The sequence below is a fragment of the Spirochaetota bacterium genome (assembly GCA_017999915.1).
In the GTDB taxonomy this organism is placed as follows: domain Bacteria; phylum Spirochaetota; class UBA4802; order UBA4802; family UBA5550; genus RBG-16-49-21.
This window is the reverse complement of the sequence record JAGNKX010000013.1, coordinates 115344-166142: the sequence shown is the minus strand read 5'-3', so window position 1 is coordinate 166142 and position 50799 is coordinate 115344. Positions and strand designations below refer to the sequence as shown.

Annotated in this window: 51 protein-coding genes and 2 tRNA genes; 16 read left to right on the top strand and 37 right to left on the bottom strand. The window is 53.1% G+C overall.

Translation table 11 applies throughout. From position 1 onward, the window contains the following. Positions 1-152: 152 nt before the first annotated feature. Both KA369_18300 and KA369_18295 read right to left on the bottom strand, forming a co-directional pair. Positions 153-1430 carry an ATP-binding protein gene (locus tag KA369_18300; protein MBP7737935.1) on the bottom strand — a complete coding sequence of 426 codons (1278 nt, stop codon included), beginning with the start codon at positions 1428-1430 and terminating at the stop codon, positions 153-155. A 2-nt stretch (positions 1431-1432) separates the two neighbouring features. Next, complete coding sequence (locus tag KA369_18295; GenBank protein MBP7737934.1) at positions 1433-3643, bottom strand: TerB N-terminal domain-containing protein; 2211 nt, start codon at positions 3641-3643, stop codon at positions 1433-1435. Between the two features lie 468 nt (positions 3644-4111). Between KA369_18295 and KA369_18290 the strand changes: the two genes are divergently transcribed. After that, a tRNA-Lys gene (locus tag KA369_18290) sits at positions 4112-4182 on the top strand. 306 nt (positions 4183-4488) lie between these two features. Here KA369_18290 and KA369_18285 read toward each other — a convergent pair. Both KA369_18285 and KA369_18280 read right to left on the bottom strand, forming a co-directional pair. After that, the gene (locus tag KA369_18285) at positions 4489-6177 is read right to left on the bottom strand and encodes a cation:proton antiporter (protein MBP7737933.1); all 1689 of its coding nucleotides are present in this window, start codon (positions 6175-6177) and stop codon (positions 4489-4491) included. A gap of 94 nt (positions 6178-6271) precedes the next feature. Continuing rightward, complete coding sequence (locus KA369_18280) at positions 6272-7126, bottom strand: universal stress protein (GenBank protein ID MBP7737932.1); 855 nt, start codon at positions 7124-7126, stop codon at positions 6272-6274. Positions 7127-7316: 190 nt separating this feature from the next. Between KA369_18280 and KA369_18275 the strand changes: the two genes are divergently transcribed. The 3 genes from KA369_18275 (at position 7317) to KA369_18265 (ending at position 10066) form a co-directional block, all read left to right on the top strand. Then, positions 7317-7613: a hypothetical protein gene (locus tag KA369_18275; GenBank protein ID MBP7737931.1), complete on the top strand. Its 297-nt coding sequence runs from the start codon at positions 7317-7319 to the stop codon at positions 7611-7613. 188 nt (positions 7614-7801) lie between these two features. Continuing rightward, positions 7802-8209: a two pore domain potassium channel family protein gene (locus KA369_18270; protein ID MBP7737930.1), complete on the top strand. Its 408-nt coding sequence runs from the start codon at positions 7802-7804 to the stop codon at positions 8207-8209. Positions 8210-8251: 42 nt separating this feature from the next. Next, positions 8252-10066, top strand: a complete 1815-nt coding sequence (locus tag KA369_18265) for a cation:proton antiporter (protein ID MBP7737929.1) — start codon at positions 8252-8254, stop codon at positions 10064-10066. A 75-nt stretch (positions 10067-10141) separates the two neighbouring features. On the opposite strand, the gene KA369_18260 is transcribed toward KA369_18265, so the two are convergent. From KA369_18260 to ispG, 6 genes are all read right to left on the bottom strand, one after another. Continuing rightward, positions 10142-10636: a hypothetical protein gene (locus KA369_18260; protein MBP7737928.1), complete on the bottom strand. Its 495-nt coding sequence runs from the start codon at positions 10634-10636 to the stop codon at positions 10142-10144. Positions 10637-10671: 35 nt separating this feature from the next. Next, the gene (locus KA369_18255) at positions 10672-10890 is read right to left on the bottom strand and encodes a DUF3820 family protein (protein MBP7737927.1); all 219 of its coding nucleotides are present in this window, start codon (positions 10888-10890) and stop codon (positions 10672-10674) included. Positions 10891-10938: 48 nt separating this feature from the next. Continuing rightward, on the bottom strand, positions 10939-11622 hold the full coding sequence (locus KA369_18250) for a hypothetical protein (protein MBP7737926.1): 684 nt from the start codon (positions 11620-11622) through the stop codon (positions 10939-10941). A gap of 158 nt (positions 11623-11780) precedes the next feature. Next, positions 11781-12590: an undecaprenyl-diphosphate phosphatase gene (locus KA369_18245; GenBank protein MBP7737925.1), complete on the bottom strand. Its 810-nt coding sequence runs from the start codon at positions 12588-12590 to the stop codon at positions 11781-11783. A gap of 129 nt (positions 12591-12719) precedes the next feature. After that, complete coding sequence (locus tag KA369_18240) at positions 12720-13412, bottom strand: class I SAM-dependent methyltransferase (protein ID MBP7737924.1); 693 nt, start codon at positions 13410-13412, stop codon at positions 12720-12722. Between the two features lie 11 nt (positions 13413-13423). Next, positions 13424-14506 carry a flavodoxin-dependent (E)-4-hydroxy-3-methylbut-2-enyl-diphosphate synthase gene (gene ispG, locus KA369_18235; GenBank protein MBP7737923.1) on the bottom strand — a complete coding sequence of 361 codons (1083 nt, stop codon included), beginning with the start codon at positions 14504-14506 and terminating at the stop codon, positions 13424-13426. A gap of 189 nt (positions 14507-14695) precedes the next feature. On the opposite strand from ispG, the gene KA369_18230 reads away from it, so the two are divergent. The 3 genes from KA369_18230 to KA369_18220 all read left to right on the top strand — a co-directional run bounded on the left by KA369_18230 (position 14696) and on the right by KA369_18220 (position 15914). Then, on the top strand, positions 14696-15331 hold the full coding sequence (locus KA369_18230) for a MotA/TolQ/ExbB proton channel family protein (protein ID MBP7737922.1): 636 nt from the start codon (positions 14696-14698) through the stop codon (positions 15329-15331). Next, positions 15328-15756: a biopolymer transporter ExbD gene (locus KA369_18225; GenBank protein MBP7737921.1), complete on the top strand. Its 429-nt coding sequence runs from the start codon at positions 15328-15330 to the stop codon at positions 15754-15756. Before KA369_18230 ends, KA369_18225 begins: the two co-directional genes overlap by 4 nt. Positions 15757-15840: 84 nt before the next feature. Continuing rightward, a tRNA-Ala gene (locus KA369_18220) sits at positions 15841-15914 on the top strand. A 72-nt stretch (positions 15915-15986) separates the two neighbouring features. Here KA369_18220 and KA369_18215 read toward each other — a convergent pair. After that, positions 15987-16517, bottom strand: coding sequence for a TetR/AcrR family transcriptional regulator (locus KA369_18215; GenBank protein MBP7737920.1), 531 nt, complete (start codon positions 16515-16517; stop codon positions 15987-15989). Between the two features lie 82 nt (positions 16518-16599). Between KA369_18215 and KA369_18210 the strand changes: the two genes are divergently transcribed. Then, complete coding sequence (locus KA369_18210; GenBank protein MBP7737919.1) at positions 16600-18816, top strand: acetate--CoA ligase family protein; 2217 nt, start codon at positions 16600-16602, stop codon at positions 18814-18816. 204 nt (positions 18817-19020) lie between these two features. Here the strand turns inward: KA369_18210 and KA369_18205 are convergent, their stop codons facing one another. Continuing rightward, entirely contained in the window at positions 19021-19869 is an 849-nt protein-coding gene (locus KA369_18205; protein MBP7737918.1) for a hypothetical protein, read from the bottom strand. 208 nt (positions 19870-20077) lie between these two features. On the opposite strand from KA369_18205, the gene KA369_18200 reads away from it, so the two are divergent. Then, positions 20078-20962 (top strand): glycosyltransferase, encoded by an 885-nt coding sequence (locus KA369_18200; GenBank protein ID MBP7737917.1) that lies wholly within the window; start codon positions 20078-20080, stop codon positions 20960-20962. Between the two features lie 135 nt (positions 20963-21097). Then, positions 21098-21442, top strand: coding sequence for a hypothetical protein (locus tag KA369_18195; protein MBP7737916.1), 345 nt, complete (start codon positions 21098-21100; stop codon positions 21440-21442). Between the two features lie 23 nt (positions 21443-21465). Here the strand turns inward: KA369_18195 and KA369_18190 are convergent, their stop codons facing one another. The 5 genes from KA369_18190 to tgt all read right to left on the bottom strand — a co-directional run bounded on the left by KA369_18190 (position 21466) and on the right by tgt (position 26648). Beyond that, positions 21466-22536, bottom strand: a complete 1071-nt coding sequence (locus KA369_18190; GenBank protein MBP7737915.1) for a hypothetical protein — start codon at positions 22534-22536, stop codon at positions 21466-21468. Between the two features lie 3 nt (positions 22537-22539). Beyond that, entirely contained in the window at positions 22540-23559 is a 1020-nt protein-coding gene (locus KA369_18185; GenBank protein ID MBP7737914.1) for an RNA polymerase sigma factor RpoD/SigA, read from the bottom strand. Positions 23560-23764: 205 nt separating this feature from the next. Beyond that, positions 23765-24958, bottom strand: a complete 1194-nt coding sequence (locus tag KA369_18180; GenBank protein ID MBP7737913.1) for a LysM peptidoglycan-binding domain-containing protein — start codon at positions 24956-24958, stop codon at positions 23765-23767. Between the two features lie 73 nt (positions 24959-25031). After that, on the bottom strand, positions 25032-25370 hold the full coding sequence (locus KA369_18175) for an STAS domain-containing protein (GenBank protein MBP7737912.1): 339 nt from the start codon (positions 25368-25370) through the stop codon (positions 25032-25034). A 150-nt stretch (positions 25371-25520) separates the two neighbouring features. Beyond that, on the bottom strand, positions 25521-26648 hold the full coding sequence (gene tgt / locus KA369_18170; GenBank protein MBP7737911.1) for a tRNA guanosine(34) transglycosylase Tgt: 1128 nt from the start codon (positions 26646-26648) through the stop codon (positions 25521-25523). Positions 26649-27009: 361 nt separating this feature from the next. Here tgt and KA369_18165 point away from each other — a divergent pair, with 361 nt between their 5' ends. The 3 genes from KA369_18165 (at position 27010) to KA369_18155 (ending at position 30320) form a co-directional block, all read left to right on the top strand. Next, entirely contained in the window at positions 27010-27681 is a 672-nt protein-coding gene (locus KA369_18165) for an FKBP-type peptidyl-prolyl cis-trans isomerase (protein MBP7737910.1), read from the top strand. A 79-nt stretch (positions 27682-27760) separates the two neighbouring features. Further along, complete coding sequence (locus KA369_18160) at positions 27761-28753, top strand: DUF362 domain-containing protein (GenBank protein ID MBP7737909.1); 993 nt, start codon at positions 27761-27763, stop codon at positions 28751-28753. A gap of 4 nt (positions 28754-28757) precedes the next feature. Next, positions 28758-30320, top strand: a complete 1563-nt coding sequence (locus KA369_18155; GenBank protein ID MBP7737908.1) for a 4Fe-4S binding protein — start codon at positions 28758-28760, stop codon at positions 30318-30320. 23 nt (positions 30321-30343) lie between these two features. Here KA369_18155 and KA369_18150 read toward each other — a convergent pair whose 3' ends face one another. Next, on the bottom strand, positions 30344-32512 hold the full coding sequence (locus tag KA369_18150) for a hypothetical protein (protein MBP7737907.1): 2169 nt from the start codon (positions 32510-32512) through the stop codon (positions 30344-30346). Between the two features lie 103 nt (positions 32513-32615). Then, complete coding sequence (locus KA369_18145) at positions 32616-33545, bottom strand: hypothetical protein (protein ID MBP7737906.1); 930 nt, start codon at positions 33543-33545, stop codon at positions 32616-32618. Between the two features lie 229 nt (positions 33546-33774). On the opposite strand from KA369_18145, the gene rsmI reads away from it, so the two are divergent. The 3 genes from rsmI to KA369_18130 all read left to right on the top strand — a co-directional run bounded on the left by rsmI (position 33775) and on the right by KA369_18130 (position 36387). After that, complete coding sequence (gene rsmI / locus KA369_18140; protein MBP7737905.1) at positions 33775-34497, top strand: 16S rRNA (cytidine(1402)-2'-O)-methyltransferase; 723 nt, start codon at positions 33775-33777, stop codon at positions 34495-34497. Positions 34498-34795: 298 nt separating this feature from the next. Further along, positions 34796-35089 carry a flagellar biosynthesis anti-sigma factor FlgM gene (gene flgM / locus KA369_18135; protein MBP7737904.1) on the top strand — a complete coding sequence of 98 codons (294 nt, stop codon included), beginning with the start codon at positions 34796-34798 and terminating at the stop codon, positions 35087-35089. 197 nt (positions 35090-35286) lie between these two features. Beyond that, the gene (locus KA369_18130) at positions 35287-36387 is read left to right on the top strand and encodes an iron-containing alcohol dehydrogenase (GenBank protein ID MBP7737903.1); all 1101 of its coding nucleotides are present in this window, start codon (positions 35287-35289) and stop codon (positions 36385-36387) included. Between the two features lie 6 nt (positions 36388-36393). Here the strand turns inward: KA369_18130 and KA369_18125 are convergent, their stop codons facing one another. The 18 genes from KA369_18125 to flhF all read right to left on the bottom strand — a co-directional run bounded on the left by KA369_18125 (position 36394) and on the right by flhF (position 50780). Continuing rightward, on the bottom strand, positions 36394-36855 hold the full coding sequence (locus tag KA369_18125) for a purine-binding chemotaxis protein CheW (GenBank protein ID MBP7737902.1): 462 nt from the start codon (positions 36853-36855) through the stop codon (positions 36394-36396). A 391-nt stretch (positions 36856-37246) separates the two neighbouring features. Beyond that, a complete protein-coding gene (locus KA369_18120) occupies positions 37247-37978 on the bottom strand; it encodes a hypothetical protein (GenBank protein ID MBP7737901.1) in 732 nt (243 codons plus the stop codon). A gap of 228 nt (positions 37979-38206) precedes the next feature. Next, a complete protein-coding gene (locus KA369_18115) occupies positions 38207-39109 on the bottom strand; it encodes a hypothetical protein (GenBank protein MBP7737900.1) in 903 nt (300 codons plus the stop codon). An 18-nt stretch (positions 39110-39127) separates the two neighbouring features. Further along, the gene (gene hfq, locus KA369_18110) at positions 39128-39364 is read right to left on the bottom strand and encodes an RNA chaperone Hfq (GenBank protein ID MBP7737899.1); all 237 of its coding nucleotides are present in this window, start codon (positions 39362-39364) and stop codon (positions 39128-39130) included. Positions 39365-39391: 27 nt separating this feature from the next. Next, entirely contained in the window at positions 39392-40288 is an 897-nt protein-coding gene (miaA, locus tag KA369_18105) for a tRNA (adenosine(37)-N6)-dimethylallyltransferase MiaA (GenBank protein ID MBP7737898.1), read from the bottom strand. A 41-nt stretch (positions 40289-40329) separates the two neighbouring features. Beyond that, on the bottom strand, positions 40330-40539 hold the full coding sequence (locus tag KA369_18100; GenBank protein ID MBP7737897.1) for a hypothetical protein: 210 nt from the start codon (positions 40537-40539) through the stop codon (positions 40330-40332). Then, positions 40520-41149 (bottom strand): guanylate kinase, encoded by a 630-nt coding sequence (gene gmk / locus KA369_18095; GenBank protein MBP7737896.1) that lies wholly within the window; start codon positions 41147-41149, stop codon positions 40520-40522. The genes KA369_18100 and gmk overlap by 20 nt, the downstream gene beginning before the upstream one ends. Further along, entirely contained in the window at positions 41136-41387 is a 252-nt protein-coding gene (locus tag KA369_18090) for a DUF370 domain-containing protein (GenBank protein ID MBP7737895.1), read from the bottom strand. Before KA369_18090 ends, gmk begins: the two co-directional genes overlap by 14 nt. Next, positions 41384-42250 (bottom strand): YicC family protein, encoded by an 867-nt coding sequence (locus KA369_18085; protein ID MBP7737894.1) that lies wholly within the window; start codon positions 42248-42250, stop codon positions 41384-41386. The genes KA369_18090 and KA369_18085 overlap by 4 nt, the downstream gene beginning before the upstream one ends. Positions 42251-42320: 70 nt before the next feature. Continuing rightward, on the bottom strand, positions 42321-42800 hold the full coding sequence (locus KA369_18080) for a chemotaxis protein CheD (GenBank protein MBP7737893.1): 480 nt from the start codon (positions 42798-42800) through the stop codon (positions 42321-42323). Between the two features lie 3 nt (positions 42801-42803). After that, complete coding sequence (locus tag KA369_18075; GenBank protein ID MBP7737892.1) at positions 42804-43697, bottom strand: protein-glutamate O-methyltransferase; 894 nt, start codon at positions 43695-43697, stop codon at positions 42804-42806. 70 nt (positions 43698-43767) lie between these two features. Further along, entirely contained in the window at positions 43768-44574 is an 807-nt protein-coding gene (locus KA369_18070) for a hypothetical protein (GenBank protein ID MBP7737891.1), read from the bottom strand. Positions 44575-44678: 104 nt separating this feature from the next. Next, the gene (locus KA369_18065) at positions 44679-44999 is read right to left on the bottom strand and encodes a hypothetical protein (GenBank protein ID MBP7737890.1); all 321 of its coding nucleotides are present in this window, start codon (positions 44997-44999) and stop codon (positions 44679-44681) included. A 10-nt stretch (positions 45000-45009) separates the two neighbouring features. Next, the gene (locus tag KA369_18060) at positions 45010-46977 is read right to left on the bottom strand and encodes a FapA family protein (GenBank protein MBP7737889.1); all 1968 of its coding nucleotides are present in this window, start codon (positions 46975-46977) and stop codon (positions 45010-45012) included. Between the two features lie 71 nt (positions 46978-47048). Next, entirely contained in the window at positions 47049-47849 is an 801-nt protein-coding gene (gene whiG, locus KA369_18055; GenBank protein MBP7737888.1) for an RNA polymerase sigma factor WhiG, read from the bottom strand. Between the two features lie 17 nt (positions 47850-47866). Then, positions 47867-48418 carry a hypothetical protein gene (locus KA369_18050; GenBank protein ID MBP7737887.1) on the bottom strand — a complete coding sequence of 184 codons (552 nt, stop codon included), beginning with the start codon at positions 48416-48418 and terminating at the stop codon, positions 47867-47869. Between the two features lie 70 nt (positions 48419-48488). Continuing rightward, positions 48489-49367, bottom strand: coding sequence for a MinD/ParA family protein (locus KA369_18045; protein MBP7737886.1), 879 nt, complete (start codon positions 49365-49367; stop codon positions 48489-48491). Positions 49368-49397: 30 nt separating this feature from the next. Continuing rightward, the gene (flhF, locus tag KA369_18040) at positions 49398-50780 is read right to left on the bottom strand and encodes a flagellar biosynthesis protein FlhF (GenBank protein ID MBP7737885.1); all 1383 of its coding nucleotides are present in this window, start codon (positions 50778-50780) and stop codon (positions 49398-49400) included. Positions 50781-50799 lie beyond the last annotated feature (19 nt).

Sequence of the window (50799 nt, the reverse complement as noted above, 5' to 3'; positions counted from 1 at the left end):
TTTCCTGAAGCTGTTGGAGCGGAGATGATTAAATCTTTATCAGTATTAATTATTATATCTATTGATTGATCTTGAATTGGTCGGAATGATTTCCAACCCATATCCCATATTGCTTCTTGGATTGTAGTATTTAATAATGGAAAAGAACTCATTTATAATTTTAGATTATTTAATTTTGTTATGCCATCAGAATCACTACTTTGATTGGAGTTGTTTGATGGTTCAGATAGAAATAGAAAATCCTTCCATGTTTTTTGTGGATAATTTTCAATTTGACTTAGTAAATTGACATAATTTTTTATCGCTTCTCTTGGCGAGAGAAAACTTTCAGCACCTAATCTATTAAAAATCCATTTCATAAATTCAGTTATTCCAGAATCATCAATTAGGAATTTTGAGTTATCATAATATGCAAATACATTACGTATATTACAAAAAACAGCAAATAACTCTTCTTGTGTTAAATTATTTAACTCAATAATTGGGCCAGAAAGATCTCTACATTCTGAATCAGCAAATGGATTATCTGACAATCTTGTTTTTAATGCCCCATAGCTATATAAACCTTTTGTTGGATGCCTCAAGAATTCTGGAGTTCCACCAAATAAATAGTATATACCTGATAACTGACCTTGCAAACAATCATTATAAAACTTAAGTATAGTCTCATAATTTCTTGTTCTTGTTTGACTATTTAATCTAGCAAGGACAGCCAATTCATCAATACATATTTGTAGTCCATTATATCCTGCATCTTTTATAAATTGACTTAATAATTTAATATAATCATAATAATTTTCATCTGTTATTATAGATCTGACTCCCAAATCATGCAATGCATCTGTCTTGGTTTGATATTCTCCAGATAACCATCTAATACAATTATCCATTAAACGATCATCACCAGTTATAAATCCTTCATAGTATTTGGTAACAATAGTAGAAAAATCATACCCAGAAACAAAATTCCTAATATATGATAGTTCAGATTCAATTTTATCAATTGGTACTTCTTTATTTATACCAATTTTCTTTTCAATCCATGATTCAATAATAATTTTTAATGCTCCACCATCCGGTCTAATTTTAGTAGAAAGATTCTTAATAATTTCCGAATATAAATTCTGTGCCTTGTTATCTCTTGAATATAAAACTTTTTCAGTTGTAACATCAATTTTGGTAGATATAAAATTATATTCATGAGAAATACCCATAGCTAATGTAAGAAAAAATGATTTGCCAGACCCAAATTCACCAATTATAAAACGTATTTTAGAAGCACCTTCTTTTATATCATTGAAATCTCGAATGAGTTCAGTAATTTCTTTACTTCTTCCTACCTGAATGTGTTGTAGTCCGATACGTGGAACCACCCCAGCTTTTAATGAGTCAAGTATTGCAGTTCTTTCTTTTGGTTTTATTGTATTCATAATTACCCTTCAACCACTGGTTGTTGCACTAGATAGTTTCCTTGTTCTTCATAAATTAGATAATCACCCTTTTGCCCTTCCCACCAATAATTGATCTTTTCAATTGCACTATTAAGCATTATGTTATTCTTTATCGCTAATTGCCTAAGATCTTCTCTATCCCAACTTTTCTTTTGAAGAACCAATTTAACAAACGAAGTTAATTCTTTTGGTAGCTCATAGTATTCTTCTACTGGTATGGTCTTATCCGGTTCTGTCTTCATTTCGGGTTCACTGGTAAAAACACTCGATAATATTTTTTTTACATTTTCAGTATCTTTAAGAACAGCATTAAGAACATTTTGATCAATCTTTACAGTATCCTGATCAACAATTGCTCTTTCAGGTATAATTGAACCTTCTTTATTAATTTTATCTCCTTTTCGTATTTTTGTTGCATCTTGTATAAATGAGTTTGCCTTATAATCATTGAGCATTGCATTAAATATTTCATCACTCAGCCCAAAATCTTGAAAAATTCTTTTAATTGCACGTATTTCTGACTTATCAATAACACCGTCTACTGCTGAAATCATAAATAAATACTTTCCGATTTTTTCTAAATCACTAACTTTTAATCGCTCTGATAACTTTTTTGCAATTCCTTTACCCTTAATCGCACCTACCTCTGCCAGTTGTCTTCTTTTATTAATTCTAATCTTATCATGTTCAATTGTGCAAAAATTATTTTTAATAAAATCTTCTGCCACATCAAGTTCTTCTTTATCAACTTTCAGATCTGCACTTGCGATATTAACACCTAAATCAAATAGCATCGATGCTATAGCGTAGTCTGCTTTTTGAGGAATTCCGGGATTTTCTTCCTGATAAAAAATAATAAAATCATCCCATTTATAACTATCTGAAAAATATCTAGCATCAGGCTCAATATTAAGTCCCATTTGTTCGAATGTAGAACATAAATCTTTTGATTGTTTTAAACTAAGCTTATCAGAATAACTAATATTTAAAAATTCAGCCACTTCATTAACTTTACATACTTGATTTTGCTTTTTTTCTGCAAATTCATTAAATGAATCTGCAAAGGGATGTGTATAAAGTTCCCGTAATTCTTTTGGAAGTAATAAATACAATTCATTCTCTGTTGCCTTGCCAATTTTTCGGCTGTAAAGTTTTAATTCTACAATACACTGCTCCCAAATATTGGCTAGTTTATTCTTAATTGATGTAGGAAAATAGTAGTTAAATCCTTCAACAATCGCTTTTTCACGTAGTTGATAGATAGATGATGCACAATGATGGTGGTAAGCTATCTGTTTATATTTTACTTCTGATTGAATACTATCCCACATTGGTTCAATTTTTATTAAAAAATAATCATTGAATATTTTCCCTAATTTTTCTGGAATTCTACTTCTGGGAGTATTTTCATATATAGATATAATCTGAATCAACAAATCTTTTGAAAATTCTTTATTATTTATTTTATAATATGCACCACTACTATAGATAGGTGAATAGAAATTAATTCTATTCATAAAATTATTGAGAATATTTTTTTCATCAACGCTGTAATCATTAATTGAAAGAATTAACCAAGCTATTAAACTTTCTGAATAACCTTTAAAAGAGCCATTAAAATTATACAACTGATTCAATCTAATTATTTCGAATAAAATCTCTTTATGATTTAGTTTTTCATAAATAGCTCTAAATTCTAATCCGTAAAAATAAATAAATACAAGACCAATGTCTATCTCGATATCCTTTTTACCACCTTCTAGCCAATTAATAAACTTACCTCTTGAATAAGGTGATATTAATGAATAACTTGGCCAATATCCTAAATCCTCATCTAACCCAGAAAATTCAACTTTGGCATCTCCATAGATGATATGAGGTAATTGTTCTTTTTTTGATCTTGCATCAAGATAAATCATTGGTGATACAATTGTTTTCCCAGCAATACTAACAGATTTATCATTCCCCATAAACTCTGTAGTGCTTATAACCTCTGAAACATCAGCGGAAACCCCATTGATTGATATTTTAAAATGTATATTATCTATTAGATTATTTAAAATTTCTTCTGTATCATTATTGGTTACTTTTAGAGTTTTATTATTGTTTGAATTTGAAATTTTATTCTTTTTATTATTAAGCACTATATATATGACAACGCCAATAATTATAAATGTAAGTATATACTCCATAAGCCCCCCTGCAAATAATCCGAAATACTCTTGTGAATAGATACTGAATGAATGTTATGTGAAGTTTAATCGTATGCTTAATAAAATCAAGAAGATTAAGATTTGATTTATGTGAAATATTTAGAAAGAACATATAATCTCATACAAATTAGACAATTTGCTAATAATGCAAAGTTTAAAATACACTTTTTATTACATTGATCATTCAATTCGGCATATAATATGCCTCCAGACTGCATAAGATCAACGGAGAAAGGACTTATATTGAGGAGGGTAGATGTGGTTTATTAATGGAATAAATTGGCTCTCTTATAACAAATTATAAGACAATTATTGTATGATAGAACAACAATCCGTTGACCATATATTGACCATAACGAAAACAAACTTACAACAAATGATAAAAATTTACCGTAGCGAATACCATTTTTAGTTAAATTTTAATTAAATTTTAAGCAAATGACTCATGTACCTAGCTCAATTGGCAGAGCAACTGACTCTTAATCAGTAGGTTCCGGGTTCGATTCCCGGGGTACCCACAGAAAACCCCTGATACATTCAGGGGTTTTATTTTTCATGGAATCAGTATAAAACTGATTTTTATAACGTAGCCTTATCTCATCAGGCGTACATCAGCTTGCCCCGCGGCTCGATAACAGGGCGACCCAAATCGCGGGCGTTTTCAATCCATTCATCTATCACGACACCGGCGTTGCGAAGGGCATCCTCATAACTTTCGCCGTCCGCAAGGCACATCGGCGATATAAGCGCCGTCTTCGTCGCTCCAGTAAATGATCACTTCGTATTTATAATTCTTCACAGAAAACTGGTATAATTCTATCGCATCAATCGGCCGGTTTATCGTAGAGATGGCGCCGTATGGAATTGCGTCGGATCTCCATCGACTCATGGTCCGCCCCTTCGTCGCCGGCAACCGCTTCGGCCAGGGCAACGGCCACTTCAACTTCACCGGCGGCGACCACCGTGGCCCCCGCCAGCCGGATTGCGGCGGCATCGCGGAGATGGGCGCACCGCACGAGAATCCGCAGGTCCCTGTTAAGCGACCGGGCCTGGCGCACGATCTCCGCCGCGTCCTCGACGTCCGCGGTGAGAATAAGGCTGCCGGAGGAGGCTATGCCGGCTTCATCAAGGGTCCCCGGCCGCAGCACGTCGCCGTACAGGGCATGGCAGCCGCCGGCCTTCAGGCGCCGGACCGTTTCAAGGTTCAGCTCGATCACGGTGATTTCGGCCCCGCGTTCCCTCAGCAGCCGGTGCACGGTTTTGCCGACGGGCCCGTACCCGACGATGATGCATTTATTGGGATCGATAGCCGGCGGCTCATCGGACGGCCGAATCAATCTCCCGGTCTTTGACGAAAGGCTCCGGGCGACACGGTAAATCGACGGATTGAGGGCGATCGAAATGATCGAAGCGGCGATCATGGCGTTCCAACCCGCGTCATTGATCAGTTTCATTTCCCGGGCGACCGCTCCAAGGATGAAGCTGAATTCGCCTACCTGGGAAAGGGCCGCGCCGACGGGAATGGCGGTAGAAAGGGGACGGCCAAGGATGCGCACGGTCAGCAGCGTGGAAAGGGGTTTCCCGATAAGCACAATCGACAGGACAACGCCGATCAGCAGCGGCTCTTCCATTATAGTGCGGGGCTCGAACAGCATGCCTATGGAGACGAAGAACAGCACCGCGAAGGCGTCGCGCATCGGAAGCGCATCGGCCCCGGCCCTGGCGGCGAATTCCGTCCGGCCGACCGCCAGGCCGGCAAGGAAGGCTCCCAGCGCCATGGAGACGCCGAAAATCTTCGACGAACCGACCGCTATGCCCATCGCGATCACGAGTACCGCGAGCAGGAAAAGCTCCCGGGACCGGGTGACCGCGATTCGTTCCAGCGCCCAGGGTATAACCCATCGGCCGAGCATTATAACGGAAACGACCAGTCCGATGATCTTGGCGAGGGTGACAGCGACCGCCAACCCGGTGTTGCCTTCGCCGATACCGCCGGGCGAGAAGAGGATGGGAAGCATCAGCAGGTACATGACGGTGAGAAGATCTTCCACGACCGTCCAGCCGATGGCGATATGCCCTATATGCGCGTGGAGGTCCTTTCGTTCAGCCAGGACAAAGGCCATCACGACCGTGCTCGCCACCGAGATCGCGAGTCCCAGAACGATGCCGGAGCTCCACTCCCAGCCCAGGGCCCTCAGCAGGGAAGCCAGAGCCGCGGTGGAGAAGGCGCTCTGAATGAATGCCCCGGGCACGGCGATGCGCCACACGGCCGCCAGCTCGCGGAGGTGAAAGCGAAGGCCTATGCCGAACATGAGGAGGATGACTCCGATTTCGGCGAACTGCTCGGCCACGGGCTGGTGCGCAGTGAAGCCAGGGGTAAAAGGGCCGACCGCTATGCCGGCCAGAAGGTAGCCGACTATCGGCGACAGCTTCAGCCTCAGGGCGATGTAACCAAGAATAAGCGCGGCGGCCAGGCCGCCGGTAAAAGTCAGCAATACCTGTAATTCCTGCATATTCGTTCCTGTGTAGAGAATGCCGTGATAGTCCGGCACCGTCATGGAGATCAGACGAGGCGGCCTTTCCCGGACGAGATTGCCGCAGTCCGGATCACGAATGACGGCTGCGAACCACGAGAGCGTCGCACGAAACGGATGAAACAAGCCGCTTCGCATGGCCCCCGAAAAACAATCGAGAGAGCAGACCCTGCAGCGGAGAGCCCATGACGACAAGTTCCGCATCGGATAATCGGACGAAATCCTTCAAAACCTTCGACTCGTTGCCGTATTTGATTATCATGTTGATGCGCGCCCGCTGATCCGCATTCAGGTCAACCGCGGCGATGAAGTTCGTCAGATCCCGGCGGGCCACCTGCCTCATCCGCTCCCGGTAGTCATCGACATTATCAACAGCCGAGGATCTCGGCGCGGAAAAGGCATACACGAGGGCCAGCGTCCGGCCGGGAAAAAATGACGCGGCGGCTTCCAGGGCGTCCCTCGACGCAGGCGACAGGTCCGCGGCTACGGCGATCCTGCCGTAGGGGCCCCTGAATCGCTCGGTAACGATGAGCAAAGAGGTTTTCGATTTTCGGATTAGCCGATCGACGGTTTTACCCGGCGTGAAACGCCCGAGGACCTCATTGCGCGCGACGCCGGTGACGACGAGTCCGCAGTTCATATCGTCCGCGACGCCCATGATTACCTCGCCAGGCTCGCCCTCCTGGATCAAAACGGTGACCCTGGCATTCACGTCTTTCATGTCGTCAAGGATTCTTTTCCTCGCCTTCTCGATGGCAATCCTGTTGTAATCGAGGAAGGGCAGGAAAGGAATCCGCCTGACGCTGTTGTTCTCGCTGGGCGACTCAAGGACGTGCAGCACGATGAGCTCGCAATCATGCTGTTTCGCCAGCGACACGGCGCGGTCCTGGGCACGGTCGCTGCGGGAACTGAGGTCCGTTGCAAGCAATATTTTTTCCGGCGGTCTCATCATTGGGCAACAATGTCCGGGTTTGGGGTCTATCCAGGCGCCCCATGTTCCTCATAGTGACACTCGTCATGAATCAATTGTCAATAATTTTATTAATAAGTCAATGGGACGCGCGATTATGTCGATTATTATAATGACGTATCAGAGGAATGGCAATTCCGGATAATAAATGAAAAAAGCATCAATCATAGTGGCAATCATTCTGGCGGCAGCGGCCCTTCTCCTGTCGGGATTCACGATTGATGACGACCCTTCGAAAATCACTCACAAAAAAAACATAAAAACCGCGGCAATAAAAATATCACCCGCGGCCAATAAAACAAATCAAAAAAACCTGATCGGCTGGTCCTCCCTGTCCCATCACGTCATGGGAACAAGCGGCATATGCAAAACCACTCCGTCATCGCACAATATTCAATATACAAACCTCAAATTTGACGCATGGTCCAAAGGGACCTTCTTCTAATTCATCCTTCTTTGTACATCGTCTTTCGCCGTCACTGATCAAGGCTCTTCACCCGGACCGGATAGAAGCGGGTTGCTTCTCCCGCCATGAGGGCTGAATACCGAATGAAGGTGGCGGTGCCGCACCATGATGTTTGCACGGACAAATTTCTGTCAGCGGAATAGTGAAATTTTAAATAAGGACTTAGCATGATGAAAATTAACATATGGAATATTATTAACAATCCGAGGAATATTTATTATATAATTGGCATCTATATTCTGGCCGCTATAATTTTTTCTTTCATCTATTGGTTTCTGCTCCCGCAATTCGAAGGAGCGCCCTCTCTGAAGCATAATGCCTGCGTTCAATCGGCGCTGCCGGTGACCGATTATTTTGGTTCTTTCTATTTCAGCATAACATCACAAACCACGGTCGGATACGGCGACATCATCCCGGCGACCTACGGGGCGCGGATCGTCAGCGGGGCCCAGGCTTTTTTCGGCTATTTTTATCTTGCCTTCAGCATTTCAATCTTTACATGCAAAGCCCTTGTCAAATCCACGACGTTTAAATCGTTTTTTCTTGAGCATGGAAAGGATATCGTGATGCATTAAAAATCAAAACGGGAACAACTACATCATATGAAAACACATACGATGATACACTATTTCACACTTGCCATCCTGCTGCTGCCGGCTGTTCTACAGGCCGCGGAACAGGGAGATAGCAACAGCAGCGTGATAAACGGCGTCGGCATCGCCATCCTTGCCGCAACGGTCATGGCCTATATCGGCCATCGCCTCAAGCAGCCGCTCCTCCTCGCATACCTGGCGGCGGGAATCATCATTGGGCCCGGCATAGGGTTCGGGCTGATACAGAATGCCCATGACATAGAGACAATATCGCATTTCGGCCTCATACTGCTCCTCTTCCTGATAGGCCTTGAAATCGACATCAAGAAACTGAAGGAATCAGGCGCGTCGCTGATCATAAGCGGACTCTCTCAGTTCCCCATCTCGCTGCTTATAGGTCTCGGATTTTTCCTGCTCATGGGGTACGCCCTGAACGGAAAATATGACCTGCTGTACCTTGCCGCGTGCTGCAGCTTGAGCAGCACGGCCATCGTCGTCAAGCTCCTGTACGGGAAATTCGAGCTCGATACTCTGGCCGGCAGGCTCACCCTGGGAATCCTGGTGTTCCAGGACATCTGGGCGATCCTGCTGCTGGGCATACAGCCCAACCTGGCCAATCCCGATGTGCTGCAGATCCTGCTTTCCTTCGGCAAAGGTTTTCTCCTCGTGGCCGTGAGCTTGCTCATAAGCAAGTACATCCTGCCGAAAATCTTTAAATCCGTGGCCAAGGTGCCGGAGCTCGTCCTCATATCGTCCCTGGGATGGTGCTTCCTGGTATGCGGCGCCGCTTCATTCCTGAATCTTTCCCTCGAAATGGGAGCGCTCATAGCCGGGATAGCCATATCGACGTTCCCCTACAACCTCGATGTCATCGCCAAGGTCGTCAACATCAGGGATTTCTTCGTCACTCTCTTTTTTGTCTCCCTCGGGATGCAAATACCGAATCCCCTGGCCGACATGTCCATCATGGCCGCTGCCGCCGCAATCTCGGCCTTTCTCATCCTCTCCCGTTTCGTGGCGATATTCCCGGTGCTGTACGCCCTCGGGAATGGCCTGCGGGTAAGCCTCCTGACGCCGATCAACCTTTCGCAGATCAGCGAATTTTCCCTCGTCATCGCTGCACTCGGCGTTTCGGCAGGCCATATTTCGCGGGACACCATGTCGATCATAATCTTTGTGTTCGTTATCACGTCGATCGTATCGACATACATGATCAAGTACAATGACGCGATCCAGAAAGGCGTGGCCCTGGTCCTGAAAAAAATCGGGTTCAGGGAAATCAAGACGCAGGTCCAGGAGGGGGAATCGGAACAGAGCAAGGAAATAGCCATCCTGGGGTTCTACCGCACCGCCAGCTCGCTCCTTCATGAAATAATCGACCGGGGCGGCGACGATAGGGGCGAAGCCCTCAAGGATAAGATAATAGTCGTGGATTTCAATCCGGAGATCCACGAATCCCTCCAGAGCATGGGGATCAAGGTCGTTTACGGCGACATCAGCCATCCCGACACGCTCCACCATGCCGGCATCCACGACGCGAAAATCGTGATTTCAACGATACCGGACACGATTCTGGTCGGCACCGACAACCTTCGGATCATACGGCACATCAAGGAGATCTCACCCCACGCAAAAATAATCGTTACCGCTGAAAGCATAGAGCGGGCGCTGAAAATGTACGCGGAAGGCGCGGATTACGTTTTTGTGCCGAGAGTATTGTCAGCCGGGAACATCATCCAGATGGTATCGCTAATGCTCAGCGGGAAAGAGAAAGAAATGCGGGATATCATCAGCAGCGAGGTTGAATCCCTCCGGGGCAGAAACGAGGTTATACGTTAAGGCAGCGGCAATGGGGCGCCGTTCAAAAATGCGGCGCCATGACTCCCGGATCCCAGGACCGGGAGTTTTTTCCTCTCACTGCAAAACGATCGTCTTGAATCCAGCCGGCTCGTCGGGAAATATGGCAAAGGTCCCCTTTGCCTTTCCTTTTTTAACATCGGGGTTTTTAGTGTATTGGAGCACGGGCACCTTGTAGTTCCCCGAATCGATGGTGACCGTGAAGGGGCCCGGTATTTTAGGCCGGCCTTTTTCGCTGAAGGTTATCTCGATGGTATTTTCGCCTTTCTTGAGGCAGAAAAGCTCCTTCATTTTCTTCTGCATTTCGGGGGAGAGTGTTTTAATTTGCGGGTCGTCCGCAAGAAACAGCCTGACCGATTGGGATTTCCCCCCTGTTATACGGCCTATATGAACGCCGTTGATAGTGACGGAAACATTCCGATCATAGCCCATGACATTGAGTGACGCGTCGAATTCCTTTGCCATGCACACCTTCGGGCAGGACAATAGCATTGCCGCTCCCATTAAGGCAATGATTACGCCGTAGAGTACCGCGTTAAAATATCTTTTCATCGATATATTCCTCCATTCAATTGCTCATTATTTTTTTAAAAGAATTTTTTCCTCAGCGGCTTCAACAGATGCTCCAGCCCGTTGAGCTTGATCTCGTAGAGCGTGGCCAGGAGCATCCCCAGCTCGCCCCGGGGAAACCCTTTCTGCTGAAACCAGGTCACGTAAGGCTCCGGCAGGTCGCAGAGTATACAATCCTTGTACTTGCCGAAGGGCATCCGCATCGTCACCAGCTTTAACAGGACCTCTGGATTCATAAATACGTTATCCGTGTTTTCCAATGTATCGCGTCCCCCCGCCAATAATTATCGCAACCCCGCAAGAACAGTCAATGCAAAGGTGTTGCCGGTTTTCTCTCTTTTTATAATCTTATATTTCTCCATCTTCTGGCACAGCTTGTTTATCACGGTATTGTCTATTTTGAACTCGTCCCTCAGCTCATCCTGGGGAAAGCCGGGATTCTTTTCCAGGAACTTCCGTATCTGCATTCCGGCTTCGAGCACCTCGATCATGTTATCGACGGCATTTTTATAATACGACAGATCGTTGTAGTAGCTCACTATATCGTTAAGGCTGTTCAGCTGGGCCGCGAGACCGGTAAAGGCGCAGTAATCGCCGTAATCCTCGATGCATGGTATCGCAATATCCAGCTCACGCTGCCCCTCAATATCAGAATTAGGATTCAGATCGGGATATCGCTTTTTCAGGAGCCGCAGCGCCGCGTCCTGCCACTTTTCATTCTCCTTCATCGCCTTGACCGCTTCGGACATCATTGTTTCAAACACTTCGGAAAGCGTATGGTCCAGGATGACGGCCTCCAGGCAGCAGAGGCAGGTATTGGCGCATTTGATAATATCATCACGAATGCCCGCTTCTATGGCTTTCTTTAAAAGGGGCACGGTATTGTTATAGAGCTCCACCTTCCCGGTATGGCTAAGGGTGGGTAAGGATTTTTTTATGGCTTCAATGATCTTCGGCATTTCATCCATGGAGTGTATCCCTTTGCAGTAGTAATTGCGTTATCATACAACCCAAAAGATAAAATGTCAAATGCTATCTTGTTATGCACCGATATAGAAAAGCCCTGTTTGCGCCAGGGCTTTACTTCTTATGGTCCGGCTCATTTGCCGGGTTATGCTCGTTGATGTTATCCGGCGATCAGGAGAAAATATACCAGCACCAGCACGCCCAGGACGATCCGGTAATAGCCGAAGGGCTTGAAGTCCCTGGTCGAAATGTACTTCATCAGTCCCGCTATGACGGCCAGGGCCACGATGAAGGAAACGACAAAGCCCACGGCCAGGACCAGCCATTCCTGGCCGGTCAGCATCCGGTCCGCCTTCAGCAGGGAATAAGCCGATGCCGCGGTCATCGTCGGTATGGCGAGGAAGAATGAGAATTCGGCCGCCACGACCCTGGACGTGCCCAGGAACATAGCGCCGATGATGGTGGCCGCCGAACGCGAGGTCCCCGGCACCATGGCCAGGCACTGTATGAGGCCCACCAGGAATGCCGTTTTGTAGCCGAGTTTATTCACCGAGGTTATGGTCGCTTCCCGCTTCCGTCCCTCCAGGTAGATGAGCAGAATGCCGCCGACGATCAGCGCCACGGCCACCGTGATGGGATTGAAAAGGTATTTCTTTATGGCGCCGGCGAAAACCGCGCCCAGGACCAGGGCCGGGATGACGCCGACGATGGTCTTCATCCAGAGGTCGATGATCTCGCTCCGCTTCTCCGGGGTCAGGTGGCTTCCGAAGGGAACCAGCCTCTTCCAGAAATAGACCACCACCGAGAGGATCGCCCCCAGCTGGATGACCACGTCGAATACCTTGGCAAAGGGCCCGGTAAAGTCGATGAACCTATTAATAATGATCAGGTGCCCCGTTGAGGATATGGGCAAGAATTCAGTGATCCCCTCCACGATGCCGAGTATGATTGATTTTACTATTTCGTTCATTGTTATCAATCCTGATATGTACTGTATTACCGTTCTGCATGCACAAGGAATCACCATTAGGATGAGACGCGGGAAAATAATCAAATATAATCCATGGCGCAGGGAATATTTTGCAGAATGATGATCCCCTCATTCAAGACGGAGCAATGCAACCTCCCAGAGACCCAGGCTCTTGTCCCCGTAGGTGCCCTCCCCCTCGGTGCATTTTTCGTTGATAAGCCAAATGGGTTCCGGGAAATTGAATGGCGGTTTCTCCAGGTTGATGATGCGCCAGTCCCCGGTGAGGATATCCTCGTTGGCATCGCACTCGGGGAAGGTCGTGGTGAGGAGATACTTTATAGAAGATTTTCTGATATTGGCCAGGGATTTCATGATGTCGTCGAAGGAAAGGTGCACGAAGCAATCCCTGCAGAAGAGGAGATCGGCCGCTGGCAGGGGGTCCCGTATGAGATCCAGGACCAGGAATGTTCTCCTGGCATCCCCGAACTTCCCTCTGTTCTTTTCTATAAGCTCCCCGACGATGTCACCGCCGATATAGGAGTCCACCGGCAGATCCAGGGCGCTCATCCAGCCGAAATCGCCGCAGGGAAGGTCAAGGAGAACGCGGACATCGAATTCCTTCACGATAGCAATCAGCTCTTTTCCGATTTCCGCCGTTTGACGCGGATCCGATCCCTCGCCGGATACGGAATCCTTTCCAGCCCAGTGGTTGGCGCGGTAGATATATTCAAAGGCTTCCGCCGCCGAATACCGTTCTCCCCGTTCGGCCTTTTTTCTGAAATGATTTACATCGAAGGGGACCGGATATCTCTTTTTGGCCATGGCGCGTCTTTTTACCCGATGATCTTCTCGATCTCCGCAACCAGCGCCGCCACCGCGTCGCGGTAATCAACCACCCTCACCTTGACGCCCTTCGCGAAGAGGAGGAGCCTCCCGTCGCGGATGCCGGCGAGGCCCGCGTCGGCGTCCTTCGCCTCGCCGGGGCCGTTCACCTCGCACCCCATGACAGCCACGTGGAGGGCACGCCCCTTCTCCATCATGGTCTTCTCGAATCGCGCGGTCACCGCCGCGTCGACTTCCTTTGCGAGCGCCAGGATGTCGAGGGAGGGATCGGTGCGGCCGCAGGTGGGGCACGCCACGATGCGCACCCAGGCCCGCCGCTCTCCCGCCGACTCGAGGATCTTCCGGGCCACGATGATTTCCTCCGCAGGATCGCCGGTCATCGACACCCTGATGGTGTCGCCGATCCCCTCCATGAGGAGATGGCCAATGGCCACGGAGCTCTGCACCACGCAGGAGAGGCCGTATCCGGCCTCGGTAAGCCCCACGTGGACCGGGTAGTCCCGCGTCGACGCGAAGAGCTCGTTGGCCGCCACGGTCTGCCCTATGTCCGACGACTTGATGGACACCACGATGTCGGAGAAGTTGTTCTCCTCCAGGATCGCCACGTGCTCCATGGCGGAGGCCGTCAGGCTCTCCGGCGTAACCTCCGGGAATTTTCGCCGGTCCACGGAGCCGCTGTTCACGCCGATGCGGATAGGAACGCCGCGGTCCCGCGCCGCCGCCACCACCTCGCGCACACCCGACTGATTGCCGATGTTGCCCGGGTTGATGCGCACCTTGTGGACCCCGGCGTCGATCGCGGCCAGGGCGATGCGGTGGTCGAAATGGATGTCGGCGCTGATGGGGACCGTCACGGCCGGGAGGAGCTTCTTCAATAACTCCGCGGCCTCCGCGCTCCGCAGGGCCACGCGGACGAGCTCCGCCCCTGCCGCTTCCAGGGCCCGCACCTGGGCGATCGCCTCGTCGATCCGCTCTATGGGGACGTTGGCCATGGTCTGTATTGACACCGGCGCCCCGCCGCCTATGGCGAGGGAGCCGGCCCTGACCTGCCTTGTTTTGTTTCTCCGGCGCATCATCGGCCGCATGATAGAACCCCCGGAAAAAAATTGACAAGAACTTTTTAACCGGACACGCCCAATTAATCATTTGACGAAAAGCAACAGTCCAGGACCATGAACAGGAAATACTATCATCGCTATATTCTTTGAAACAAAAAACGTCTGCCGATGTCAACTAGACATATATAACCGCGAGGTATCTTCATGGATGTTCTTACGAACAATATAATTGTTAAGGGCGGATGGGTCATGATCCCCATCATCCTGGGCTCCATCGTTGCACTGGGCCTGACCGTTGAGCGGGGCATGCTCCTCTGGAAAATCCGTCTTGACGTGAAGAGATTCACCGACAATATCTTTTCCCTCCTCGAGCGGGGCCACACCGACCTTGCCATTGAGGAGTGCGCGAAGACCGAGCATCCCATCGGGAGGGTCCTCGGCGTGGGACTGGCCCACCGCGGGGAGGACCCGGTCGAGATCGAGCGTTTCATGGAGCATACCGGCAACGAGGAGGTGGCGCACCTTGAAAAGAACATGCACCTGTTCCTGGTCATCGTCGGCGTGGAGCCGATGATGGGGTTCCTCGGCACCATTATCGGACTGATCGGCGCCTTCATGGCATGGGAAGTGGCCGGCGCCTCCGTTACCGTGGAAAAGCTCGCCGGCGGCATCTACCAGGCGATGATCACCACTGCCGGCGGCCTTAGCGTGGCCATACCCTATTATATCATCTACAGCATATACATCAACAGGATAAATACCATCGCCCGGGAGATGAACCATTACGGCGAAAAACTGGTGCACATATTAAAGAACATCTCTTCACGGAAGAAAAAATGAAGATAAAGACCAACAGCAAGCAGTTCCTGACCCTGGAATCGGTTGCCATGACCGACATCGTCATGAACATGTTCATTTTCTTTTTCATCACCTTCAGCCTCCTTTACACTTTCAATCCCCAGCAGGAATCGAAGATCAAGGTTAACCTGCCCAAAGGGATGACCATCACGAAGGTTAAAGGCGAAAATCCGCTGGTGGTGTCCGTGACCGCGAAAAACGAGATCTATGTCGCCAACAACAAGGTGACGGAGCAGATGCTTCACAAGGAGCTTGCCAAGTATTCCACGGACGCCAAGAAGAACGGCGTTATCGTCAAGGCAGACAAGCGCGCGTCGGTGGATTTTTTCGTCAAGGTCCTGGACGCGGCCAAGCAGGCCGGCCTGAACAAGGTGAGCATATCCATAGAGCTCCAGAAAAAAGACTGATCCCGGGTCGTATATTCACTTTTTTTACGCACAATAGTATTGACAGATTTATAGCCTTTCAATAAATTTACATTAGTTACACACGGGGCTGTAGCTCAGTTTGGGAGAGCGCTAGAATCGCACTCTAGAGGCCGAGGGTTCGATCCCCTTCAGCTCCACAGGAAAGGGCCTTTCCGCCGGGAAACGGCCCTTTTTTAATGACAGGCAGAAAAAACATCCAGGATATAACCTCAGCTGGAAAAGATGCTTTTCAGCAGCATGCGAAAACCCTCATCAGAGTGATGGTGCTTGAGCTGCAGCAATCCTATGTATAGCGAATAGTCGCGGTAGGACCTGGTCCGCGCAGCATCCTCATCCATGCCGGACGCGGCATGGAGCCCCCGTATATGCTCAAGCCTCTGGCGGTCCAGGCGGTCCTGGAAACGCTTCACCATCGGATCATAGAGCGCCCATGCGCGGATGGCCAGCTCCAGGCCTCCCGATAGCTGGAAGGTCAGTTTCGTAAGCATTTTCAGGCCGGTGCGCGGGCTGGCGCCGCCGCCGGTGACATCCAGGACCTCCAGCGTCGATATTCTCTCATAATACTCGAGGAGACTTTTAATGTACGCTTCGCGGCTGCTGAAATGATGATAGAACGACCCCTTGGTTTTCCCCGTGCGCAGGGTCAGGCTATCTATTGAAAGCATCGAGGGCCCCTTCGTTTCCAGTATCTTCAATCCTTCATCGAGCCATATCATTTTCGCGTCTTTTTTACTTGACAAGATAACGCCTCCATACCATACGGTATGGTATGTTATAAGTAAAGCGCCGCCGCTCGTCAAGCGCTTTTTAACCGGAGGGATTATGGATAAACGGAACGAACCGAACACCCACGAACAGCTCGACAGGATGTTCAGCCCGAAGAGCATCGCCGTTGTCGGCGTCGCGTCGGGGGGATTCAGCTTCGGCAGGATGATCCTCCGCTCCCATCTTGTCATCGGATACGAGGGAACGCTCTATCCCGTGAACAAGCGCGGTATCGTTACGGAAGGCCTGAACAGCTACCCCACGATAGAGGATATCCCCGGGACCATCGATTTCGCCATTATCGCCGTCCCGGCCCGGGACGTTCCCGCGGCGGTGGAATCGTGCCGCAGGAAAGGGGCCGCCGGCGTGGAGATCCTCTCCTCCGGTTTCAAGGAGATCGGCACCCCCGAAGGAGCCGCCCTCGAGGAAGAGCTGCGGGCCATCGCGGCCCGGGGCATCAGGGTCCTCGGGCCCAACTGCTTCGGCATCTACTGCCCGAAATCTGGGCAGACCCTCATGCCCGGTCCGAACCTCTCGCGGGAGCCCGGCGGCGTCGCCTTCCTTTCACAGAGCGGGGGCCATGCGGTGGACTTAAGTCTCATGGGCACGTGGCGGGGCGTACGGTTTTCAAAGGTCGTCAGCTTCGGAAATGGCTGCGACCTCAGGGAGACCGAGATGCTGCGCTACCTCACGGGGGACGCTGATACAAAAGTGATCGGCCTCTACCTCGAGGGAGTGGACGACGGCCCCGGGTTTCTCTCGGCCCTGGAGGCGGCGGGCAGGGAGAAGCCGGTCCTGGTCATCAAGGGCGGACTCTCCGATTCCGGGAGCCGCGCCGCCGCGAGCCATACCGCATCCATGGGCGGCAAAAAAAATATATGGGAAGCGGCCCTCAGGCAATGCAACGCCCTCCAGGTAGAAAGTATAGAAGAGATGGCCGACGCCTCCCTCGCCTTTTCCATGGTCCCCGCCCGTTCCTATCACGGCTGCACCATCGTGGGCGGCGGCGGCGCCCTCGGCATAGCGGCTGCCGACGCGGCCGAGTTCTACGGCCTGATCATTCCCCCGCTCCGCGAAGACCTGAAGGCGTCGATCCTGGAACTGCTCCCGAAGCCGGGATCGAGCGCCGCCAACCCGATCGATGTTGCCAATCCCTTCGTGCCGCCGAAGGATATCAGGGAGATCCTGCTCCACGCGTCGAAGGATGAGAATATCGACATCCATATCCTGGTGCTCCTCATCTATCACTTCAAGGCCCAGAAGGACGTCATGGGCGTGAAAAATATCAAGGATTTCGTCCCGGCCGCGGAGCTGGCCGGGGTGTGCCGCGAAGTGAGGGAAATCACTGGCAAGCCCGTGGTGCTGGTGATGCCGAACTACCGGCAGGAAGTGGACGCGTTGGACCTCGAAGAAATAGCCCGCGAGACCAGAAGCGTGTTTCTCGATGCGGGCATTCCCGTGTATGACGACGTGAAGAACGCCCTGCGCGCCATAGCGTCTGTTTCAAAGTATCACCGGCGCAAAACCGTCATAGCGGAACCATCGCCGGGGAACCATGCGGAAAACATTGGAACCGAGTCAGAAACACCCATGGCTGCTGGATGTCATGAAATAATTAAGGAAGCAATGCGAAGGGGCGACAGGGCCCTCAATGAATACGAATCAAAGCGTATCCTCGGGTCCTATTCGATCCCGATAACCGGGGAAAAAGTGGCGCGCAGTCTCGATGAAGCGCTCTCCATCGCACGGGGGATCGGGTACCCGGTGGCGCTGAAGGGGTCCTCGCGCACCATCACGCACAAGACCGAGCGCGGGCTGATCGAGCTGGGAATCGACGGCGACGATGCCCTCAGAAAAGCCCATCAGGCCATTGAAGAGCGCGGCCAGGGGCACCTTGATGGTGTGCTTGTGCAGCGGATGATCAATGGCGACCGCGAGTTCGCGGCAGGCCTTATCCGCGACCCGCAGTTCGGCCCCTGCGTGATGTTCGGCCTCGGCGGCATCTACACCGAGGTCCTGAGGGACGTTTCCTTTCGCATCGCCCCGCTGAAGACGCGGGACGCCCTTGACATGATGGACGAGATCAGGGGCGGAAAGCTCCTGGACGCTTTCAGGGGCAAAGCGGCGGTAAACAGGGAAGTCATGGCGCGGATCCTCGTAAGCCTCGGAAGGATCGGCCTCGAGAATGATGAGATCGCCGAGATCGACATCAATCCGCTCCTCATCAGCGAGGGCATGCCCGTTGCGGTGGACGCGCTGGTGATACTGAAGTAGCATGCACCGGATTGGATTCCAGCCGGTCCAGAGCAAAATCGGCTGTCCCCTATCATCACTCCCGCCACCCGGAATTATACAGCCACACTGACGTTTGTCACATCCATAATCAAGGGGATTGATAGAAATAAATCATGGCTTTGTAGAATGATGAAAGCCGATCAACAGCGGAATAACCCTCGATAAGGAGGCGGCCCATCCCACCTACTCCGCAGCCGGGGCCTTCTCCGTCATGGTATAATTATCGCCCACCCTGAACAGTATGGCGACATTGAGCTGCCCCCCGAACCTGAAGCCCTTGTCCTTCAGGCCTTTCTTACTGACGGGCCTCGACTTTTCATCCCCGTACGGCATTATTGCGGGAAAAGGCATCGTTCCCGGAGGTGTCATCGTCGTTGTCGTATAGCTGATCGAGTACTTTTTATAGGAGGAACACCTATAGGCGTATTCCGCGCGGCCGCTTGCCGTAAACGAGAGAGTGACCAGGTCGCCCGGGTTGATGTTCAACCCCAGGATGAGGCCAAGGCCGCCCCGAATGCCCCAAAGCCTTTTCACGTTAAAAGTCTTGTCTATCATTCCCGAAACAGACAGTTCCGGCCCCAGCCAGAGCCGCACGATCTGCGTCCTGAGGACGCCGAAACCGAAGGCGTGGGACATTTTGATCGAAAGGGGCTTTATCTGCTGCTTTGACTTGTAAAACAGTGACCGGGTCTGATCCATGGTCAACGTTGTAGGCCCGGAATTCATGGTCATCAGCCGGAACGTATATGGCACGGGCTTATCAATATACTGGAACCCGTTCTCCTGGTCGCAGCCGAGGGTAAAACGGTAGTTGAAGAGCTTGTCCCTGGCAACGGCGGTGTCCACGACGAGGCCGCCGCCGGCGCTCCATTCATGACCGGACTTTTTCTCCCAGAACTGACGTCCCAGTGAGGCGCCTCCGTAGAATCCGACCCCGGTGGCCAGGAGGGGCGTTGCAGCGGCGGCAACAAGAGCGGCGGCAACTAAGGCCGGAAGAATAATCGCGCGAAAACGGATGAAGTATTGTACCATAATATCCCCCAGAAGATACGCATGGCGCTTAATATCAAGAAGGCAGCGCAACAAAGACTTTTGGTTGTTTATCCAACATAAATGATACCTGTTCAGCCGCGTCAAGATTTTTCTTTCTTCGACCCTCGTCGAGAGGAGGCGAGACAGGCAAAGTCGAGGCAATAATATACTTGACGGGCCGCCGCCGGAACGGTACACTCTTTCCGCCATGCCTTTCTTTTCGGTTATTATCCCGGTATACAACCGATTCAGGCCCGTCCGCGAGGCCATTGAATCGGTCCTTGGCCAGGCCTTCGCCGATTTCGAGCTCATCGTCGTCGACGACGGGTCCACGGACGGGACGCCCGCCATTGCCGACGAATACAGCGACCGCATCGCCTACGCGCGCCGGGAGCACCGCGGCGTGAGCGCGGCGCGCAACGCCGGCGTGGCGATGTCCTCGGGCCCCTGGCTGGCCTTTCTCGATTCGGACGACCGGTGGCTCCCGGATAAGCTTGCGCGCCAGGCGGCCTACATCGGCAGCAAACCCGCGGTGACGATCCACCAGACCGACGAGCAATGGATCCGCTGGGGGCGCCCGGTGAACCCGCGCCTCCGGCACCTGAAGCGCGAGGGGGACATCTTCGCCGATTCCCTCGGCCTCTGCCTCATCAGCCCCTCCGCCACGGTCCTGTCGCGGCGCTGCTTCGAGCGGTACGGGCCCTTCGACGAGGACCTGCCCGCCTGCGAAGACTACGACCTCTGGCTCAGGGTGACCGCCCGCGAATGGGTCGGGTTCATCCCCGAGAAGCTTGTTGTCCGCCACGGCGGCCACGAGGACCAGCTCTCCGGCCGCTACCCGGCCATGGACCGATTCAGGGTCTACTCGATCGCGAAGCTCCTAGCCTGCGGCGGCCCCCTCACGGAGGAGCAGCGGCGCCATGCGACTGCCGCGGCCCTGGAGAAGACGCGGATCCTCATGGAGGGCGCCATTAAAAGGGAGAGAAGTGCCTTCGCCGAAAATCTCCGGTTCCTCGCGGCAAAGATAGACAAGGGGACCGTCTCGGCCGCCGACGCCCTGTTCCTCCTGGAAGAGAACGACAGGCCCAGTTAAAATTAAACTTGATAATTCTTCCTTATGCCGTATAATAGGGATATACATGCCATTAATGAACATATCCTCATCCGGATATCAACATTGGCCGGAGGCTTTATACGGTTCCGGCCGGATTACTCTGTGGAGGGGCTTATGGCAAAGATAAAAAACCGCAGGCGCGGACCCGACACCATGGTCAGGATGATCACCATTTCCAGCGTTGTCTCGTGGATCGTGATCTTCGTTGCCTTCATCATCTATCAGATGGTACATCCGTCGGGCGGCAGTTATAATACGGTAAGGAAGACCATGATCGACTTCAGCGCCGGGGTCATCGTGGCGAAGGCGCTGCTGTTCCTGAACTTCCTGCTCTGCGTCTGGGGCATGATAATGAACTCGATGAGGAACAAGAGAAAGTCGGACAAATTCCGCCTTTCCCTTGTCATATCGGCTTTCATTTCCCTGGCTGGATTTATCGTGATGATGATCTTCCTGTAGCCCGGGCCGCTCCGGGGGGCGCGCTACAGGCCGCGAAGGCCGTAGCAGAACACGTTATCGGACCCGCGCAGGAAAAGCAGGTTGTCCCTCACGGCGGCGTCCAGAAACGCCTCGGCCGGATATTCCCGCGAAAACAGCACGGTGCCGTCCTCGCGGAACAGGAGGATTTTCGAGGCGCCGCTCTGCATCGTGTAGGACGCCGCGTACAGGCCGTTGTCGAAGCTGACCGATGAATGGCCGGGCCGCTTGGGCGGGACGGCTATGTTCATCTTTACGCTTCCCGACGGCGAGACGCGCAGAATCCTGTCGACGTCGATGACCGCGCAGGAGCCGTCGCCCCTCACATGGAGAGACGTCCTCACCGCGTGGGCATGGGCCAGCTCCGTCTCGCCGTTATGGCCCGATTCGATCTCGACGACGCGCAGGAAATCCTTCCCGCTGTCACCGTAATGGACGGCGCCGTAGGAGCCCCCTGCGGCGACCGCGAGGCCCTTCACCACCGTCATCTTCGGCGTCATGCCGTAATGGATCACCTTCCCCTTCTGATCCACGAAGTAATAGGACCCGTCGAGAAATCCGACAGCGCCGTAATCGCCGCGGTCAGAGAAGGCGACGGCAGTGCAGGTCCTGCCGGATATGCGGATGCCCGCGAGATTGCCGTTGTAATCCACCATCCTGATGCCCGACTGGTCGCCGTTCATCAGGATGATGACCTTGCCGCCATGGGACAGGTATGGATATTCCATCGAATCGAGCTTCCAGAACCGGTCGCCCTTCGCGTTGAAGAACTCGATGGCGTGGCCGACCTTCTGGTACTTGACATAGAAACGGCCGTCGCCGCTGAAGGCGCTGAGGCCGTCGGTCACGGAGCCGGAAACGGAAACCTCGCCGTTACTCTTGAGAAGGAAATAATCCTGTTCATTGGCCTTGACGAAGAAAAGGGGCTTCGAGCCTTTCAACGGCGATTTCTCCACGGCGCCGAGGTTCTTGACGGCTCCCCACCAGGCGGGGCCGATCTCGACGGCCGGGGCCGGGGAAAAGAGAAAGAGCGCCCCGAGGGCGCCGGCGATCAATCCTGGTAAAAAGTACCACATAACTCAATCCTGGAGGAAGCTTTTCAGCCGCTGGCTGCGGGACGGATGGCGGAGGCGGCGTATCGCCTTTTTTTCGATCTGCCTGATGCGCTCCTTGGAGAGCTTGAACTCGTCGCCGATCTGCTGGAGCGACATCGGCTCGTACCCGTCAAGGCCGAAGCGCATCTTGATGATCTGCCGCTCAGATTCGGTGAGGGTCCTGAGGACGTCATCCAGGGCCGACGAGAGGGACTCGTCCAGCACCTTCTTGTCGGGCGAGTCCACCCGCTGGTCCACGATCATGCTGAGGATGGTGGTGTCCTCGGAATCGCCGTAGGACGAATCGAGGGATATGTAATCCTGCGTGATGTTGCGCAGGTGATTGATCTCGTCGTCGTCCATGTCGAGGTCCTCGGCGATCTCCCCGGGGCTCGGCTCCCTGCCGAGCTTGCTCTCGAGCTTCTTATGGACCTTTTCGATCTTCTGGATATCGGCGGTGCGGTTCAGGGGAAGCCTGATCAGTGAAGCCTTCTGGGATATGGCCAGGATGATGGCCTGCCGGATCCACCACACCGCGTAGGAAATGAAATGGAAGCCCCGGTCCGGGTCGAATTTCTCGGCTGCCTTGATGAGCCCCATGTTCCCTTCATTGATAAGGTCGAGGAGAGATATGCCGCTGGTCTGGTATTTCTTGGCGATGGACACGACGAAGCGGAGGTTCGCCTTGATGAGGCGGTTCTTCGCGTTCTCGTCGCCGTCGCGGGCCGCGCGGGCGAGGCGGTCCTCATCCTCGCGGGAGAGGAGCGGTATCTTGTTGATCTGATCGAGGTACCACGAAATCGAGGAATCCGAATAGCCGGCGCTGTCCTTTTTCTTGACGCTGGTCGTCACCTTGCGTATGTCGATATCGAGGTCGATCTCATCGGTAAGATCGAGATCGGCATTTTCCTCGATGGCGTCCACGGCGTCCGCATTCTGCACCTCATGAGACAGCTCATCCTGCTTCTTGTCGGCTTCGTGTCCTTTTTTAGTTTGCTTTTTCATATTTCCGTGTTCAAATAATACAATCAAGCCTTGTTCAACCACAGGCAGTTACAGCAGGTGTTTCAACCGCAGCGTGCATCTCTTCGCCGCTCAGGCGGAACGGCTGACGATGAATGACAGGCTGTCTCGCCCCGCAGCCGAAGCCGCCGGAAAAACAGCCTGTGCAATTACCCTATTATGGAAAGCGCCGTTTCGGCGCGATCTGTTATTTTTTCGGCTTCGGCACCTTCAGTATCCAGCCTGGATATATCAGGTTCGGGTTGTTTATCTGATCCTTGTTATACTCGTAAATTACTTTCCATTTCCTGGGGTTCTTGTAGAACTTCCGGGCCACGTACCAGAGGCAATCCTTGTAGTTCTTGCGCCAGACAACCTTGTACTCCCAGTAGTCCTTTTCATCGAACTGCTGCTGTTGCTGCCGGCCCACATCGGCTCCCTCGGCGATCTCGGATCCCTCGGTCTTTTTGGACATGACCAGCATGGCCAGCCGCATCGCCTCTTCGGACGCGGCGATCGAGTCCTTGTACTTGGTATCGGCCAGCTTCGATTTGGCGTTATCCAGGGACTCCCTGGCGGCGCTCATTTCAGCTTTTTTCTGGGCGGCGAATTTTGATTTCTCCGCCTGCCCCACCAGCTTCTCCGCGGCGGAGAGCTTTTCCGCGGCGGTGTTTTTCAGGGCGATCAGCAGGGCTTCGTCTGCGTTCAGCTTCGCCACTTCAACGGCGGAAAAGCCTTTTTTCAGCTCCTGCGCGTCGTAGGCCTTTTCGGCCACATCGACATTCTCGTTGGCCAGGTTGAACTTGTCCGCCGCGTATTTCTTCGCGCCGTATTTCTCGGCCTCCTCAAGGGTGTGCTTCACTTCCACGATGGAGTCGCGAAGGACCTCTTTTTTGCCCAGGGCCGTATTGCGGGCGTTCTTCGCTTTCTCATCGGCCTTCACCGCCGAGTCATAGGCCTGCGCATACTGCCTGTTCTGGAACTGCTCGTTGGCCTGCTTGAGGGCCTCCTCGGCGTCGTGGTATTCGTCCGCCGCGAGACGCTCGGCGTAGGCCTCGCCTGCCTCGCCCAGGCTTTTCTCCGCTATGGCGATGGTGTCCTTTGCCAGGAGCGGCAGCGCCTTGTTATAGGCGGCCTGCGCCAGATTGGACGCTTCCTCGGCCGACTTCTTGGCCTCCTTGACGTCTTCCTTGACCGCCATGTCCTGGCTGTCATACATCTTCTTCTTGGCCGCGTCCATCTCCTCCGGGGCGTACTTGTCGGCCCTCACTTTCTGCGCCGTGTTGATATCTTTTTTCGCGTAGGACATTTCCCTGATCGGTATATTGGCGCGGCACGCGATACACATTGTCATGGACAACGCGGCGATGGCAATGATCGTAACATTACGTAACTGCTTCATAGTGACCTCGTCGAGTAAATTATAAATATTATCGAAAAATGATGTTATGCCGTTATTCCCGTCGACAATCCTGTCATCCGGCGAAGGAATTGACCGCATCGTCTTCAGAATCAAATATCTCAAAAAAAGACGTCAGCTTTGTCAGCTCGAAGACCTTCCGTACCGACGCGAAGACGTTGATTATTTTCAAGCCGCCCTGGTATTTTTTGAGATTTGAAAGGCTGGAAATGAGAGCGCCGATACCGGATGAATCTATGTAGGAAACCTTCTCCAGGTTGATGATGACGTTATATTTTCTTTCTTCGATGAGTTTATTTATGATATCTTTGATTTCAGGCGCGTTGTAAAGATCAATTTCGCCGGCTATATCGAGCACGACGACTTCTCCTTTTGATCTGGTTGAAATATCCATTATCCCCCAGCCCCCTCATTATGCCTTTATAATAAAAAAATATGCCTGCAACAATATAAATGCCTCTAATTTTTATGTCAAGATTATTTATTTTAATTAAAAACGGTCAAGTAGATTTTTGCACGTTTATTCGCAACTGTTCACTGATAATCACGAAATGTCTCCGTTCCCATACAGGGCTTCCCACTTGCGGTACACCTCCGTGAAAAAGCCGCCGGCTATGGCTTCCCGTATGTTATTCATGAAGGCATTCATGAAATAGAGGTTATGATAGGTGTTGTATATGAGGGCCGATATCTCGCCTGCCCTGAAGAGATGGCGCAGGTAGGCCCGCGAATAGGTGCGGCACACGTAACAGCCGCAGGCCGGATCGAGGGGTGACGGATCCGATTCGCACGCGGCCGATTTGATGTTCACCCTGCCGGTGGAGGTGAACAGCGTTCCGTTCCGGGCGATGCGGGTGGGCATGACCGAATCGAACATGTCGGTCCCGCAGCGGATGGCGTAAAGGATCTCCATGGGGCTCCCGACCCCCATCATGTAGCGGGGCCGGTCACGGGGCAGCAGGCCGACGGTGAGCTCGGTCATTTCACGGTAGAGATCCTTCGGCTCGCCCACGGAAAGCCCTCCCACGGCAAACCCGGGAACGGGCAGCTCCATCAGGCGTTCGGCGCACTCCCTTCTCAGGCCGCCGAATACGCTCCCCTGCACGATGGCGAAGAGGGACTGCCTCTCATGATCGAAGCGTTCGTGCCAGTACAGGTACGAGGCCCCGGCCCAGCGCACCGTCCGCTCCACCGCCTCCCGCGCCTCCTTTTCTGCCACGGGATAATGGGTGCACTGGTCCAGCACCATCATTATGTCGGAGCCGATCACCCTCTGCGCGTCCAGCACCGACTCCGGAGAAAAATAGTGGGGCGAGCCGTCCACGTGGGAGCGGAACTCAACGCCGTCGTCACGGACCTTGCAGAAATCGGAAAGGGAGAAGACCTGGAAGCCGCCGGAATCGGTGAGGATGGGCCGGTGGAAATTCATGAAGCCGTGAAGCCCCCCGGCGCCGCGCAGCACCTCCAGCCCGGGACGGAGGTAGAGATGATAGGTGTTCGACAGGATGATGTCGAAATCGAGCTCTTCCACGTCGCGGCCCGACAGGGCGCGCACCGCGCCCCGCGTTGCCACGGGCATGAACACCGGCGTGCGGATCGTTCCCCTGGAAGTGGTGATCTCGCCGGTGCGGGCGGCGGTGTCGTTATCGGAAGAGAGAACCCTGAATTGCATGGAGGCATTGAAGACAATTGTATGGATATGTCAAATGGAAATTGGGGCCCGATTGATTGCGTAATTATTTATACATCTGAAGGCGGGATCATGTGACCCCGCCTTCATACGCGCCCCCCCCCTTCATACGCGCAAAACCCCGCCTTCATAGGCCCACCCCCCCTCCAGGAGCTGATAGCAAAAAATCAATTGACACAAATATCTTTTTCATGAACCTGTAATACAACTGTTGATTAAAAATCCAATTATTAGCAATGCCTGCCTCCGCCGAAGGCGACGGGGCAACCGCAAATAATCGTTGAATTTTTGATAAATATACAGGAAAACACATAATTAATTTAACACACCAAGGACAACTCAAATGAAATTGCAACATGTTACCGGCCTCATCTGCTTTCTCCTCGTCTTATCCGCCGTATCGTGCAAGGCGAACCTCAGCTCCGACAACGCCAAGGTGAGCTACGGCATCGGCATGCAGTTCGCCAAGGACATGAAAAACCGCGGCATGGACCTCGACATGAAGGCCTTCAACCTGGCAGTCGAGGACGTTTTCAAGGGAACCAAGAGCAGGCTCACCGACGACGAGATACGGGCCGCCTTCCAGAAAATATCCGAAGAGATGATGAAGAAGCAGACGGAGCGCGCCGCCGACAATCTGAAAAAGGGTGAAGAATATTTAAAAAAGAACAAGGATAAAGCCGGCGTCAAGGTCACCAAGAGCGGCATCCAGTACAAGGTGATCAAGGAAGGGACCGGCGCGGCCCCCCTCGCCACGAGCATGGTAAAGGTTCACTACAAGGGCACCCTCATCGACGGCACGGAATTCGACAGCTCCTACAAGAGGAACCAGCCCGCCGAGTTCCAGCTGAACCAGGTGATCCCCGGCTGGACGGAAGGGCTTCAGCTCATGAAGGTCGGCTCCAAGTACGAGCTGACGATCCCGAGCAACCTGGCCTACGGCGAGCGGGACAACCAGTCGATCCCTGGAAATTCCGTGCTGATATTCGAAGTGGAGCTCCTTGAGGTAAAATAGCGATTGCGTTCATAACCGGTCATCGGCCGGCCCGGCAAGGATGCCGGCCGCGCAAAACGTATTCAGTGGAGGCGGTACCATGAAAGAATATTTTTCTGCGCTGTCAAAACACGGCGCCGGCGTTCAATCCCGCTCTTCGAGAAAAGATTTTCTCCGTGCCATTGCCGCGTTCATCGGCTCGATCCCGCTCATCAGCGGGATCGTTCTTCCTTACAGGGCCCTTGCCGCGGAGAAGTTAAAGCCCCGACCCAGGCGCCAGGTCAAAACCCTGTATGACCTGGCCGTTGTCAGTGGCGATAGCCCCGCGGCCATGGTCAGAAAAGCGGTAGAAACCCTGGGAGGCATCGACAGGTTCGTACACTCCGGCGACATCGTCGTGGTCAAGCCGAACATCGGCTGGGACCGGGAGCCGAAATACGCCGCCAACACGAACCCTGAGCTGCTGGCGGCGCTCATCAGGCTCTGCTATGCGGCCGGGGCCAAAAAGGTGAAGGTCTTCGACAACACCTGCAACGCAGCGGTCATGTGCTACGCCAACAGCGGCATCGCCGAGGCGGTCAAGAAGGCGGGCGGCCACATATCCCACATCAACAAGAACAAGTTCATGGCGGGGAGCTTCCCCGAAGGGAGCCCCATGAAGTCATGGCCCATATACCGCGACGCGGTGGAATGCGACTGCTTCATCAACGTGCCCATAGCCAAGCACCACGGCCTGGCGCGGCTCACCCTTTCCATGAAGAACCTGATGGGAGTCTGCGGCGGCAACCGCGGGGAGATACACCGTAACATCGACGAGAAGCTCGCCGACCTCACCGGCTTCATCAATCCCGACCTGACCGTCATCGACGCCTACCGGATCCTTCTGCGGAACGGGCCCTCCGGCGGCAACCTGAAGGACGTGAAGCTGGCAAAAACGGTCATCGCCGGCACGGACCCTGTCCTGGCCGACGCCTACGCGGCGACGCTTTTTGATATCGACCCGCAGGACATCGGCTACATTAAGATCGGCGAGGAAAAAAAGCTCGGAACACTGGATATCGCGAAAGCCGCCATCAAAAAACTTACGGTGTAAGGCAATGACGTCCGCGAGACTGATCCTGTTCCGCCGCCTTGCCCAGACGCTGTCGGTCCTTGTCCTTGCCTATATCCTGTGGAACACCCGGTATCCCCTGTCAGGGTACGTAAATCCGGAATTCTATTTCCTGATAGACCCCTACGCCATGATCATCACCTCCATAGCTGAACGGGTCCTCCTGCCGGGACTGGCCTATGCCTCTATACTCCTCATCATCACCCTTGTCCTGGGCCGGGGCTTCTGCGGATGGATATGTCCCCTGGGTGCGCTCCTCGATCTTCTTTCATATTTCAGGATGCTCATCCTGAGACTTTTTCGCCTGAAAGAGAAAGAGGCGGAGCCGATGCCCCTGCGTTACGGCAAATACCTGCTCCTCGGCGCGACAATCATCGCCGCCATTGGGGGCCTCCAGCTGGCCTGGTTTCTCGATCCCATAACGGTCTTCGCCCGCTCCTTTTCTTTCACCCTTCACCCTCTCATCAGCGGCTCCATCGACAGGGCCTTCACGTCGCTCCTTGGCGCTACCGGATACCCCGGCTGGCTTGAATCAATATACGATTATCTCAGGGAGGGGTTCCTGAGCCTGTCGACGCCGATCTTCAACCACGCGGGCTCCATCCTCGTTATCTTCCTCCTGATCCTGGCGCTTTCCCTTGTGAAGCGCCGCTTCTGGTGCCGTTACCTCTGTCCCCTGGGCGCCACCCTCGCCCTCCCTTCTCTCGGATCGTTATTGCGGCGCGACGCTACGCCCTGTGTAAAGAACTGCGGGGTCTGCGGAAATCTATGCCGGATGAACGCCATCAGGAAGGACAATTCCTATATAAAGGAAGAATGCGTTCTCTGCCTCGACTGCGTCGCCCGCTGCCCGACCGAAAAGGCGACCTTCACGTTCAGGAGACAGAGGCCCGTGACAAGGGCGAGCAAGGCAGGGGGGGCGATCATGACCCGCGGCAGTTTCATCGCCATGGCCGGGTGTGCCCTGGCCGCTTCATCGCCGCTGGCGGCCTTCGGCGCGGAAAAGTCGAAGGCCGCGAAAAAGCCGCCCCGGCCCGGCACGATATCGCGCATCCGGCCGCCCGGCGCCCTTCCGGAAGATGAGTTCATCCAGCGCTGCATCCGCTGCGGCAACTGCATGAAGGTGTGCCCCACCAACGTGCTCCAGCCCCTTCGAATCGCGGAGGGCCCCGCCATGGCCTGGACGCCGGTCCTGGACACCCGGCGCGGATACTGCGAATACCGGTGCAACCTGTGCGGCCGGGTCTGCCCCACCGACGCCATCAGGGAGCTCACCCTGCCGAGAAAGCAAAAAGAAAAAATCGGCATCGCCCGGTTCGATCCCGCCCTATGCATTCCTTACGCGAAGGGAGAGAACTGCATCGTCTGCGAGGAGCATTGCCCGATACCGGACAAGGCCATACGGGTAAGGGACGGGATCGTGAAGGGAAAAACGGTCAAGCTGCCCTACGTGGTTGCGGATCTCTGCATCGGCTGCGCCATCTGCGAGCTCAAGTGCCCCACCGCACCGGACAAGGGTATCGTCATCGACAAGGTTCGGAAGGCATAGGAGCGCCGCCGGCACGGCGGCGGTCACGCCTCGTTGCGCACCACCTTGTCGAGCTCCAGGGCCTTCTCGTGGATGATTTTCGCGAAATCTATGATGAGGCTGTTGGCCTGGGAGATTTCCTGCGCCATCTCCGACAGGCGGTCTATGGTGCCCTGGGTCTGCCCCATGGAATTCTTCTGCTCGTTGGTCGAGGTCACGACTTCTTTCGCCATGGTATCGATCACCGCCGTCTGCTTGATGACCATCTCCAGCGCCCTGTTCTGCTTCAGCATCAGCTCCCTGACCGAATTGATGCCGGAGCCGATGGCGCCCACCATCTTGAAGATCACGTCGGTCGAATCCTTGGTGTCGCTGACGATGCGCGCCCCCGCCTCGATATCGGTAATGATCCCGGATATTTTCCTGGCAATCTCCTTGGAATTGTCCGAGGTCGCCTGGGCCAGCTTCCCGATCTCGTCCGCGACGACGGCAAAGCCCCGGCCGTACTCGCCGGCCCGGGCCGCCTCGATGGCGGCGTTCAGGCTGAGGAGGTTGATGCGGTCCGAGATGTCGTCGATCATGGCGATAAACTGGTTGATCTCCTTCCCTCCGGCGTTGATGAGATCCATCGTTTCGGTCATTTTCTGCAGGCTGTCCCCGGTGGAGGTGGTGGAATTCACGATCTTCTTCAGGGTGTTCTCCACCTTCATGCTTTCCTGGATAAGATCATTCTGGGTGGTGTTAAGATCATCCACCAGCTGTTTCGATTTCTCCCCTTCATTCTTTTGTATGATGGTCGCCTGGTAGATGGTCTCCACCGACGCCAGGAGTTCCTCGAAAGTCGAGGACATCTCTTCGCTTGTCGCGGCCTGCTCCATGGAGAGGTTGGAGAATTTCCCGGTAATATCCTGGAGCTGCGTGTTGATCCTGACAAATTCCGCGGAGAGGTTCGTCGCGGTGTTCACGATCCCCTGCAGATACTCCGCCCGCTCCTGCGTCTGCTTTTCGTGTTCCTGCTGCTCCTCCAGGAGGTTCCCCAATTCTTTTCCCATGATGTTGATCCTGTCCGCGAGGGCCAGGGACAGGAATATGATGACCAGGGACGACCCGATCTGGATCCCCCACTCGGTGATGAATATTTCCGGGAGGATTCCGAAGGACTTGAGCACATACATGACAATGCCGGCGACCAGGCCGGTAAAGCCGGCCACGATAAACCGGGCCGGACGGGAGCCGCGGACCAGGGTGATGATGCTTCCGCCGAATATAAGGAGCGACAGGATGCCGGTCGATGCGGTCGCAATCCGTATGGCGGCAGCGTATTCCAGCGTGAGACTTAACCCGGCCATAATCAGGCTGGGTATGATTATGGCAAAGAGATAAACCCTGCTTACCGCCTTGTAACGCCTGTTCATCTCGATCACTTCCCATATGAACAGGGCCGAAGTCGCCACGGACATATGAATGAAAAACGGCAGGGCATTACATGCCCACCAGATCGCCGTGGGCCATAAATACTGAAAGGAATACCCGTTCAGGGTCATCTGGAACAAAATATATATTATGATGAACAGCACATAATAAAAATAGCTCCGATCGCGGATGGCAATGAATATAAACAGGTTATAGACCAGCATGATGAGCATGAGGCCGTAGTAAATCCATATGACCGGCAGCTGTGTCTGGATCTTTTTAAAATACGCCTTCTGGGACATCAGGGTCGGGATGAAATTCACGGAGGTCTTGGTCTTCACGCGAAAATAATAGGTATGGAGACCCGGTCCCTCTTTTAGCTGGAATATGAAGTTCTTGTCCTCTATCTCCCGGTGCGAAAACGGGTACATGGTGCCGGTTTTAACGACCCGGTAGGCCTTTTCGCCGGGTATGTAAAAATCAACATGATGCAGAAGGGGATAGGATATTTCAAAAAACAGGTTCATCGGTCCGGTCCCGGCATTGTCAATGGCAAAGCGAAACCAGTATACCGTCGGCGTGAAACCGAAATTAAAGGAATCGGACTTTGATGTCTTCCAGGTTCTTTTCAGCCGCGCCTGGTCAAAGACCATTTCTCCAGTCCTGTCTTCCAGATATTCGACCTCTTTGCCGATAACCTTTTTTTCAAAGGATTCATTGACCTCAACGGCGTTATAAGCCATCAGGGCGAGGGGATGCATGAGGATCGCGACACTAAAAACAAGTAGCACTCTTTTCATATCAGTTCTCCGGTACCGCTTGACTTGTCATTACGTATCGGCAAGGTTTGAAGATCCCCCCTACAGAACCTTCCGTATTGATGCGGCGTCTGTCTTTCTTTATCTAAATGACATCCTTTTTCGCACGAGTGTAGATAAACGACATGACATTGAAAAAGAGGCCCAGCACGAAGGAGGCGATCGCGGCCAGCGCCGTCCCGTATATCACCTTGAGAAGGGTGCCGAGCATTTCAATGTAATTGAAGATGCTGGTGCCGTACTGCTGGAGCGCGGCGATCGGGTCGGTGGCAGGCGCTATCCTGGCGACCACATCGGTGATGTATGACGGCCGGATGATCGACCTGAAGACCCCCGGATAGGCCGGGGCGATGTTCCACTGCACCGCCCTCGTGATGCCGGTGGCATAGCGTATGACCATCAGCACGCCGCCGAAAACGATCACGGAGACGGCAAGGGCGATCATGGTGGAGCCGAATATGACGAGCCCCCGCCTTTTCATCAACGTGAAAAAATCCATCGGCATCTTTTTAACGGCGACACCTTCGCCGACCATGGCTGGCACGACGATCCAAATCATCACCAACGCCGCTATAAGGGCGAAATTGACGAGGAAGATCGGCAGTGAAAGAAGGGCGACGATGACCGGGCCGGCGTAGGGGATATATCCGAACAGTGTCGGGACCAGCTCCACCAAGGCCGCCATGAAAAGGGCCGCAATGGAGCCCAGCAGGATACCGATCAAGACCGGTGCCTGCTTCCCCGTGTCAAGGACAAGGGAGCGTACGGAATGGTCACCGGGGGTCGCGTTGCTCCGATGAACGGCCGCATAGATGAGGGCAATGCTCGCAAACAGGAAAAAGAGTCCCAGGTTCTGGAACAGGTGGTAGATATCCCCGCCCTGCTGGGCCAATCCGGCAACGAGGAACATCGCGGTAAATAAGATCAGGCCCGCGCACAGGATGATAAAGCTGACGAGGGTATCCCGTATCATTTTTTCCTTTGAAACATACTTTTTTATTTCTTCGACAACCATTATACCGGATTCCTCCATGAAATGATTAACATAGGTGCTGCATGATGAAATCAATAAAGGCGGGTCGGCGCTCCGCGTCGGAGTGATCAAGTCCCCCCCATACTATGAGTCTGTTCATTATCCCCCCACTTTATATTATTTATCAAGTATTTTTAAGACATCGGCCATTTTTATTCTTAATCCTGCATAAATGAATTTACAAAACCCGAACCTGTGATTTGCTCTTCCCATGTCTACGGGCACACTCTACATACTGGCCACCCCAATCGGAAACATGGAGGATATTACCTATCGCGCTGTTAGGCTATTAAAAGAAGAGATCGATATCGTGTATTGCGAAGACACCAGGCAGACACGAAAGCTTCTCAGCCATTACGGCGTCTCAGTGCCGTCATACTCACTGCACACCCACTCATCATCCGCTAAGATCGACGGCATCATAGCCCTTCTCAATGAGGGCAAGACCATTGCCTATGCGACGGATTCGGGCACGCCGGGCCTGAGCGATCCGGGCAGCAGGCTGGTATCAGCCGCCCGGGACCATGGAATTCCGGTCTGCCCGCTGCCCGGACCTTCCGCACTGGCGGCAATCGTGTCTGTTTCCGGATACCATGGAAAAAATATAGCCTTTGGCGGATTCTTAAGCAAAAAAGAGGGACGGAGAAAAAAGGAACTGGCCGCGCTCCGGGAATTCGACGGCATAATCGTTCTGTATGAATCCCCTTACCGGATAAAAAAGCTTATCCATGCCATTGCCGAGGTTTTTCCCGGGAGAAGGATTCTTATCGGCCGGGAGATGACGAAATTTCATGAGGAATTCATCCATGAGTCGGTGGAGAGCCTCGTCGCCGCCATTGACTCTATAAAAGAAAAAGGCGAGTTTTCAGTGGTGATTTTCAACGACTCCTATGACCATGAATCCGATCCGGACAATGAGACACCGGACAATTGATTCATGATATAAAATCGTTCGTCCTTCCTCTCCTCGCATTATCTGAATAAATCTTGAAAAATGTCATTGATTTTGTTATACTTATAACAGGCGATACAGTGTCAGAGCAACAGGTTCGAGATGGGAGGTAAATAGATTTCACCGGAGGTCCATAAAATCAGGCGTATAACGATCAAATATATGGGCAATATTACAATTTGTATAGATCGGTAAATTTTATGGCTGGTTTTTATCATTTTTATTAAAGAATTGACAAATTTTGCCGATACTATTAGTAGATTAAACAAGGGTTATCAAAATGGTCATCGATAAAATAGGTAACATAAACAACATCATTGAACCGAAGAAATCGAGTCCGGTAAAGGGCGCGAAAGAAGTCAAGAAAAATGACTCGGTCCAAATCTCGACTGAAGCAAAAAGCGCCGCGGAAGTCTCCAAGCTGGGCCAGATTGTCAAGGATACCCCGGACATCAGGGTAGAGCGCGTAAAGGAAATAAAGGCGCAGATCGCCAACGGCACGTATAATTTTGATAAACCGGAAGTTCTGGAGATGGTCGCAGACAGGATAGCAAATTTCCTGGTACGAAAATAAACCGGATTTATTTTTTCATGAAGCGGCAAGAAGCGGAGATACTATCAATATGTCCGCTTTTTTTATGCAAATAATCAGGTAGAGGTCCCCGCCGCCGCGGGACGATCTCAAGCACGGAAAAGGCGGCATCATCGGTGACGACTGAACTAAGGCCAGATTTCCACCTCCCCAGCCAGATCTATATCAGGCAGGATATCATGAAAGATATCGGGAAGCTCGTGTCCCGCTTCGGCACCCGCGCGATCCTGGTGACCACCGCGAACGACCTCGAAACCTACGGCTCCGTCATAGAGATGATCTCCCGTCAGCTGAAGGACGCGGATATCGGGTGCATCGTCTACGATGAGATCACCTCGCCGCCTAACACCGAGGAGATCGACACGGCCGCCGCCTACATCAAGAAAACGAACTGCGACCTGATCATAGGGTTCGGAAGCGTCGATTCGATCAACGCGGCCAAGGCCCTGACGATCCTTGCCACCAACTACTATTTCTGCCATGATCTCTTCGCAAACCCGAAGCTGATCCGCAAGCCGATGAACTTCATCACCATCCCCGGGAGCCCGATGTTCGGATTTGAGATCGCGCCCCTCTTTTACCTCGAGGAGATACACGACCTTACCAAGAAAATCTACCACAATCCGGACCTGTATCCCGAAGCGACCATCGTCGATCCGCTGATAACGATGCACTGCCCCGAGGAAAAGATATTGAAAAGCGGCATCAGCACCCTGGCCATCGCGGCGGAGTCGGTCATTTCGAAAAAGAACAACGACATCATCAACACCTATGCGCTGAAATCGATCGACATGCTCTTCCGGAATATTCCCCTTGCGTACCGGGAATCGCAGAACAGCGCGCCCCGGATGGCGATCTCGACGTCATCGGTCATGACCGGCATCGCCTTCGCTGTCTCGTTTCTGTCCATCACCCTCGCCATATCGCTGGCACTGGTGTCCAAGACGGGCCTCGACATAGAAAGCGCCATGAGCATCATACTCCCCCACATCATGGAGTTCAACCTCACCTCGTCGCCGGGCAAATACGTGCAGATGTCGAAGGTCATGGGCGAGGACGTGCGGGAGATCACGGTCATCGAGGCGGCCATCAAGGCCGTCGAGGCTATACGGAAGCTGGAATCCGATATCGACATTCCCCAGCGGCTGTCGAGCTACGACATATCGAAATCGCTGTTCAAGGAAATAGCCGACCTGGCGGTCACCTACCCCTTCCTGGCGAATACGCCCCGGGACGTCAATACCAATGAGATTGAGACGATTCTTATCGCCGCGTACTGATGCGGCCTAGATGGTGCCCAGCTCCTCGGCTGAAAAGAGCTGGGAGATATCGAGGACAACGACAAAGCCGTCTTCCACTTTCGCTATTCCCACGATGTACTTGCCGGAGATGCCCCGCACCACCGGGGGCGGCGGCTCGATGTCGTTGGAGTTTACCTTTATGACATGGCTGACCGAATCGATGCCCAGGCCCACCTTCTTGCCGCCGATGGTGACGACGATAGCCCTGCTGTTCTCGGTAAGCCTGTTGGACTCTATGCTGAAGCGCTTGCTCAGATCGACGATGGGGAGCACCTTTCCCCTCAGGTCGATGACCCCCATGATATAGGCCTTGGACTTGGGAAGCTTGGTGACTTTCGGGAGTTTCAGAATTTCCTGCACCTGGAGTATGTCGATGCCGTATTCCTCGTTCCCGATCTTAAAACAGACGATCTGAAGGGAGGAAAAGTAGTTTTCTTTTTTTTCCATATGTAATAACCGTTTAAATAGTGTTATACCGTCATACTCCGGCTGTCGCCCTTAGAGGCGAAACATCTGCTACGGTTTTAATTTCCGGGCGCGGAACGCTCCCGTTTCGGAATTATAAGCCGCCGGAACTACTGTAATTAATCAAATATTCTTTTCAAGTATAAAATAAGTATTAATGATGTTTTTCAAGTACCAAGGCCCCTACGTGACGGTATTTACCTCACCCGCGCTCTGCGCACCCTCTCCTATAATTAGGAGAGGGTTTCAAATTAATGACCTTATTCCTGCCCCCCTCTCCATGTAATGGAGAGGGGCCGGGGGTGAGGTAGTAATAGTAAAAATTATTACTATTTAATTCTAGAAACGCCATTTATGAGGTTGGCAGGCCATCCTACATGAAATACCCGTAAATATACAGCGCGGCGCCGGATACCAGGAAAAAAACCACCTTCAGGAAAACAGGGGAGCGGTCGCGGAAAAACATGTCCACAAAGCCGATGATGATCCCGAAAAAAGCCGCTGTTACCCCCATGGCCATGTAGCTGTACCTGAAAAAGACAAAAACCGATCCGGAAAGAAGAAGGCCGATCATAAAGTCGATGAGATCGACGATGCCGAGGGTTTTAAAAAGCGCCCCGGCTCCTGATCCGCCTTCCTCGCCATCCTGGATGAATTCAGGCTTGAAATAGCGCTGCTTCGTTTCCTTGATAAGCTTTTCCTTCGCTTCATCAACGGGCTTCTCCTTGTCAGCGACCCTCCCCCTCTGGATGCCATAGTTGCGGTTAATCAGTTTCAGGACCTGGTTATTGGGGAGGGTGGAGAAAATCGGGGCCCGTTCGCGGAACTTGTCTGAAAAACCCATGCTCCTGCCGGATGACACGCTTCTTTCAGCGCTTATCTTGCCGTCGGAAATGACCGAATAGTAGGCGTTTCCGCCTTCCGCATCCACCTCAAAATAGAGCCGGACGCGCTTGTCCTTGAGATTATAATCGACACGGATATAATCCCCGTCCTCGGAGGTTATATAAAAGGTCCTTTGATAGCCGCGTATCTCCGAGGGCCGTTTTTTCCATGTGTGCTGTGCGGTATCAAGAACAATGTTCGAGGCTTTTTTCTTTAACATGCGATACCTGTAAAATTAAAAGAGATTGGCCATCATGCTCAAGCCAATCTCCTTTCAATTCACCTTATAGCTTCTTTTTATGACGGTTAGCCCTTCTGCGCTTTTTCCGTTTGTGATTAGCTATTTTTTTTCTTTTTTTCTTTCTCCCACAGGGCATAAGCAGCTCCTTCGTTCACTCCGTGTGTGATTTATAAAATGATATCTATGCACAATATTCAGGCGAAACCGCTACCTGAGATTATCAATCTCCCGAGGCTTTCCCTTCGCCGGCTTCGCGGAATTTTCCAGCATGCGCGGAACTCCCGAACTGTCCGACGAGAGTATCACGTTTACATTGCCCCCTAATTTGTCAATATAAATATATTTCAAAATGTCGGGATTGGCGCTAATAATCTTCGATATTTTCATCAGGTCGGCGAACATTTGCTCGTTTTTCATCCTTTCGCGCTCCAGGGTCCCCCGCACGCCGATAAGGTCCATTTCCCTGGCCCGCTCCATCTTCCGGAGATCGGCCGCGTGAGCGAGGCCTTCGTTGTATAGCGCCTTGTCCGGCAGGAGGAGATTCCCACCCAGTGCGGCGCTCTTTATTTCGACGCCCAGGATCTTGCACTGGGGCTCCAGGCCCTTCAGGGCCCGCGCCAGGATCGGCTCGATCTGCGCGGCCAGGGCTTCGCGCTGGTAAGCCGGGGACAGATAGGGAGCCATCTCCCTCTGGAGCTCGTCCTGGAAGTATTTTCCCACCTGCTCGTCCAGGTCGCGGCCGTTGTTTCCCAGCTTCGACGAATCGCTGAAGGTATCTCCGCTGATCCGGTACGCCACCTTCAGGGGGACCCACAGATGATAATAATCGCCCTTCAAAAAGCTCAATTCAGGAAAGGCGATCTTTATCTTGATGGATGCGGTCCTCTGCGCCGGCATATCCGACAGGAGGAACCACCAGGGAAGCGCCCCCTGCCATGCGAAGGCATAGTCTCCCGCGATGGGCCGGACGACGCGTATTATCGTTTTGCTCCGCAGGTCCTTGACGACGCATATCCTGCCGGGATCGATTTTCTCCACTGAAAAGAAGAGGATATAGGCGATGCCGGCGACAAGCAGAACTGCGATGGTTTTCTGTACAAAATTTTTCATCGGGTCAGACCATTCCGTTTATTTCGCTTCTTCTTCCTTGTAGGGAATCGGCCGCATGGGCACCATGGTGGAAACCGCGTGCTTGTATATGAGGTTCTGCCTTTTTTCAACTTCCATGAGTATGGTAAAATTATCAAAACTCAACACTTTACCCTTGATCGGCACGCCGTTGACGAGAAAAATGTTGATGTCGATCTTCTCTTTTCTTGCCGTATTCAAAAAATGATCCTGCAGGTTGTTGTATTGTACTGCCATGTGGTTAACCTTTTCCTGTTCTTTTTTTTATATTTCTTCGCCGCGCAGCCATCGCCGCAGCAGCTCCTCGACCTTCGATATTTCCCCGGGACCGAACCATCTGATCCGCCCGTTCCTGCCGAACCACGTCATCTGGCGCTTCGCGTACTGCCTGGTGGCCGTCTTGATCGATCCGACCGCCTCGCCGAGGCCCATGGCGCCGTCGATGTAGCCGTTGATCTCCGCGTAGCCGATCGACTTCATCGACTTGAGGCCGGGACCGAACCCGCGCTCCCTGAGGGAACGGACTTCCTCCACGAGACCCCGCTCCATCATGGAGTCGACGCGATCGTCGATCCTTTTCTGCAGCTCGGCCCTGTCGGCAGTGAGACCGATGAAGAGCGTATCGTCCGATCCGTACCGGCACTTGCTGCCGTAATAGCTCGACAGGGGCATCCCGGTTCCCCGGTACACCTCCAGGCCCCTGGTGATCCGCTGCCTGTCATTGGGATGAATCCGCGTTCCGAAAGCCGGATCGACCCTCACCAATTCATCGTGCAGGGCCTGCAGACCCCGTTCTTCAGCCTCTCTTCTAACGGCCTCGCGCACGTCCGGCGGAATTTCCGGAATTTCCGACAGGCCCTGGAAATACGAATCAATGTAGAGGCCCGTTCCCCCGACGATCAGCGGCTTCATGCCGCGGGAAACGATCGTGTCGACCGCCTTCCTCGCCTCCCTGCAAAAATCGCCGGCCGTAAAGGGAACATCCGGCTCGACGCAATCTATCACGTGATGCGGAACCCGCTCGCGGTCGGCGCGGTCCGGCTTGCCGCTTCCGATATCGAGATACCGGTACACCTGAACCGAATCCGCAGATATTATCTCGAATTCATCTCCGGCCACCGCCAGGGATACCCCGGTCTTGCCGACCGCCGTAGGCCCCACCAGGACCGCATACCGGATATGTTCCTGAGCGACGGTAATAGCTACTGTTCCTTTTCAGCTTCCTCGTTATGGATGAACTTGATGTCGTTATTCAGCATCAATTTCAGGATGTTGGGAACGACCTTCCACTTGGTTTCGTCCTCGGGAAAGGCCTTCATGTTGCCGATTTTTTCCACGGCCTCCATTATGGCCCGCGAAAATATATATTTGTTCTTGTTATACGTCAGCAATTTATCGATCGGAATTATCACTGCACTCCTCCAGCATTTCAATAATTATATGATTCACATATTCTGCTTTGCATAATTCAGCGGTTACAATAGAACGGAGTTCATTCAGAGCGACGTCGAGATCGTCATTGATTACTATGTAATCGTACTGCGCGTATTCCTCCATTTCCCTGATAGCGTTGCGCAGCCGTATCTGTATCTGCTCTTCTGAATCTGTCTTCCGGTTTCGCAGCCTCGATTCAAGCACCTCCCGGGAGGGAGGCACTATAAAAATGTAAACCGCGCTGTCCAGCCTGCCTTTCAGGGTCTTGGCACCCTGGACATCCACGTCGAATATCGGGATTTTTCCAATACAACAAATTCTGTCAATCTCTTTTTTTGAAGTTCCATAGCAATTACCGTGCACACGGGCCCATTCAATGAATTCGTCACGATCGACCATCCCCCTGAACGCGTCTTCCGCTATAAAATAGTAGCTTTTCCCGTCCGTTTCATTGCTGCGCCGCGGCCGTGTCGTGGTGGAAACCGAGAACGTGAGCCGGTCATCGGACGACAGGAGCCTGTTGATCAGTGTGGTTTTTCCCGCCCCCGAGGGAGCGCTTATGACGATCGACGGATTATTCGCTTTCAAGGTTCATCAGCCTGTTTGCGATGGTTTCCGGCTGCATCGCGGAGAGAATGACATGGTTGCTGTCCATGATGATGATCGCCCTCGTTTTCCTGCCGTGGGTGGCGTCGATAAGGAGATTGTTTTCCTTCGCTTCCTCGCGGAGCCGCTTTCCCGACGCCGATGCCGGCGTTATGACGACGATGACGCGCTCGGCGACCACGGCGTTGCCGAAACCGATATTGATGAGTGTTGTTTTCATACCACGTTCCTGCAGTGCTCCCGGATCATTTCAATATGATTCTTGATATCCACGACCATGTGGGCTATCTCGGAGTTGTTAGATTTCGAGCCGATGGTGTTTACCTCGCGGAACATCTCCTGGGCGAGAAAATCGAGCTTCTTGCCGATCTGGTCGCCCCCCTTCATGAGGGCGTTGAATTTATTGATATGGTCCTTGAAGCGGATGATCTCCTCGTTGATGTCGAGCTTGTCGGCCAGAATGGCGATCTCAGTGTAAAGGCGTATGTCCTCGACCTTCGAGCCGGCGGCGTTTTCGATCCTTTTCGAGAGCGCCTCCTTCTTGTCCTTCACCGAGTTCTTCGCCGCGGCTTTTATCGCGCTGACGCGGCCGCCTATCTCCGAGACAAGCTTCACCAGGTCCTTTTTTATGGCCGCGCCCTCCTTGCCCCTCATCTCGAGGGCCTTGTCGATGACGCGGTTGATGGTGCCGTAAATATCGCCGCGCGAGGTCCGCGATATGGCCGAACGGTCGCGCTGGCTGATCCCGTCGAGGGACAGCACCGATTCAAAGTTAAGCTGGTCGGTTATTCCCAGCTCCTTCTGAACGTGGCGCAGTTCCCGGTAATATTTCTTGATCATCGCCGCATTGATGGTTATGGGCTTGGTGACGACCCAGTCGAAGATATCGATATTCAGCTCGAGCTTTCCCCTGCCGAAGCGCCGCTTCAGGAGGTTATGGAGCTCGTTCTCCTCGTTCTTTATGATCTTCGGGACATTGACGTAAATCTCAAGGTACCGCGAATTGAGCGACTTCAGCTCGACCGAGTACGAAAACTGCTCGGTGCTTTTTTCAAGAAACGCGTAGCCTGTCATACTTTCCATGAATCATTACCTGCCGGTGTAGCTGATTATCACTGGTAATAGGAGGCAAGCCGGGCAACCCCGCCGATCCCTATATAATCTTCTCTTCCTTGCCCATGGACCTGATCTTGACCATGCCGGATTCGAGATAAAAATCGATGGTGCGCCCGTAATTCCCGCCGGTATCCTCGGAGACGATGCTGATGGCCAGCCCGCCCAGAACTTCCTTCACCTTTGCTATATTGTTATTGCCGATCTCGCCCATCATGCTGTTCTCGGAGACATTGAACATCCGCGCCCCGCCAACTATCTTGGCCATGATCCTGCCGGTTTCGGCGCCCCTGTCCTTCATTTCGTCGACCATCATGGGTATGGCCGTATCGGCGTATTTTTTCGCCGAGCTGTTCTGCTCCTTCATCGATGGCAGCATGATATGGCACATGCCGCCGATTTTCACCGTCGAATCATAGAGACAGATCCCCACGCAGGAACCCAGGATCGTCCTGAGTATGTCGGGGGATGCTGAAACGGAATAATCGGCGATGCCGACATTGATCAGATGAAAATCCATTGATTAACTCCTGGGATTCGGCACGTACACAGGCGCTTCCATTATTTTTTTATAGCTGAAATCTTCCGAGATCGAATGCAGCGTTTCCGAATGGCCGATGAACAGATACCCGTGATCCAGTATGGACTGGTAAAACTTGGCGACCAGCTCCGTCTGGTGCTTTTTGTCAAAGTAGATCATTACGTTTCTGCAAAAAATAATGTCAATATCTTTTGGAAACGCGCTCTTAAAAAAGTTGTGATAGTAAAACTTCACCAGCTTTTTCACGTCGTCATTGACGATATAGGTCTGCTTGTCGTCCTTCTTCGGCGTAAAATACTTTTTCAGGAATTCGGGGGGCACCTTCTCTATTCTTCTGCCGGAATACTCGGCGACATTGGCGAATTCAAGGACCGAGGGGGCGATGTCGGTGGCGAGGATCTCTATGTCCCATCCGGGAAAGAGGTGCATGTTCTCCTTGACGCATATGGCGATCGTATAGGGCTCCTCGCCGGTTGAACAGGCGGAGCTCCATATCCTGAGTTTTTTGTTATGCTTGGTCCTGGCTATTATCGGCAGGCATTCATGGGTCAGCGCCTCGAAATGCCGCTCGTTCCTGAAAAAGTACGTTTCATTGGTGGAAACGACGTCCAGCATCTTCTCGTATTCGATCGATTTTTCCTTCGGGTTCAGCGACTGGAGATAGTTGTAATACTCGGAAAACTCGGCGATATTGAGGGCCTGGAGACGTTTCCGCAGCCTGTTCGACAGCAGGGTGATCTTGGTGTCTTTCAGGAAAATCCCGCTTTCATTGTAGATGAGCTGGGCGAACCTGTTGAATTCCTCTTCGGAGAGCCGCTTGATGGCGGGTTCGATCCCGAATTCGCTGCGAAATATGTTGCTGTTATCATTGGCCATATGCAAGAACTGTATGCTGTAATATCGTTCGACGCTCCCCGGCACCGGGTCCCGAACAGGGTGTATGCCCCTACATGCCGGTCGACTCCCTGCTGCTATTCAAGTTAAGGACCAGCCTGACTTCCCCCGCCGGGATGCCGGAATACCGGGATATATCCTCTACCGCGCATCCGCCCTCAAAAAGGAGCGAAACCAGCTTGTACCGGTCATCGGATGAAGCCACGATTTCAACGATCTCCTCTTCCGTGAGGGACGGGCGCCTTTCCCTGGCCGGCGTTCTTACCGCCTCCATCGCACGGGTCAAGTCCTTTTCGATGATGGCGCCGTTCCTCTCCGGCGCGAAACTCGAAACCGGCGCCGTTTCAGCCCTTTCAAAGTCACCGGGCATTTCCATGTCGGCTCCAGCGTCATCCATTTCGTAGAGGGCGTTCTTTTTTACCGGCAATCTATTAATAATTTTATCGAACATTAATAGCAAGCCTTTTTTTATCAGCTCGCCTCCGCCGCCTTCGCCACGGGGCATGGCCCGGTGCGGCCGATCAGGGGCGTCGGGGGAATTTTCCAGGACGTGCCCCGCGGGGACGGCTCCCGGGGATCCGGCGCCATCCCCGTCAATTCCCGCCTCATCGAGGGTTACGTCGAGGGACCTGATATCTCCTGATTTTTCAAGCAAGAGCCTGAGCGCCCTGATCCTGTTTTCCAGCAGCGAGATATTCCGTTCCGCGGTGACGTTGAATTCCTTGATGATCTCATCCATTTCCTTGCGGAACCGCCGCTCCCTGAATTCGGTGGCGGAGCGCTCCAGCTTCAGGCTTATGACGAGGTACAGGACCGCGCCGAGAAAGACGTTAAATAAAAGCAAGAAGACGAATTGCATAACGATGTCCTTACGGTAATGTCTGGCGAAGGCGCGGTTGCGTAACCGCGCCTTCCTTGTTGTGACCGGCGTAATGATTATGTCTCATAAAAAAATAAAAAAATTTATTTCAAAATGTCTATGATATTCCCCATCCGCGAGTCTTTGCTTCTGCCGGTGCGCGCCTTTTTTTTCTCCTCGCCGGCCTCCCCCCCGGGGTTGCCCTCGTTCCTCCGCTCCCCCTTTTTCTGCTGGTCGCGGATGGTGGCGCTCTCCCCTTTCTTCGCCTCGTCGAGCTTCGTGTTCACCAGGCGCGCCTTTTCGCCGGACTCCTTTTCGAGGCCGTGCTGCTGGCCCACGACGGCGTCCATGCGGGCCTGGGCGTCCTTTCCGACCTCGGTGACCTGCGACATGTTGGTCTGCATATCTATGGGCCTGATTGCCATGACACCGACCTCATCTTCTCCTTCTCGAAATGATCATCCTGCCCTCTACACCCTCGGGCGCCTCATACTCGCCGATGCGGATCTGGTCGCCCTCAAGGGAAAATTTCACGTGATTGTAGGGATCCTTCATGATAAAGCTCGTGTCCTTGATATAGATCTCGACACCGCCATGGGCCGTCCGCTCGGCGCATACCTTGCCCTTGTGTTCGATCATGCCGATGTACGAATTCACCTCTTCCAGCTCGCCCTTGATCTCTTCCATCCGCTCGGTCAGCTTGGCGTCCCGCGCGTTGAGATCCTTTAAAAGCTTTTCCTTGTCCTTGGGGAACTTGCTGCCGGCGTTCCTCTTCTGTGTGTCCAGGGTCCTGATATTGAGCTTGAGCTGGGTCTGTTCTTCCTCTATCTTGGTTTTCATCGACGAGAGATCGGAAAGCTGCTGCAGCACCTTCGGATGTATCCCCACGCGGATCTCGGTCCTGGTGGAAACGTCCGTGCCGAGGAACCGGGCGTTCACCTCGTTGCCGGCCCGGATGACGCCTCCGATGATCCGCGCGCGCTTCCCGATGGAGATGATCCTGCCGCCGGCGTCCACGTTCGAGTGCATGATGCCTTCGGGGACGATAACGTCGTTCTCGGCGAACACGGTGGAATTCTGGATGAACTTGGCGAAGACGGTGCCTCCCGTCGATTCGATCTTCGCCTCGTCGCGGCCGGTGATGCCCTGGAACACGATGATATCGCCCTCGGCCTCGAGAAAGGCCTTCTGCACCGTTCCCCGCACCTCGATATTGCCCGCCGCCTTCACTTCAAAATTGTCCTGCACGCTGCCGGCGATGATGACCGAACCGAGGAACACGATATTGCCGGTTTCAAGGGACACGTCGCCGTTGACCACGTATATCGGCTCGACGCTGATGCGCCCGGCCTTGAACGTCACCTGGCCGTTGATCTCCGCGGTGAGCTCCGTCCCGTCCTCGGAAAGGATGGTGCCCTTGCCGTGCTGGATCTTCACGTCCTTGCCGGGCTTGGGCGGCATGAGGCGGTTGGTGACCGTGCGGCCCTGGACGCCCGGCTCGGCCGGGACCTTCACCGCCAGGAGCTGTCCCACCACGACGTTCTCCAGGAGCTCGAGGTTGCGGAAATCGACCTTGCCCTGCTCGTCCTCTTCAAAGGATATGTTCTTGCTATCGACCCGCACCTTGTATTCGACATAGGCGTCCCTGCCGTTGACCATCCTGGTGCCCTCGGCCGCGAGGAGCGGCCTGGAATAATCCATCTCCTCCAGGTAATTCTCTATCTCCTTTTCACGAATGCCGATCTTCACGCCGGCCTTCTTCATCGCGTCGATGACCTCGTCATACTCGATGTGCCTGCCGGAATAGCGGGGCGGGGAGAAATGTATGAAGACCCTCATTTCGTCCTCGGCCATTTCAACGTTCATAGTGCCGTCAAACTGCGGGTTGGCCGACCACGATCCGATCTTCACCGGCTTGCCCGCCGCCTTGTCGACTTCCCTGGCGATCTTCGGGTCCTCGGTGCCGATCTTCATCGCATAGAGCTTGTTATTCACTTCATCGAGGGTGACCTTGTGGCCGTTTCCCTTGGGCGGGTTCACGGTGAGCCAGATGCCGGATTTCGTGACGCGGACCTTGAAGGAACCGTCGGTATTCGCCTTCATCGAGGCGCCGCGAATGACGTTTTCCCGGGTGAGCTTCTGTTCCAGTGCGGTCAGCTCGGCGTGTTCCTCTCTCCCCACCAGGGGAACCACCAGCACCCGGTAGGGGAGCCGGCCGATGCCCAGCAGGCCCCTTGTTCCCTTTTCAAGGATCTGGTAATCGAGGAGGGTCACGTCTATACCCAGGTCCTTGGACGCCAGCTCCAGCGCCTGCGCCACCGAATCGGCATAGACCTCCACCGCGTTTTCATCAACGTGGTCGGATACGTCCAGGCGATTGAATAGATCTTTGATGTTCGCCATCGAAACCTCGGTATCAGCCCTGCCCCGGAACGAACCGGTATTATGCGTCAACGGTGAATGGCATCACCGCTTTACCCCACGATGTTCTGTTTGATTCGCCCGAGCCGGCCCCTCAGCCTCATGATAGCTTTGGTATGGAGCTGGGAAACCCTGCTCTCCGTGACTTCCAGCACATCGCCGATCTCTTTCAGAGTGAGATCCTCGTAGTAGTAGAGAACGATGACCTTCTTCTCCTTGTCCGGGAGCTTCTTGATCGCATCTATAATATAATCTCGGATTTCCTGCTTTTCAATTAAAATATCGGGATTCATGTTCTCCGGCGCTTCCAGGGTCTCCAGGATGGAGAGCTCGTCGCTGTCGTCGCCGAGATACCATATATCGTTCAGCGAAAGCATCGACGTGCCGGACAGTTTCGACAATATGGACTGGAACTCGTCGGTGGATACACCGAGCTCCCGGGCGATCTCCTCGTCCTCGACGGTGCGGCCCAGCTTGTTCTCGAGCTCGGTAATGACCAGCTCGACCTGCTTCGCCTTCTGACGGATGGAGCGGGGTATCCAGTCTATCGAGCGGAGCTCGTCGAAGATGGCCCCGCGGATCCTGGTCATGGCGTAGGTCTTGAATTTTATACCCCGGGCTGGATCGAACTTGGTGATTGCGTCGAGAAGGCCGAAGATGCCGTATGAGACCAGGTCGTCGAACTCGATGTTCGACGGCATCCCCATGGAGATCTTGCCGGCAACGTACTTAACCAGGGGAGCGTACTTGATGACGAAATAATCTCGTATATCCTGGTCGCTGTTCTTTATGAACTTCTCCCACAGCTTTTCTTCACCGACGGCGTCCAGCTCGTTAAATTTTTTATTATTCATACCTGTAATCCCGGGTGTTATTCTTTGTCCTTGCTCATCATGGTCCGCACCGCCTGTGCCATTATCTTCGGCTCATACTTAGCCATCTTCTCGGATTCCAGTATATGCTTGCCCAGCTTGCCCGACTTGGTATTTATCGAGCCGGACCCGCCTGGCCCGGTCGAAAAATGCGCCAGCCCTTCCTTGTCAAATTCCCTGAATTCGGATGCTTCCGGCGTCCCGGCCTCCGTTCCCGCCTCGGCGATATCATGCGCCTCGGCCTCTCCCGTCCCATCCGGCGGCGCTTCCCCATGTTCTTCGGCTCCTGAAGCGGCCGCATCCTGAGGCGCGGACCGCAGCATCGCCAGAGAGGAAACAAGCTCGTACACTTCGGGAACGTATTTTCTGAGGATAAAGCAGATGCCGAAGCCAATGACACCGAACACGACCATAAGGATCAGGGCCCGCAGAAAAACGACGTTCCACCGGACTCCGGCGAGAAGCCCGATGACGAAAGACAGCAGAAGGGCGGTAAATCCGAAGAGCGCGGTAGATTTATACTCGAGGTTTATTTTATCCAAACTGACCATACCGTAATCGGGTGCCCCCTTCCGGGTTGGGTTATAGTTTCACATCGACTCGTACCGATCAAGCCTTTTTCTATTGTTCGTCCTCCTCGTCGTCATTGGATACGAAAAGGTTCTTGAAGAAGGACGCGAGGCCCGAGCCCTTCACGGGGCCGGTGGTCCTGTTGCCGATGCGGTCGGCGATGATGGCGATGCAGCCCGACGCCTTCGACTTGGGATAGCTCACGATAAACGGCTTCTGGTTCCGCACCGACTTGGGCACGTATATATCGTCAAAGATGAAACCGAGATTTTCCACCTTGATGTTCAGGAACTGGCCCGCGATATTGATGACGCGCTGCGCCACGCGGTTCCCCTCCGCGACGGACTGCACGCGGTTCACGATGATCTTGATCACCTTGTCCGGCGACTGGGCGGCGATCGACTTGATGATGCCGTAGGCGTCGGTGATGGCCGTCGGCTCCGGCGTGGTGACGACAACGATCTCATCTGCTGCCATGACGAAGGAAAGCACGTTCTGGGAAACGCCGGCGCCCGTGTCGACGACCATGTAATCGTCCGAGTCAAGCTCTGAAACCGCCCCGATGAACTCGTTGCGCTGCTTCGGGTCAAGGTTGGCCAGCTGGTGGAAGCCGGAAGCGCCGGCGATGATCTTGATCCCCTCCGGGACCTCGATCACGATGTCCTTCAATTTCTTCTGGCCCTTGATGACATGGTAGAGGTTGTATTTCGGGATAATGCCCAGGATGACATTGATGTTGGCGAGGCCGAGGTCGGCGTCCAGAAGCGTCACCGACGAGCCGCCCCGGGCGAGCGCTATGGAAAGGCTCACAGCCACGCTCGTTTTGCCGACGCCGCCCTTGCCGCTGGTGATGGCTATTGTCCTTGTCTTTTTCTGCTTCTTGGCGTCGCTCTCGAGCACCAGTCTTCTTAAATTTGCCGCCTGATCCACGGGGGACCTCCTTATACTCTTCTGCCTGGATTAATTATAAATATTGCCGATCATCATGTCAACAATCTTATCGGGGTCGGCGATCACTATATCGTTCGGGACCTCCTGCCCGTTTGTATAATATGCTATCGGCTTATTATATTTATCGGCAATATCGATCACATTGCCGATATAAGAAGTTTCATCCACCTTAGTAATAATTATGCTGTCGAAATGGATGGCGTCAAAAGCCCTGAAAACGTCGTTCAGGTCCCCTTTTTTGGTATTGGCGCTCACGCAGAGTATCTTTTCGCAGTCATATTCCACGGATTCGGCGAAGCTCTTGATCTCTGATATCTTGAGATCGTTCCTGTGGCTCCGGCCCGAGGTGTCCACCATGATTATGTCGGATTTATCGGAAGCCACGATGTCCTTGAACTCCTTCTGGTTGTTGACCGCGTAGATCGGGATATTCATGATCTCCGCGTACTTTTTCAGCTGTTCCGTGGCCGCTATCCGGTAGTTATCGATGGTGACAAAGGCCACGGAATGGCCCTCCCTGAGGGAATTGATGGCCCCGAGCTTGGCCATGGTTGTCGTCTTGCCGACCCCCGTGGGGCCGACGAACATGACGATCTTCTTCCGGTTCCCCGACTTGATCGGGCCGGTGGTGATGATCTTGCTCTTCAGAAGGTCCTTCAGGCTCTTCTCTATCTTGTATTTGTCCTTCAGGTCTTCGCGGCTTATGGAATTCCTCATTTCGGCGAGAATGGCGGAGCACTGCTCGTCGTCATAGTCGTTGTTCTTCAGCACCTGCCGGAAGGGGCGGATCGTTGCCTCGTCCGCGACATGGGCTTCGCCGGCGGCAGCCCGTCCCGCGGTCATCTTGAATATGGCCTGCTTGATCTCATCGAGCTCCTTTTCGAAGCGCACGTCACCGGCCGGTGCCGTTTCCGGCTCAGCTTTCATCACCGGCTCCGCCTGCTCCACCGGGGGAGGCGTCCTCACCGGTTCCGGGGCCGGGGCCGCCTTCTTGTGCTCGGCGATGCCGGTGTACACCTCGTTCAGCTTCTCGTTGAAGGTGAAGCCGGTCTGCCGCTTCTCGAAAGTGTCCTTCCGGAGCGCCTCCGCCGCGGGCGGGCGGTCGATGATGTCGCTCACCCTTGATTTGCCCAGGTCGGTTATGCCGCGGTCGCCGTCGTCAACGGTGAAGTCGATGTTCTTCTTCTTTTCACCGAGGATGCCCGGCTTCATCTTGCGCTCCTGCACTGCGGCCGTGAGCTCCACGACCTCCTTGGCGAAGAACTTGGAGTTGAAGAGCCCCCCTTCTTTCACGAATTTATGGCTGATCGGAATGGCGTCGTCGCCATGCTCCATCTTGAGCTTCATCATGACCTCGTTGTAATTGTTGCCCCGGATTTTAATGTACCTCATGATACGTTCTCCTGTTTAA

Excerpts from the sequence above, each read along its gene's own strand:
- KA369_18060 (MBP7737889.1), bottom strand. The coding sequence starts at position 46,977 with ATGGCGAACATCAAAGATCTATTCAATCGCCTGGACGTATCCGACCAC.
- KA369_18175 (MBP7737912.1), bottom strand. The coding sequence starts at position 25,370 with ATGGATATTTCAACCAGATCAAAAGGAGAAGTCGTCGTGCTCGATATA.
- KA369_18180 (MBP7737913.1), bottom strand. The coding sequence starts at position 24,958 with ATGAAGCAGTTACGTAATGTTACGATCATTGCCATCGCCGCGTTGTCC.
- KA369_18200 (MBP7737917.1), top strand. The coding sequence starts at position 20,078 with ATGCCTTTCTTTTCGGTTATTATCCCGGTATACAACCGATTCAGGCCC.
- KA369_18130 (MBP7737903.1), top strand. The coding sequence starts at position 35,287 with ATGAAAGATATCGGGAAGCTCGTGTCCCGCTTCGGCACCCGCGCGATC.
- KA369_18265 (MBP7737929.1), top strand. The coding sequence starts at position 8,252 with ATGATACACTATTTCACACTTGCCATCCTGCTGCTGCCGGCTGTTCTA.
- KA369_18190 (MBP7737915.1), bottom strand. The coding sequence starts at position 22,536 with ATGTGGTACTTTTTACCAGGATTGATCGCCGGCGCCCTCGGGGCGCTC.
- tgt (MBP7737911.1), bottom strand. The coding sequence starts at position 26,648 with ATGCAATTCAGGGTTCTCTCTTCCGATAACGACACCGCCGCCCGCACC.
- KA369_18225 (MBP7737921.1), top strand. The coding sequence starts at position 15,328 with ATGAAGATAAAGACCAACAGCAAGCAGTTCCTGACCCTGGAATCGGTT.
- KA369_18255 (MBP7737927.1), bottom strand. The coding sequence starts at position 10,890 with ATGAATCCAGAGGTCCTGTTAAAGCTGGTGACGATGCGGATGCCCTTC.
- KA369_18075 (MBP7737892.1), bottom strand. The coding sequence starts at position 43,697 with ATGGCCAATGATAACAGCAACATATTTCGCAGCGAATTCGGGATCGAA.
- hfq (MBP7737899.1), bottom strand. The coding sequence starts at position 39,364 with ATGGCAGTACAATACAACAACCTGCAGGATCATTTTTTGAATACGGCA.
- KA369_18205 (MBP7737918.1), bottom strand. The coding sequence starts at position 19,869 with ATGGTACAATACTTCATCCGTTTTCGCGCGATTATTCTTCCGGCCTTA.
- KA369_18150 (MBP7737907.1), bottom strand. The coding sequence starts at position 32,512 with ATGAAAAGAGTGCTACTTGTTTTTAGTGTCGCGATCCTCATGCATCCC.
- KA369_18240 (MBP7737924.1), bottom strand. The coding sequence starts at position 13,412 with ATGGCCAAAAAGAGATATCCGGTCCCCTTCGATGTAAATCATTTCAGA.
- KA369_18295 (MBP7737934.1), bottom strand. The coding sequence starts at position 3,643 with ATGGAGTATATACTTACATTTATAATTATTGGCGTTGTCATATATATA.
- KA369_18050 (MBP7737887.1), bottom strand. The coding sequence starts at position 48,418 with ATGGTCAGTTTGGATAAAATAAACCTCGAGTATAAATCTACCGCGCTC.
- KA369_18165 (MBP7737910.1), top strand. The coding sequence starts at position 27,010 with ATGAAATTGCAACATGTTACCGGCCTCATCTGCTTTCTCCTCGTCTTA.
- flhF (MBP7737885.1), bottom strand. The coding sequence starts at position 50,780 with ATGAGGTACATTAAAATCCGGGGCAACAATTACAACGAGGTCATGATG.
- KA369_18260 (MBP7737928.1), bottom strand. The coding sequence starts at position 10,636 with ATGAAAAGATATTTTAACGCGGTACTCTACGGCGTAATCATTGCCTTA.
- KA369_18160 (MBP7737909.1), top strand. The coding sequence starts at position 27,761 with ATGAAAGAATATTTTTCTGCGCTGTCAAAACACGGCGCCGGCGTTCAA.
- KA369_18210 (MBP7737919.1), top strand. The coding sequence starts at position 16,600 with ATGGATAAACGGAACGAACCGAACACCCACGAACAGCTCGACAGGATG.
- KA369_18090 (MBP7737895.1), bottom strand. The coding sequence starts at position 41,387 with ATGAAAACAACACTCATCAATATCGGTTTCGGCAACGCCGTGGTCGCC.
- KA369_18300 (MBP7737935.1), bottom strand. The coding sequence starts at position 1,430 with ATGAATACAATAAAACCAAAAGAAAGAACTGCAATACTTGACTCATTA.
- KA369_18195 (MBP7737916.1), top strand. The coding sequence starts at position 21,098 with ATGGCAAAGATAAAAAACCGCAGGCGCGGACCCGACACCATGGTCAGG.
- KA369_18285 (MBP7737933.1), bottom strand. The coding sequence starts at position 6,177 with ATGCAGGAATTACAGGTATTGCTGACTTTTACCGGCGGCCTGGCCGCC.
- ispG (MBP7737923.1), bottom strand. The coding sequence starts at position 14,506 with ATGCGCCGGAGAAACAAAACAAGGCAGGTCAGGGCCGGCTCCCTCGCC.
- KA369_18270 (MBP7737930.1), top strand. The coding sequence starts at position 7,802 with ATGATGAAAATTAACATATGGAATATTATTAACAATCCGAGGAATATT.
- KA369_18145 (MBP7737906.1), bottom strand. The coding sequence starts at position 33,545 with ATGGTTGTCGAAGAAATAAAAAAGTATGTTTCAAAGGAAAAAATGATA.
- KA369_18080 (MBP7737893.1), bottom strand. The coding sequence starts at position 42,800 with ATGGATTTTCATCTGATCAATGTCGGCATCGCCGATTATTCCGTTTCA.
- KA369_18230 (MBP7737922.1), top strand. The coding sequence starts at position 14,696 with ATGGATGTTCTTACGAACAATATAATTGTTAAGGGCGGATGGGTCATG.
- KA369_18155 (MBP7737908.1), top strand. The coding sequence starts at position 28,758 with ATGACGTCCGCGAGACTGATCCTGTTCCGCCGCCTTGCCCAGACGCTG.
- KA369_18070 (MBP7737891.1), bottom strand. The coding sequence starts at position 44,574 with ATGCAATTCGTCTTCTTGCTTTTATTTAACGTCTTTCTCGGCGCGGTC.
- rsmI (MBP7737905.1), top strand. The coding sequence starts at position 33,775 with ATGTCTACGGGCACACTCTACATACTGGCCACCCCAATCGGAAACATG.
- KA369_18250 (MBP7737926.1), bottom strand. The coding sequence starts at position 11,622 with ATGGATGAAATGCCGAAGATCATTGAAGCCATAAAAAAATCCTTACCC.
- KA369_18065 (MBP7737890.1), bottom strand. The coding sequence starts at position 44,999 with ATGGCAATCAGGCCCATAGATATGCAGACCAACATGTCGCAGGTCACC.
- whiG (MBP7737888.1), bottom strand. The coding sequence starts at position 47,849 with ATGAATAATAAAAAATTTAACGAGCTGGACGCCGTCGGTGAAGAAAAG.
- KA369_18115 (MBP7737900.1), bottom strand. The coding sequence starts at position 39,109 with ATGAAAAATTTTGTACAGAAAACCATCGCAGTTCTGCTTGTCGCCGGC.
- flgM (MBP7737904.1), top strand. The coding sequence starts at position 34,796 with ATGGTCATCGATAAAATAGGTAACATAAACAACATCATTGAACCGAAG.
- KA369_18120 (MBP7737901.1), bottom strand. The coding sequence starts at position 37,978 with ATGTTAAAGAAAAAAGCCTCGAACATTGTTCTTGATACCGCACAGCAC.
- KA369_18185 (MBP7737914.1), bottom strand. The coding sequence starts at position 23,559 with ATGAAAAAGCAAACTAAAAAAGGACACGAAGCCGACAAGAAGCAGGAT.
- KA369_18125 (MBP7737902.1), bottom strand. The coding sequence starts at position 36,855 with ATGGAAAAAAAAGAAAACTACTTTTCCTCCCTTCAGATCGTCTGTTTT.
- KA369_18085 (MBP7737894.1), bottom strand. The coding sequence starts at position 42,250 with ATGGAAAGTATGACAGGCTACGCGTTTCTTGAAAAAAGCACCGAGCAG.
- KA369_18245 (MBP7737925.1), bottom strand. The coding sequence starts at position 12,590 with ATGAACGAAATAGTAAAATCAATCATACTCGGCATCGTGGAGGGGATC.
- KA369_18275 (MBP7737931.1), top strand. The coding sequence starts at position 7,317 with ATGAAAAAAGCATCAATCATAGTGGCAATCATTCTGGCGGCAGCGGCC.